Origin of the sequence: Agrobacterium tumefaciens (assembly GCF_009649785.1) — a bacterium.
Classification (GTDB): Bacteria; Pseudomonadota; Alphaproteobacteria; order Rhizobiales; family Rhizobiaceae; genus Agrobacterium; species Agrobacterium tumefaciens.
Genome location: NZ_WJOK01000011.1, coordinates 1 through 57026, shown reverse-complemented (window position 1 = coordinate 57026; position 57026 = coordinate 1). Strand labels below are relative to the sequence as shown.

55 protein-coding genes and 3 pseudogenes (1 of these 58 running past the window's edge) are annotated in these 57026 nt (G+C 57.3%); 27 read left to right on the top strand and 31 right to left on the bottom strand.

The window, feature by feature from the left end:
• The 4 genes in view from GH784_RS13615 to GH784_RS13600 are tightly spaced (at most 60 nt apart) and all read right to left on the bottom strand, a layout consistent with a single transcriptional unit that may run on beyond the window.
• A protein-coding gene (locus GH784_RS13615) for an NAD(P)/FAD-dependent oxidoreductase (protein WP_153793506.1) crosses the window boundary here: on the bottom strand, positions 1–651 show its 5' portion. Its footprint begins 480 nt before the window's first position; 651 of the gene's 1131 nt are visible here — the first part of the coding sequence; the start codon lies at positions 649–651; its stop codon lies beyond the left edge, outside the window.
• A gap of 22 nt (positions 652–673) precedes the next feature.
• On the bottom strand, positions 674–1702 hold the full coding sequence (locus GH784_RS13610; RefSeq protein WP_153793505.1) for a Gfo/Idh/MocA family protein: 1029 nt from the start codon (positions 1700–1702) through the stop codon (positions 674–676).
• A gap of 19 nt (positions 1703–1721) precedes the next feature.
• A complete protein-coding gene (locus GH784_RS27610; RefSeq protein WP_013637619.1) occupies positions 1722–3230 on the bottom strand; it encodes an amino acid ABC transporter permease/ATP-binding protein in 1509 nt (502 codons plus the stop codon).
• A 60-nt stretch (positions 3231–3290) separates the two neighbouring features.
• The gene (locus GH784_RS13600; protein ID WP_025591769.1) at positions 3291–4124 is read right to left on the bottom strand and encodes an ABC transporter substrate-binding protein; all 834 of its coding nucleotides are present in this window, start codon (positions 4122–4124) and stop codon (positions 3291–3293) included.
• Between the two features lie 222 nt (positions 4125–4346).
• On the opposite strand from GH784_RS13600, the gene GH784_RS13595 reads away from it, so the two are divergent.
• The 4 genes from GH784_RS13595 (at position 4347) to repC (ending at position 9556) form a co-directional block, all read left to right on the top strand.
• A complete protein-coding gene (locus GH784_RS13595) occupies positions 4347–5414 on the top strand; it encodes a LacI family DNA-binding transcriptional regulator (RefSeq protein WP_153793504.1) in 1068 nt (355 codons plus the stop codon).
• Between the two features lie 419 nt (positions 5415–5833).
• Positions 5834–7117, top strand: coding sequence for a plasmid partitioning protein RepA (repA, locus tag GH784_RS13590; RefSeq protein ID WP_003518687.1), 1284 nt, complete (start codon positions 5834–5836; stop codon positions 7115–7117).
• Positions 7114–8139, top strand: coding sequence for a plasmid partitioning protein RepB (gene repB / locus GH784_RS13585; RefSeq protein ID WP_153793503.1), 1026 nt, complete (start codon positions 7114–7116; stop codon positions 8137–8139). The genes repA and repB overlap by 4 nt, the downstream gene beginning before the upstream one ends.
• Before the next feature lie 202 nt (positions 8140–8341).
• A complete protein-coding gene (gene repC, locus GH784_RS13580; protein ID WP_153793502.1) occupies positions 8342–9556 on the top strand; it encodes a plasmid replication protein RepC in 1215 nt (404 codons plus the stop codon).
• 640 nt (positions 9557–10196) lie between these two features.
• Here repC and GH784_RS13575 read toward each other — a convergent pair.
• Positions 10197–12709 (bottom strand): annotated as a pseudogene (locus GH784_RS13575) (CoA transferase).
• A gap of 26 nt (positions 12710–12735) precedes the next feature.
• Positions 12736–14424 (bottom strand): GMC family oxidoreductase, encoded by a 1689-nt coding sequence (locus tag GH784_RS13570; RefSeq protein ID WP_153793501.1) that lies wholly within the window; start codon positions 14422–14424, stop codon positions 12736–12738.
• A 160-nt stretch (positions 14425–14584) separates the two neighbouring features.
• Here GH784_RS13570 and GH784_RS13565 point away from each other — a divergent pair, with 160 nt between their 5' ends.
• The 6 genes from GH784_RS13565 (at position 14585) to fhuB (ending at position 23166) form a co-directional block, all read left to right on the top strand.
• Complete coding sequence (locus GH784_RS13565) at positions 14585–15514, top strand: LysR family transcriptional regulator (protein ID WP_003518694.1); 930 nt, start codon at positions 14585–14587, stop codon at positions 15512–15514.
• A 449-nt stretch (positions 15515–15963) separates the two neighbouring features.
• Entirely contained in the window at positions 15964–16479 is a 516-nt protein-coding gene (locus GH784_RS13560; RefSeq protein WP_003518695.1) for an RNA polymerase sigma factor, read from the top strand.
• A 214-nt stretch (positions 16480–16693) separates the two neighbouring features.
• Positions 16694–17653, top strand: coding sequence for a FecR family protein (locus tag GH784_RS13555; protein ID WP_100199962.1), 960 nt, complete (start codon positions 16694–16696; stop codon positions 17651–17653).
• Positions 17654–17880: 227 nt separating this feature from the next.
• Positions 17881–20265 carry a TonB-dependent receptor gene (locus GH784_RS13550; protein ID WP_236761954.1) on the top strand — a complete coding sequence of 795 codons (2385 nt, stop codon included), beginning with the start codon at positions 17881–17883 and terminating at the stop codon, positions 20263–20265.
• A 113-nt stretch (positions 20266–20378) separates the two neighbouring features.
• Complete coding sequence (locus GH784_RS13545) at positions 20379–21179, top strand: ABC transporter substrate-binding protein (protein WP_162696359.1); 801 nt, start codon at positions 20379–20381, stop codon at positions 21177–21179.
• Entirely contained in the window at positions 21124–23166 is a 2043-nt protein-coding gene (gene fhuB, locus GH784_RS13540; protein WP_323131474.1) for a Fe(3+)-hydroxamate ABC transporter permease FhuB, read from the top strand. The genes GH784_RS13545 and fhuB overlap by 56 nt, the downstream gene beginning before the upstream one ends.
• A gap of 334 nt (positions 23167–23500) precedes the next feature.
• Here fhuB and arsN2 read toward each other — a convergent pair whose 3' ends face one another.
• Genes arsN2 through GH784_RS13525 form a run of 3 tightly spaced genes read right to left on the bottom strand, consistent with a single transcriptional unit; the run spans position 23501 to position 24818 of the window.
• Positions 23501–23944, bottom strand: a complete 444-nt coding sequence (arsN2, locus tag GH784_RS13535; RefSeq protein ID WP_003518703.1) for an arsenic resistance N-acetyltransferase ArsN2 — start codon at positions 23942–23944, stop codon at positions 23501–23503.
• On the bottom strand, positions 23941–24468 hold the full coding sequence (locus GH784_RS13530) for an arsenate reductase ArsC (RefSeq protein WP_003518705.1): 528 nt from the start codon (positions 24466–24468) through the stop codon (positions 23941–23943). The genes arsN2 and GH784_RS13530 overlap by 4 nt, the downstream gene beginning before the upstream one ends.
• Complete coding sequence (locus GH784_RS13525; protein ID WP_003518708.1) at positions 24465–24818, bottom strand: ArsR/SmtB family transcription factor; 354 nt, start codon at positions 24816–24818, stop codon at positions 24465–24467. The genes GH784_RS13530 and GH784_RS13525 overlap by 4 nt, the downstream gene beginning before the upstream one ends.
• A gap of 41 nt (positions 24819–24859) precedes the next feature.
• Here GH784_RS13525 and GH784_RS13520 point away from each other — a divergent pair, with 41 nt between their 5' ends.
• Positions 24860–25384 (top strand): DUF6428 family protein, encoded by a 525-nt coding sequence (locus GH784_RS13520; protein ID WP_003518710.1) that lies wholly within the window; start codon positions 24860–24862, stop codon positions 25382–25384.
• Between the two features lie 44 nt (positions 25385–25428).
• Here the strand turns inward: GH784_RS13520 and GH784_RS13515 are convergent, their stop codons facing one another.
• Positions 25429–26286 (bottom strand): DUF6929 family protein, encoded by an 858-nt coding sequence (locus GH784_RS13515; RefSeq protein WP_003518713.1) that lies wholly within the window; start codon positions 26284–26286, stop codon positions 25429–25431.
• Positions 26287–26688: 402 nt separating this feature from the next.
• Complete coding sequence (locus GH784_RS13510; protein ID WP_003518715.1) at positions 26689–27603, bottom strand: LysR family transcriptional regulator; 915 nt, start codon at positions 27601–27603, stop codon at positions 26689–26691.
• Positions 27604–27702: 99 nt separating this feature from the next.
• Here GH784_RS13510 and GH784_RS13505 point away from each other — a divergent pair, with 99 nt between their 5' ends.
• The 6 genes from GH784_RS13505 (at position 27703) to GH784_RS13480 (ending at position 32052) form a co-directional block, all read left to right on the top strand.
• Positions 27703–28599 carry a pirin family protein gene (locus tag GH784_RS13505; protein ID WP_003518717.1) on the top strand — a complete coding sequence of 299 codons (897 nt, stop codon included), beginning with the start codon at positions 27703–27705 and terminating at the stop codon, positions 28597–28599.
• Positions 28600–28621: 22 nt separating this feature from the next.
• Positions 28622–29218 carry an NADPH-dependent F420 reductase gene (locus GH784_RS13500; RefSeq protein WP_003518719.1) on the top strand — a complete coding sequence of 199 codons (597 nt, stop codon included), beginning with the start codon at positions 28622–28624 and terminating at the stop codon, positions 29216–29218.
• A 118-nt stretch (positions 29219–29336) separates the two neighbouring features.
• Complete coding sequence (gene wrbA / locus GH784_RS13495) at positions 29337–29945, top strand: NAD(P)H:quinone oxidoreductase (RefSeq protein WP_153793499.1); 609 nt, start codon at positions 29337–29339, stop codon at positions 29943–29945.
• Positions 29946–30018: 73 nt separating this feature from the next.
• On the top strand, positions 30019–30792 hold the full coding sequence (locus GH784_RS13490; RefSeq protein WP_153793498.1) for an SDR family NAD(P)-dependent oxidoreductase: 774 nt from the start codon (positions 30019–30021) through the stop codon (positions 30790–30792).
• Between the two features lie 25 nt (positions 30793–30817).
• Positions 30818–31264 (top strand): ester cyclase, encoded by a 447-nt coding sequence (locus tag GH784_RS13485; protein ID WP_003518727.1) that lies wholly within the window; start codon positions 30818–30820, stop codon positions 31262–31264.
• A gap of 11 nt (positions 31265–31275) precedes the next feature.
• Complete coding sequence (locus GH784_RS13480) at positions 31276–32052, top strand: SDR family oxidoreductase (protein ID WP_153793497.1); 777 nt, start codon at positions 31276–31278, stop codon at positions 32050–32052.
• Between the two features lie 160 nt (positions 32053–32212).
• Here GH784_RS13480 and GH784_RS13475 read toward each other — a convergent pair whose 3' ends face one another.
• Positions 32213–33328 carry a helix-turn-helix transcriptional regulator gene (locus GH784_RS13475; RefSeq protein WP_153793496.1) on the bottom strand — a complete coding sequence of 372 codons (1116 nt, stop codon included), beginning with the start codon at positions 33326–33328 and terminating at the stop codon, positions 32213–32215.
• A 129-nt stretch (positions 33329–33457) separates the two neighbouring features.
• On the opposite strand from GH784_RS13475, the gene GH784_RS13470 reads away from it, so the two are divergent.
• Both GH784_RS13470 and GH784_RS13465 read left to right on the top strand, forming a co-directional pair.
• Positions 33458–33916 (top strand): DUF995 domain-containing protein, encoded by a 459-nt coding sequence (locus GH784_RS13470; RefSeq protein WP_076845638.1) that lies wholly within the window; start codon positions 33458–33460, stop codon positions 33914–33916.
• 305 nt (positions 33917–34221) lie between these two features.
• Entirely contained in the window at positions 34222–34656 is a 435-nt protein-coding gene (locus GH784_RS13465) for a DoxX family protein (RefSeq protein ID WP_003518735.1), read from the top strand.
• Between the two features lie 55 nt (positions 34657–34711).
• Here GH784_RS13465 and GH784_RS13460 read toward each other — a convergent pair whose 3' ends face one another.
• The 10 genes from GH784_RS13460 to GH784_RS13415 all read right to left on the bottom strand — a co-directional run bounded on the left by GH784_RS13460 (position 34712) and on the right by GH784_RS13415 (position 42491).
• On the bottom strand, positions 34712–35386 hold the full coding sequence (locus GH784_RS13460) for an SDR family NAD(P)-dependent oxidoreductase (RefSeq protein WP_272434441.1): 675 nt from the start codon (positions 35384–35386) through the stop codon (positions 34712–34714).
• Between the two features lie 171 nt (positions 35387–35557).
• Positions 35558–36397, bottom strand: a complete 840-nt coding sequence (locus GH784_RS13455) for an oxidoreductase (protein WP_153793495.1) — start codon at positions 36395–36397, stop codon at positions 35558–35560.
• A gap of 20 nt (positions 36398–36417) precedes the next feature.
• Positions 36418–36720, bottom strand: coding sequence for a putative quinol monooxygenase (locus tag GH784_RS13450; protein WP_153793494.1), 303 nt, complete (start codon positions 36718–36720; stop codon positions 36418–36420).
• A gap of 100 nt (positions 36721–36820) precedes the next feature.
• The gene (locus GH784_RS13445) at positions 36821–37105 is read right to left on the bottom strand and encodes a DUF1330 domain-containing protein (RefSeq protein WP_153793493.1); all 285 of its coding nucleotides are present in this window, start codon (positions 37103–37105) and stop codon (positions 36821–36823) included.
• 52 nt (positions 37106–37157) lie between these two features.
• Positions 37158–37706 carry a flavin reductase family protein gene (locus tag GH784_RS13440; RefSeq protein WP_003518746.1) on the bottom strand — a complete coding sequence of 183 codons (549 nt, stop codon included), beginning with the start codon at positions 37704–37706 and terminating at the stop codon, positions 37158–37160.
• A gap of 57 nt (positions 37707–37763) precedes the next feature.
• Positions 37764–38513, bottom strand: coding sequence for an SDR family oxidoreductase (locus tag GH784_RS13435; RefSeq protein ID WP_003518748.1), 750 nt, complete (start codon positions 38511–38513; stop codon positions 37764–37766).
• 431 nt (positions 38514–38944) lie between these two features.
• Complete coding sequence (locus GH784_RS13430) at positions 38945–40165, bottom strand: adenylate/guanylate cyclase domain-containing protein (protein ID WP_153793492.1); 1221 nt, start codon at positions 40163–40165, stop codon at positions 38945–38947.
• A 184-nt stretch (positions 40166–40349) separates the two neighbouring features.
• Positions 40350–41270, bottom strand: a complete 921-nt coding sequence (locus GH784_RS13425) for a helix-turn-helix domain-containing protein (protein ID WP_173995580.1) — start codon at positions 41268–41270, stop codon at positions 40350–40352.
• 406 nt (positions 41271–41676) lie between these two features.
• On the bottom strand, positions 41677–41928 hold the full coding sequence (locus tag GH784_RS13420) for an Atu4866 domain-containing protein (protein WP_003518754.1): 252 nt from the start codon (positions 41926–41928) through the stop codon (positions 41677–41679).
• Positions 41925–42491, bottom strand: a complete 567-nt coding sequence (locus tag GH784_RS13415; protein WP_174048134.1) for an invasion associated locus B family protein — start codon at positions 42489–42491, stop codon at positions 41925–41927. The genes GH784_RS13420 and GH784_RS13415 overlap by 4 nt, the downstream gene beginning before the upstream one ends.
• Before the next feature lie 140 nt (positions 42492–42631).
• Between GH784_RS13415 and GH784_RS13410 the strand changes: the two genes are divergently transcribed.
• Complete coding sequence (locus GH784_RS13410) at positions 42632–43531, top strand: LysR family transcriptional regulator (RefSeq protein WP_153793491.1); 900 nt, start codon at positions 42632–42634, stop codon at positions 43529–43531.
• Between the two features lie 198 nt (positions 43532–43729).
• Here the strand turns inward: GH784_RS13410 and GH784_RS13405 are convergent, their stop codons facing one another.
• Entirely contained in the window at positions 43730–44689 is a 960-nt protein-coding gene (locus tag GH784_RS13405) for an MBL fold metallo-hydrolase (protein ID WP_153793490.1), read from the bottom strand.
• A 93-nt stretch (positions 44690–44782) separates the two neighbouring features.
• On the opposite strand from GH784_RS13405, the gene GH784_RS13400 reads away from it, so the two are divergent.
• On the top strand, positions 44783–45736 hold the full coding sequence (locus GH784_RS13400) for a LysR family transcriptional regulator (protein WP_003518762.1): 954 nt from the start codon (positions 44783–44785) through the stop codon (positions 45734–45736).
• 79 nt (positions 45737–45815) lie between these two features.
• On the opposite strand, the gene GH784_RS13395 is transcribed toward GH784_RS13400, so the two are convergent.
• Positions 45816–46718 (bottom strand): LysR family transcriptional regulator, encoded by a 903-nt coding sequence (locus GH784_RS13395; protein ID WP_153793489.1) that lies wholly within the window; start codon positions 46716–46718, stop codon positions 45816–45818.
• Positions 46719–46812: 94 nt separating this feature from the next.
• On the opposite strand from GH784_RS13395, the pseudogene GH784_RS13390 reads away from it, so the two are divergent.
• The 4 genes and pseudogenes from GH784_RS13390 to GH784_RS13375 all read left to right on the top strand — a co-directional run.
• A pseudogene (locus GH784_RS13390) lies at positions 46813–47697 on the top strand (MFS transporter); the annotation flags it as partial.
• Positions 47698–47741: 44 nt separating this feature from the next.
• Positions 47742–48488, top strand: coding sequence for an SDR family oxidoreductase (locus GH784_RS13385; protein ID WP_003518768.1), 747 nt, complete (start codon positions 47742–47744; stop codon positions 48486–48488).
• A gap of 10 nt (positions 48489–48498) precedes the next feature.
• Positions 48499–48960: a cyclophilin-like fold protein gene (locus GH784_RS13380; RefSeq protein ID WP_153793488.1), complete on the top strand. Its 462-nt coding sequence runs from the start codon at positions 48499–48501 to the stop codon at positions 48958–48960.
• Between the two features lie 39 nt (positions 48961–48999).
• Positions 49000–49437, top strand: a complete 438-nt coding sequence (locus tag GH784_RS13375; RefSeq protein ID WP_003518772.1) for a lipocalin-like domain-containing protein — start codon at positions 49000–49002, stop codon at positions 49435–49437.
• A 108-nt stretch (positions 49438–49545) separates the two neighbouring features.
• On the opposite strand, the gene GH784_RS13370 is transcribed toward GH784_RS13375, so the two are convergent.
• The 7 genes and pseudogenes from GH784_RS13370 to GH784_RS13340 all read right to left on the bottom strand — a co-directional run bounded on the left by GH784_RS13370 (position 49546) and on the right by GH784_RS13340 (position 54718).
• A complete protein-coding gene (locus GH784_RS13370; RefSeq protein WP_003518774.1) occupies positions 49546–49836 on the bottom strand; it encodes a DUF1330 domain-containing protein in 291 nt (96 codons plus the stop codon).
• Positions 49833–50249 carry a zinc-binding dehydrogenase gene (locus GH784_RS13365; protein ID WP_236772836.1) on the bottom strand — a complete coding sequence of 139 codons (417 nt, stop codon included), beginning with the start codon at positions 50247–50249 and terminating at the stop codon, positions 49833–49835. The genes GH784_RS13370 and GH784_RS13365 overlap by 4 nt, the downstream gene beginning before the upstream one ends.
• A gap of 51 nt (positions 50250–50300) precedes the next feature.
• Positions 50301–51142 (bottom strand): annotated as a pseudogene (locus tag GH784_RS13360) (Fic family protein); the annotation flags it as partial.
• A gap of 593 nt (positions 51143–51735) precedes the next feature.
• Positions 51736–51876 carry a hypothetical protein gene (locus GH784_RS13355; protein WP_003518781.1) on the bottom strand — a complete coding sequence of 47 codons (141 nt, stop codon included), beginning with the start codon at positions 51874–51876 and terminating at the stop codon, positions 51736–51738.
• A gap of 368 nt (positions 51877–52244) precedes the next feature.
• Positions 52245–53015 (bottom strand): 4-hydroxy-2-oxoheptanedioate aldolase, encoded by a 771-nt coding sequence (gene hpaI / locus GH784_RS13350; RefSeq protein ID WP_153793487.1) that lies wholly within the window; start codon positions 53013–53015, stop codon positions 52245–52247.
• Between the two features lie 7 nt (positions 53016–53022).
• Entirely contained in the window at positions 53023–53805 is a 783-nt protein-coding gene (gene hpaH / locus GH784_RS13345; protein ID WP_153793486.1) for a 2-oxo-hept-4-ene-1,7-dioate hydratase, read from the bottom strand.
• Positions 53806–53824: 19 nt separating this feature from the next.
• Positions 53825–54718: an intradiol ring-cleavage dioxygenase gene (locus GH784_RS13340; RefSeq protein ID WP_153793485.1), complete on the bottom strand. Its 894-nt coding sequence runs from the start codon at positions 54716–54718 to the stop codon at positions 53825–53827.
• Positions 54719–54966: 248 nt separating this feature from the next.
• Here GH784_RS13340 and GH784_RS13335 point away from each other — a divergent pair, with 248 nt between their 5' ends.
• Together GH784_RS13335 and GH784_RS13330 are read left to right on the top strand one after the other, a co-directional pair.
• Positions 54967–55701 (top strand): GntR family transcriptional regulator, encoded by a 735-nt coding sequence (locus tag GH784_RS13335; protein ID WP_153793484.1) that lies wholly within the window; start codon positions 54967–54969, stop codon positions 55699–55701.
• Entirely contained in the window at positions 55698–56516 is an 819-nt protein-coding gene (locus GH784_RS13330) for a sugar phosphate isomerase/epimerase family protein (RefSeq protein WP_153793483.1), read from the top strand. The genes GH784_RS13335 and GH784_RS13330 overlap by 4 nt, the downstream gene beginning before the upstream one ends.
• The last annotated feature ends 510 nt before the right edge of the window (positions 56517–57026 follow it).

The following is a 57026-nucleotide window of genomic DNA, read 5'->3' as shown; positions in this document are numbered from 1 at the left end:
TTCCGCAGCCATCTTCGGGACGGCCGGACCGGTGGCAAGCACGACGGCATCCGCCCGATGGAGAACAGCATTTGCAGTTTGCGCGCCAATGACACGACCACCCTCGATCACCACCCGTGCAGCACCTTGGTCCGTTACCAGAACGCCACCGAGTGCGAAAAACTCCTCAAGCAGCACACCAATCAGCGTCGGCAAATCGACCCAGCCTTCGCCGGGATTGTAGATTGCGCCCTGTCGAGTGATTGCGCCGGCGTCGACACCGGGGACGACGCGGGCGACTTCGGCTGCTGAAAGGCGCTGCGCATCATAGGCAAGCGAAACTTCGTGGCGATAGGCCGCGTCGATCTCGTTTCGCTCGTCATCCGCGTCCCAGGTCAACCCGCCATCAAAGCGAAGCCATTCTGCGCCGGGATTCTGCGCCGCGAGTGTGCGATACCGGTCGATGCCGGCCATACGCAGCCGATGATAGGGCTCAGAGCGCATGCGTGCCGAGTTCAGCCAGGACAGCGAGCGGCCGGAGGCACCATTGGCCGGCGGCCCGTCATTGAGGATCGTCACCTTAATGCCGCGCCGCGCAAGCTGTACACCAGTGGAAACGCCGAAGATACCGGCGCCGATGATGACGGCCGAAGAGATGGTGTTGTCGGTCATGGAATTGGCTTTCAATCAATTGTCATACGGATGGGGGTAAGGCATCGGGGATCTCCCAGCGACCGCTGGCTGCGGAGCGGAACAGCGCGTCAATCGCCGTTATATTCGCGATTGCGTCGCCAAGCCCCGTCTCGAGTGGTCCGCCGGAGAGGACAGCCTCGGCGAATGCATCGGCCTGTTCGCGATACTGGTCGACAGGCCCGATCGCGATCTCCTCGCGGCCGCCGCCGGCAAGATCGCGACCATCATCAAAGACAAGAATGGTCGGCTCATCAGCCGGTGCATTGAAGGGAATGGGGATTTCCAGACGCCCGCGCGTTCCAAGCACCGTGACCTTCTGCGTGAGGCAGAGTTGTGTGGAACAGGTGAAGGCAAGCTGCCTTCCCTCTGGAAACGCCAGCAGCCCGCTCGTCAGCCGGTCCGTGCCGAAGACGGGATCGCGCTCCATGAGCGCGATCGCCCGTACCGGTTCCGCGTCGAACAGGAGCCGCGCCGTGTTGATGGCGTAACAACCAACGTCGAACAGACCGCCGCCGCCAATATCAGCCTGGTTGCGTACATTCCCGGGGTCGTCGAGATAATAGGAAAAGATCGTCTGGATGGCCCTCACCTCGCCGAGGCGCCCCTCGGCAATCAACGCGCGCGCCTTTTTCCATTGCGGATGGTGGCGCATCATGAAGGCTTCTGCGACCGGCAGGCTTGCCGCCTTTTGTGCCGCTGCCAGTTCCCTCGCCTGCTCGGCATCAAGCGCGATCGGTTTCTCGCAGAGTACGGGTTTGCCCTGCGCCAGTGCCTTTATCGTCAGTGGCACGTGCAGATGATTGGGCAAAGGGTTGTAAATTGCGTCTATTTCCGGATCGGCAAGCAGTTCCTCGTAGCTGCCATAGGACTTGGCGATGCCGAAGCGGGCCGCCATCTCCTTCGCCTTCGCGGCATCGCGCGAGGCGACTGCCGCAACGCGCCCCAGGCGGCTGGACTGGATGGCGGGAATGACCGCCTTGGCAGCAATGCCTGCGCAACCGAGCACACCCCATCGTATCGTTTGTGTCATTGGTTTCTCCTCCCGGCGCTCAGAGCACTTCCGCTAGGAAGCGCTGGAGACGCGGGCTTTGCGGGTTGTCGAATATTGCCTCTGGCGTGCCGGCTTCAACGACGCGCCCCTCGTCCATAAAGACGACCTGATCAGCCACCCGGCGGGCAAATCCCATTTCGTGCGTGACGACGACCATGGTCATGCCACGCGTGCCGAGCTCGGCCATGAGGTTGAGCACGCCCTTGACCAATTCCGGATCGAGCGCACTCGTCACCTCGTCGAAGAGGATAACCTCCGGTTCCATGGCAAGCGCACGGGCAATAGCAACGCGCTGCTGCTGCCCGCCGGAAAGACCGCCCGGACGGTGGTGCTGGCGGCTCGCAAGGCCGACATCGGCAAGCCTTGCCTTGGCGATGCGCTCGGCCTCGGCTGCGGGCAGGCCCTTAATCTTCGTAAGCGACAGCATGACGTTTTCCAGTGCCGTGTGGTCGGGAAAGAGGTTGAAATGCTGGAAGACCATGCCGACCCGGCGGCGCAGCGTTTCCGGCTTCATTGCGAGAATGCTTTCGCCATCGATAAGAATATCGCCGCTCTTCGGCTCGACCAGACGGTTGAGCCCACGCAGCAAAGTCGATTTTCCGGATCCGGACGGGCCGATGATGCAGGTGACGCTGCCTGGCTTGACTAAAAGATCGACACCCCTCAGCACATCAAGATCGCCATAGGCCATACCGAGACGGCGCACATCAAGGCTGCCGCCCTTGAACGAGACGCCAGTCGCGCGAGCTGCACTGTCGAGTTCACTGACTTCCTCCAGTCCGCTGGTGATGACGGAGGGGCGCTGCTTGCCAACCCGCAGACGATTGTCGATCGCATTGACGACATGGGTAAGCGGCACGGTAACGACAAGGTAAAACACGCCCGCCAGCAGGAGCGGTGAAAGATTGCCGGTCACCACTGCCTGGTCCTGTCCCACGCGAAAGATCTCACGCTCTGAGGCCAGAAGCCCGAGGAAATAGACCAGGCTCGAATCCTTGACGTTGCCGATGAACTGGTTGACGAGGGCCGGCAGAACGCGGCGCACGCCTTGCGGCACGACGATAAGGCGCATGCCCTGGCCATAGCTCATCGACAATGCCCGGCAGGCCTCCATCTGCCCACGGTCGACGCTCTGGATACCAGAGCGGAAAATCTCGCCGATATAGGCACCGGCAATCAGGCTGAGTGCCAGAATGCCGAGCGGATAAGGCGATGGACCGAAGAGCTCGCGGCCAATGCGGGCAAAACCCTGGCCAATGAGGAGAATTGTGACGATGGCCGGCAGGCCGCGGAAAATATCGGTATAAAGACGAGCGGGAATGCGCAGCCAGGGCGAGCGGGAAATGCCCATGATCGCGAGCATCATGCCGATGGCGACGCCAAGCACAGTCGAGGTCGCAGCCAGGATCAGCGTATTCTTGAGACCAACGGTGATCATGGTCGGCAGCACTTCGGCCATGGCATTCCAGTCGAGAAAGCTACGGCGCAGGTTTTCAAGCCAGTTCATCAGGATATCCCTTGAAAGAAAGGCCGGTCCGACCGGTAAAGGCCGGACCGGAAGGTGGCATCACTGCTTGGGAAGATATGCCTGCGGCATCGGCGTGCCGGGGAACCATTTTTCGTGCAGCTTTTTCCAGGTGCCGTCCTGCATGGCCTCTTTCAGGCCCTTGTTAAGCGCCTCGCGCAATGCATCGTTACCCTTGCGGATGACGAAGCCGGCGGGCGCGTCGAAGCTCGGAATGTTGACTGCGACTTTTAGCGCCGGATAACGGGCGGAATAGTCCTTTGCAGCCTCGAAATCGAGGAAATGTGCATCGACCGTTCCGTTGTTGAGTGCGGAAACGGCAGAATTGTTGTCCGGGAACTTCACGAGATCGGTGCCGGCAAAATTCTTCTCGGCATAGATTTCCTGAAGTGTACCCTGCACCACACCGAGACGCTTGCCTTTGAGACCCGCTGCATCGGTGATGCCTGGCTCCGAAGTGAGTACGCTCAAGAAACCTGCAAGATAACCATCAGAGAAATCAATGGTCTCCTTGCGCTTGGCAGTCGTGCCGATCGCAGCGGCCGCAACATCGAAGCGGCCGTTGGCGACAGAGGGCATCAGGGCCGAGAATTCCTGGCCGGTGAACACCACCTGTTCCTTCTTGAACCCAAGACGTTCGGCTACGTTGAGGAACAACTCTATGTCGAAACCGGTAAAGTTGCCGTCGGCGGTGGTGAAGGCATAAGGCTTGGCATCGCCCATCGTGCCGACACTGATGGTGGCGGGATCGATGAGGCCAAGCGGATTGTCGGCAAGTGCGGGCGTCGCCGCGCCTGCAAGGACACCGAGTGTGATCGCGGCCGTTGTCGCGCGAATTTTTGCGAAGGCGGATGTTAAGGCTTGGGTAAATTGCATTGGTTTCTCCTCTGGTGTCGTTGTCTGCGATAAATTCAAGGCGCACGGGTCCCATCCGGTCGGCGGCATGACGTCACCTACCCGGCCCACGCAGTTCGCATGTCGGAAGTCTTTTTATATTTGAGACCGGTCTCAACTAGAAAGAGACCGGTCTCTTTGGATATTGGCAATTGTTATCTTCGCATTTGCCAGTCGTCAAGTTCTCTTGTAAGGCTACCGCTTATGGACAAGATCCCACCTAAAACTCCTTCCGTGACAGTCGCTGACGTCGCACGCCAAGCCAGCGTCTCAAAGGCAACGGCTGCACGCGTACTGGGTGGCTACGGAACCGTCAGCGACCGGGTGAGAGAGGCGGTCCTGGCAGCGGCTCAGTCCCTCGACTATCGCCCCAATGAGCTTGCTCGCAGCATGACGACAGGTCGTTCAGGCACCATCGGCGTCGTGGTGGGAGATATTGAAAACCCCTTTTTTAGCCTCGCCGTGCGAGGCATCACGGATATTGCCCGGCAGGCAGGCTTCACCGTCATCCTCATTAACTCGGGTGAAGACGTCGTTGCGGAAAGAGCGGCCATCCGCACTCTGCTTGCCAAGCGTGTCGACGGTCTCATCGTCTCGCCGGCCAAGGAAAACGATGTCGAGCATCTGCATGAGGTTATTCGCTCGGGGCTGCCGCTCGCGTTGCTCGATCGTGGAAGCGACACGCTCGATGTCGACACCGTTATTGCCGACGACCGGCATGCCGCCGAGAATATTACACGCCGGCTGATTGCGCTCGGCCACCGCCGCATCGCCTATTTAACCGCCTGCGACACGCCGGATCATCGGTTCCGCAGTGCAGACGACATCAGTACCGGTTCGGTCAGGCGACGCATCGAAGGGTATCTTGGTGCGTGCTGTGAGGCTGGTCTGACCAACATGGAAAGCTGGGTACAGGTCGGTGCCGTCACGCAGCAAGAGACGCATCGCATCGTTACCGAAATGCTCCAGTCGGCGCAGCGTCCGACGGCAATCATTGCATCGGACAGTATAATCGGCCTGGAGGTGTTCAAGGTTCACCGTCAACTGGGGCTTAGCATCCCGGACGACCTGTCGCTGGTATCGTTCCATGATGCGGATTGGACGTCTGTAACAACGCCTCCCGTGACCGTCGTGCGCCAACCCGTCTACGATCTTGGTGCGACGGCGGCCAGGTTGCTGGTCGACCGGCTAAATGGCAAAGGTCAGACGGTCCGCAAGGTCGTTCTGAAAACCGAAATCGTTGAACGTGCCTCCATGCGGGAAGCACTTTGACTCGGTAGACGGTGTTGAAAAGCTGCTTTGATCCCTCCGTCTTTTGTGACGGCCCCTCGCCGATCGATCCGCTGTCACTATTATCGCCAACGTAAAAACGGCGCTGGTCCTCGGTCAGACAAAAACCGGTAGATCGGCTCGCAGCCGGCCCCTTTTAGTATGGCCGAGTGGTTGCCTCTTGAGATCGAATGTCGTTCGATTCGCCATGGGGTAGATTTTTTGCAGTGAAAATCTCGTTTCGACCGACGCTGATGACCTTGATTGCCGAGCAAAAATGCAGTTGCCCCGCAGGGTCAGGATGGCCGAAATATTCTATAAGTATCTGATTGTAATTTATAAAATGGCCGCCTCTATTCCCCTGTCAACCACGGACGTCAATATCCGGTTAACCGTAAATAACTGGACGGCGAAACAGAATCATGTTGTACCTTTGGCGGACGATGGTCGGCAAACCGGCGAATGCCCGCCAAGAGGAAAATATGGCGATAGCAAAACACGCAGAAATGACGAGCGGTCAGAAGGAAGACGCGGGCGCCAAGATCATGCGCCATGCGGGTCTTCTGTCTCAGCAGTTGCAGGACCTTCGCACCCGCATGTATCCTCCGAAGTCGGAGAAAAGCCTGCGGCCGTTCCTCACCAACGAAGTCTCCAAGCTGACCTCAATACCCGATTCTACGCTGAAACTCATGTCGAGCGAAGGCCGTGGACCGATCCCTGGCCGGCTGGAAAATAACCATCGTGTCTATACGCTTGCTCAGATCAATGAATTGCGCGAGCTCTTTGCCGCCCAGAAGCCTTCTGAAGCGCTGAGATTTTCTCCTCGCCGACGCGAGGGCGAGCATCTCCAGGTCGTTGCGATCGCCAACTTTAAGGGCGGCAGTGCCAAGACCACGACCTGCGTCCATCTTGCGCATTATCTCGCCCTGCAGGGCTACCGCGTCCTTGCTCTTGATCTCGATCCGCAGGCATCACTTTCTGCACTGTTCGGCGCGCAACCTGAGTTTGACGTTGGTGCCAACGAAACGATCTACGCTGCTCTTCGCTACGACGACGCCGAGCGCCGGCCAATCCGCGATATCATCCGCAAGACCTATTTCGACGGGATCGATCTGATACCCGGCAACCTCGAAGTGATGGAATATGAGCATGAAACGCCGCGGGTTCTGGCGCAGAAATCGGGCTCGGGAGCGATCTTCTTCGAACGGTTGAAGCTTGCTCTTGCCGAGGTTGATCAGGACTATGACGTCGTCATTCTCGATACTCCGCCGTCTCTCGGGTTTCTGACGCTGAGTGCGATTTATGCTGCGACCAGCATGATTATCACTGTACACCCGGCGATGCTCGATGTCGCATCCATGAGCCAGTTTCTCCTGATGATGGGGGACCTGATAAGCGTGCTCAATGAGAGCGGAGCGCAGCTTGATCAGGATTTCATCCGCTATCTCATTACCCGCCATGATCCCAACGACGCACCACAGTCTCAGGTCGTTGCGTTGATGCGCCATCTCTTCGGAACGGATGTGCTTCTTCCGACGCTGATTGAAAGCACTGCTGTCGAGGCAGCAGGACTTGCAAAGCGCTCGATCTACGAACTCGAAATGGGCCAGATTGGCCGTGACACGCATAAACGCGCACGCGAGGCGGTTGATGCCGTCAACGAAGCGGTCGTGAAACTCATCAACACCAGCTGGGGACGCACATGACCAACAAGTCATCGCGTAAATCCATCGTTGCAAATTTTGGCCTGCTGTCGGCGGAACTTGAAAACCGGCTGGCGACCGATGCTCCTGTCTCCCCGCAGCAACCTGCACCAACTGCCCGTGTCGGTGCCGGCGTGATCGGTGCGGCGCACAGGGCGATCGACGACATCAAATCGGAACGCGACCGCCTCAAGGCGCTTGTTGAATCGGGTGGTGGTGCGATCAGAGAGCTCGACCCGTCAAAGGTCGATCCCTCTCCCTTTCCCGATCGTCTTCCAGATGACGACGCATCGGATTTCGAGTCTTTCAGGAACTCGATAAAGTCCGAGGGTCAGAAGGTCCCGATCCAGGTCCGCAAGTCACCAGCATCGCCCGATCGCTATCAGGTTATCTACGGCCATCGCCGGCTCCAGGCAGCGCGCGATCTTGGAATTGCGGTCAAGGCGATCGAAGTCGAGATTTCCGACGTCGAGCTTGTCATTGCGCAGGGTATTGAAAATGCCGATCGCCAGGATCTGACCTGGATCGAGCGCACCCTGTTTGCCCGCCGTATGGATGATGCCGATGTGAAGCCTCGTGATATCAAGGCGGCATTGTCTATCGACGATCCCGAGCTTGCACGAATGCGAGCGGTTTATCGCGCACTTCCGCTCGATATCGTCGAGACAATTGGTCGGGCAGCCAAGGTCGGTCGTCCAAGGTGGGTGGAGTTTGCAAAGGCTTTCTCCGAACAGCCTGACCTGCATGATGAACTGCGCAGGGTGCTTTCGGCCGCTACGCAAAGACGGCTTGGATCCGATCAAAAGTTTCTGGCCGCCTTTAACGCCCTGAAACCTGCCGCACCGTCGAAGGCCGGCAAGATGATTGCCGGCGCCGCAGGCGAACCACTTGGCAGCTTTTCGCGCACGAACAAGGATATCCGTATTTCGGCGGATACACCGGCCGGAGCAGAATTCCTGCGTTTCATCGAAGCGCAGCTGCCGTCACTGGTTGAGCGGTTCACGCGTGAAAGATCAAAGATTTGAACTGAAGCCGAGAAACAGACTTCGGAACCATTTTAAGTAAGGAAAACGCGCAAAAGAAAAAGGCCCCCGAAACGTTGCCGTCATGGAAGCCCTTCTCGTCGTGTGAGAGCTAGAGAATCGCATTTCCATGAATCCTAGTCAAGAGTCTTTGGCACCGTTTTGGTGAGCGTAATTCTTTTGCCTTTTTGAAGAGGCGAGGGACATGGAAGGTGGACAAGTGACGACGCCGTTTGGGCGGCGGTCGGTAACGCTTGCGCTTGTGAAGCAGCAGATTGCCACGACCAGGATCAAGGAAGGCAAGTCGGCAGACAAATGGAAAGTCTTCCGCGACGCATCGGAGGCGCGAGAGGTGCTTGGTCTGCAGGATCGCAGCCTTGCAGTGCTCGATGCGCTTTTGAGTTTCTATCCTGAAAATGAGCTGCGCCAGGACGCACAGCTTATCGTTTTCCCGTCGAACATCCAGCTGTCAATTCGTGCGCATGGCATTGCGGGCGCTACCCTGCGGCGTCATCTTGCCCTGCTTGTCGATGCAGGACTGATCATCCGCAAGGATAGTGCAAACGGCAAACGCTACGCCCGAAAGGATGGTGAAGGCTCGATCGAGCACGCCTTCGGTTTTGACATATCGCCGCTTCTGATGCGCGCCGAGGAACTGGCATGCCTTGCCCAGCAGGTGGCTGCCGATCGGATCGCGTTCCGCAGGGCAAAGGAGAACCTAACGATCTGCCGGCGGGATATCCGCAAGCTGATTACGGCGGCCGTCGAAGAGGGAGCTGCAGGCGATTGGGACGAGCTGGAAGAGCAATATCTGGCCGCTGTCAGGCGAATTCCTCGAAACCCGACGCTCGACGAACTGAGAGATTTGGGCATCGAGATGGATAATTTGCGGCAGAACATCATCAACCAGTTGAATTCCGATGATTTTTCGTCAGAAATGACCAGCAATGATGCTCAAAATGAGCGTCACATACAGAATTCAAATACGAACCTCCTTAATGAACTTGAACCTAGCTCTGAAAAAGAGCAGGAGGCGAAGCCGAGCCAGAATAAGCAGGCCGAACATGTGCCGATTAAGGCTTTTCCGATTGGTCTCGTCTTGCGCGCCTGCCCCGAGATTTTAAACTACGGTCCTGAAGGCCAGATCAGAAACTGGCGAGAACTCATGACGGCCGCTGTGGTGGTCAGATCGATGCTCGGGGTGAGCCCGTCCGCATATCAAGAGGCCTGTGAGGTGATGGGTCCGGAGAACGCGGCAGTGACGATCGCCTGCATTCTCGAGCGGGGCGGCCACATCAATTCGGCCGGCGGGTATCTCAGAGACCTAACCAATCGGGCCAAGCGAGGTGAGTTTTCGCTGGGGCCGGTGCTGATGGCGCTATTGCGGGCGGCCGGTCATTCGGTGAAGGCAACGGGGTGACGTTGACGTCATGGATGAGGGTTCCCGTTGCGCCGGTGTTTCCATCTGGAGACTGGAGCATTTGAGGAATCCACATCCAGGTTTGGGGGCTTTCCCTACATTTTCCGGCCTTCCATATCAGTTCCTTCCGCCTCAATGTTTACGACCCAACGACAGCTGAACTCTTGTTGGATTGCAGCCAGGTTAAAAGGCCGAGTGAGACTGACATCAGCTACCGGACGTTGTTCACGGAGCTGATGCGGCGGACGTTGGGTGCCTAACTTGCGGCGGACTTCCGTTTGGAATCGTAGTTCGTGACTGTGACGGTCAAATAACGCGACTATTGGTATTTCAATCTCACTAGCCCCGTGGACAAGGATGAGCGAAGCTATGTCGGGTCGCACTACGATAAGCAGATCACGGTGCGGTATGATCATACGGTACCCAGATGAAGATTGTGGTTATGGACTAGGGATTGATCACTTTCACCCCGGCAGCCTCGAAAGTGCTTGTATAAGTCATGTCGAGGCAAAAAGTTCTTTCATGGCACTTCCTCCCAAGGTGCCATGTTGAATATCTAACCCGTTAATGCCATCGCGCACTTGGACGGGCCGTGAGCGGCTTCGGTATCCTCCTCAGAACACGAAGCTGCCGTGTCCTGCTAAGTCGGCAGATACTCTGCGCTCCAACTCTCGCTGATCGTGCCGGATGCAATCAACCGATCGATCTCGTTATCGGTGTAGTTCAGGTCGCGGAGAACGGCGCGCGTGGAGGCGCCGTACTTCTCCGCTGGCGTTATAGCCGTGACCTTGCCGACTGCCGGACGGATGGCGAAGGGGTCGAGCTGAGTGACGGTGTGCCCGCTCGGATGGTCTGGAAAAACCGAGAATGAATAACTGCCCCGGTCGATCCCCGGCGTGCCGTCGGCAATGCGGGCGCTGCGGCTGCGGATCTCCTCGATGTTCTCGCAGAGAGATACGCCGATATCGGCTTTTTTCAGGCGCTGTTGCCAGGTTTCAGCAGGTGCCGTCATGAAGGCTTTCGCCAGATAGGCCTCGCGATCGGATGCAGCCATCTCGACAATTGCCTCAAGCCCCTCCGCCCTGCCGAAGCGTGGCAAATCAACTTCCGAAGCACAGAGGAGAATATGATCCCCCGACGCCGTTTCGTAGAGCTGCGACAGGGCGTTATATCCCTTGGTCTCGCGACCGGAGGCTCATCGAAGGGACCTCGGTTGGCATAGTCATAGCAGAAGGGTATCTGGGCGAGACCGGTAAGCGCTGACAGCGAGGTCCGCGGACGGCCGATGACCCCGGTTCTGGATTTCTGATACAAAGCCGCTGCAATGCCGAGCGCAGCGCCGAAACCGCACATTACGTCAATGGTACCGACATGGGCGTGTTCCTCCGGCGTGTCCATGGAGCCGCCAAACCGTAACATGATGCCGGTTGCCGACTGCACGAGGTCGTCATAGCCGAGATAGTCGGTACGCGGACCGGTGCGCACGCCGCCGAAGCAATCGAGCTGGCAGAAGATCGCTTGGGGGTTGAGCGCTTTCAGGCTTTCGGCATCGAGCCCCATCGCCTTGACCTGACGGTCGGTGGCGTTCCAGACAACGACATCGACTGAGCGCACCAGTTCTTCGAACACGATGCGGCCATCGGGCGAACCAATGTTCAGCAGCACGGACTGTTTCCCGCGCATGTGGGACATGCCGAAGATCACGGTGTTCCAGCAGTCATAGAGCGGCTTGGCCGGATCGATCTTGACGACCTCCGCACCGAAGCGGGCAAGATAGGCGACCGAATGCGGACCGGCGATCACATTGCACAGATCGAGAACCTTGACGCCGTCCAGCCAGCCGCCGGGGGCCTCATTCGCTACAACCGGCAAGGAAGCGTGCTCCATGCCGGCGAGCAGTGCTAGCGCCTCCTTGCCCGTTCCCCAACGTCTCGGGCTTGGCGTTAACATAGATTCGGCGCTCTCCTGCAGCCAGGCCATAGGCCCCGGCTGGGTCATGCGGCCGAAGATCGGATCGTCCACTTCGATCATGAGGCCGGCAGCCTTGGCATGATCGTCGGCGATCCATTCCTTCAGCCAGCGTTGCGGCGCACCCGGAAACAGCCCTTCTCCGAAGACACGTTCCCATTCGGAAGCCGTTTTGGTCAGGAAAACATCCTTCATGCGAGCCGCGATTTTGTCAGCCCAGAATTTTGGGAGCGGATAGACACCGAGCGAAACGTCCGAAGACCACTGCGAAACTGGAAGATAGGTGTCTTCCTCCTCGCGCAGTCCTTCAGCAACGAGCTCGTCGTAAATGCCAAGCGCTTGCAGGCAGCGTTTGGCATGGTTCTTGTGGCTGGGGCAGACCACGTAGAACATCCGCCCGTCGGCGCACCTATAGCTGCGATAGAAGGGATCGAGAAACTCCTGGAGGTCGTCAAAAGACATGTCCATTTGCAGGTCCTCGCCGCGCCGGCGCTCGATTTCCCGCTCGCGCTGGGTTTTATAACGCAACGGATAGTCGTCAATCAGAATGGAATTGTAGGACAGGCCCTCCATGACGGCGCTTGCCAGCGGCACCTCAATATGATCGCCGTGGCCGGTGCGCTCACGCGCCTGAAGCGCCAACACCGTCGCGGAGGCCGCAAGCATCGTACCATATGCGGAAGAGAGTGGAAGCGGCGAGAAAGACGGGTTGATACCCATAAGAACGCGGTTTAAGCCCATATCCGTAAAGACGCCCGACGAGGCTGCGATCACTGTCTCGAAGGCTCGCCAGTCCCGGCGGAGTTCATCGTCGGAGGCGAAACCTGGGATAGACAGGGTGATCAGCTCAGGCCGCGATTTACGCAAAGTCGAAAAATCGATCCCGAGCCGGGCAAGCACACCAGGGCGGAAGTTCTCGATCACAATATCAGCCTCGGCCACCAGCGCTTTCGCCTCAAGCAAACCCTTCTCCGTTTTGAGGTCGAGTGCGACGATCAGCTTGTTGCGGTTGAGGATGGCGTTGGCGGGATTGTCCCAGAGCGGCCCGCTGGGGGGATCGATATGCACGACGGTAGCACCCAGATCGCCGAGGATCATGGCCACTGCCGGGCCGGCAATATATTGCCCGAAATCAACCACTCGAACGCCGGAGAGCGGAAGCGTGGAACGTGCGATGAATGTCATCTCTTTTAACCTCCCCCAATAGTTTTCTACGCGTGTGCGTCAGCAACAATCCAGCCGGCTGCCTTTTCGGCGATCATCAGCGTCGGCGCATTGGTGTTACCACTGGTGATCTTCGGCATGATGCCCGCATCGACGACCCGCAGTCCCGCGATTCCGCGAACTTTGAGGCGACTATCGACAACCGCCATAGGATCGTCATCCCCGCCCATTTTCGTCGTACCGACCGGATGGAAGATGGTATTGGCAATATCGCCCGCAAGCCGCGCCAGCTCCTCATCGCTTTGGAACTGCGGGCCCGGTTTCCACTCCTCCGGCCTATATTTCGCCAATGCTGGCTGCGACACGATTTTGCGCACTTGCCGCAGACTTTCGGCAGCAATCCTGCGGTCTTCGTCCGTGCTGAGATAGTTCGGCGCAATCGCCGGCGCGTCCGACGCCTTATTGGAGCGAATACGAACGCTGCCCACGCTCGATGGATTGAGGTTGCAAACGCTGGCTGTGAAAGCGGGGACAGTGTGCAACGGTTCGCCGAAGGCGTCGAGGCTGAGCGGCTGGACGTGATACTCCAGATTGGCGTGGGCCTGGCGTTCGTCCGAACGGGTAAAGGCGCCCAGCTGCGAGGGCGACATGCTCATCGGACCACTGCGTTTCAACGCATATTCGAGCCCTATCATCGCTTTACCAAAGACGCTGTTGGCGAGCGTATTCAGCGTTTTCGTATTACCGACCTTGAAGACGGCACGGATCTGCAGATGGTCCTGAAGATTTTCTCCGACACCTGGCAGGTCGTGCTTGACCTCAATACCGAAACGCTTCAGCAATCCCGCTGGACCGATGCCAGATAATTGCAGGATTTGTGGTGAGCCGATGGCGCCGGCCGACAGAACGACTTCTCCCCGTGCCCCAACCTCGGCGCGCTGCCCTTGACGCTCAACAATAACACCGATGCAACGCTTGCGACCAGATGCCTCGTTCGCAAGGATCAAACGCTCGACATGAGATTGCGTCCAGATCGTCAGGTTTGCGCGGTTTTTCGCTGGGCGCAGGAAAGCCTTGGACGTGTTCCAGCGCCAGCCCGAGCGCTGGTTCACCTCGAAATAGCCGACGCCTTCATTGTCGCCACTGTTGAAATCGTCCGAACGCGGAATGCCCGCTTCCACCGCGGCTTCTGCAAAGGATTCTAGGATATCCCATTTCAGCCGCTGCTTCTCGATGCGCCATTCGCCGCCATGGCCATGCATGTCGGAAAACCTGCTGTTGCCACCAGTCTTCGGGTCTGCGCCATGGTCCAGCCGGTAGTGGTCCTCATGCGCCTTGAAATCGGGCAGGCAATTTTGCCAGGACCAGGCATCGTCGCCGGTTGCCGTTGCCCACCCGTCAAAATCGCGTGCCTGACCACGCATATAGATCATGCCGTTGATCGACGAGCAGCCACCAAGCGTCTTACCGCGAGGATAGCGTAGCGAACGACCGTTCAGTCCGGCGTCCGGCTCGGTTTTGTACAGCCAGTCTGTGCGTGGGTTGCCGATACAATAAAGATACCCGACCGGGATATGTATCCATGGGTAGTCGTCCTTGCGGCCGGCTTCCAGCAACAGGACACGTTTTGACGGGTCACGACTGAGGCGATTGGCAAGCAGGCAGCCTGCAGAGCCACCACCGACGATAATGTAGTCAAAAACGTCGTGGAAATTGCCGGAACCACCATTCCTCATTGGGTTACCCTCCAATCGCGGTGGAACACCACACAGTTATAAGACTGGACACTTTGCAGTGGCATGCCATGCTTCCTCCCTGCTTTATATGCAGGCATAGCCAACATTCGCTCGTGAAATCCAATGACAAATTCAACCAAGCATTATAAGTGAAATTAATATGCTGGAAGGTATCGATCTGAGAACATTGCGAGCGTTTGTTACCGTGGGGCGAGAAGGGAACGTCACCCGCGCCGCCGAGCACCTGCACGTCACGCAGCCTGCGGTGACGCTTCAGTTGAAACGCTTGGCCGCTGACACCGGGCTAACCCTGTTCCGGCGGACCTCGACAGGTTTGGAGTTGACACAGGAAGGTGCACTGTTGGCGGCAAAGGCCGAGCAAGTGCTGGCGGCGCTGACGGAGTTTGGCCAGACAGCCGGGCGTTTATCGACCGGCGTCCGGGGAAAATTGCGGATCGGTACGATCATCGATCCGGAGTTCACACGATTAGGGGCGTTTCTGAAAGCACTTATCGAAAACGGGCCAGGTATCGAGACAACGCTGCGTCATGGCATGAGCGGCGATGTGCCGGAGAGGCTGAAGCGAAACGAACTCGACGCCGGTTTCTATCTTGGTGATCCAAGGGACTATGACCCGCCGACCGATGTTACTGGAGGGAGTACCGCGTCGCTTTTCCACTCTCGCGCACTTGCGCAATTGACCTATTGCGTTGTCGCTCCGCCATCGCTCGCCAGCTTTGTTCGAGGGGCCAACTGGTTACAGCTTGCCTCCCTCCCCTGGATCGGCACGCCACCCGCATCGGTCCATAACCGGATGCTGGCACGGCTGTTCACCAATCTTGGCGTTCGCCAACAGATTGTCGCCCAGGTGGACCAGGAAGCGTCAATGATTGCCATGACACGCACAGGGATAGGGCTGAGCCTTTGTCGGGAATCGATTGCCCTGCATGAACAGCAGTCTCATGGACTGGTCATCGCTGATAATGTGAAGCTCTCGACGACCTTAAGTTTCCTCTGCCTGGAAGCGCGTATCAGCGATCCGTCGATCGTCGCTGCATTTGACGCAGTCAAACGAGTTTGGGTTCAGTAAACCGACTTAGCGGTGAAGCTCTTGATGGGAATCGAACCGCCATCCCACATTTCCGGTGACAGAGAAATCCAAAGCGGCGATCGCCAAAGTCACAATTTAGCTTCTGCAATGAAATGGTTGAAGATCAGCGGCATCGCACCGCAGAGAGGCGCCATCTGGCCGCAGAAGGCTGTCGGATATGTCCCGGATTTAATAGTATCTGTTCCAGCGTGAGAATTAGGCGTCCGTACGGCGTATTCGTTCTAATTCCTTGCAGTTTCATCTAAAATCTCGTCTGTTATACAAATTCGATCTTTTGTCAGCATTGTTAATCCGCAACCGAATGGACGCGCTTCTTTGGGAAACGACCGCCGCAAGACATCCAAAATAGATGCGCCGACGTATTCTCCGGGCTACGTGGTTGCAGTTGCGGACATCTTGCCGTTGGCTCGTGTTCACGGGCCAGTGAAGTGACTGCAAGGCTGACCGACATCTTTCTGAGCAAACGCAGATCGCTCATCTGGAGCGTCATGCGGATCGTTCGCGATCCACAAACGGCAGAGGATGTAGCGCAGGAGACATATGTCCGCGCCAGAAAGGCGATCGAAAACGGCCCGATCGAGCACATCGAGGCGTTCCTCTATCAAACGGCCCGCAACCTCGCTATCAACCACAAGCGGCACCAGGACATGCGCGGCAGCGTGGAACGCAACGACCTGTACGACACCGATGTCGAGAATATCGCTTCGCCATTGCCGTCTCAGGAAGCCGATTTGATTCATCGCCAACGGCTGGAACTCCTCACTGAAGCGATTGCGAAACTACCGCAGCGTGCACAGACTGTCTGGATGCTGAGCCGCATTGAGAAATGGTCGTATCCGCGGATCGCCGAACACCTCGGCGTGTCACCCAATACGGTTTTCAATGATCTGAAGCTCGCCCATGCCCATTGCCTCGACGCCCTGGAAAAAATCGACCGTGGCTGAATTCGTCTCATTACCCGGCTGCTTACCAATGGGAACGGGTAGCGCTGCCAGATCGCCTCCGGCGAAGAGGATTTTTGGGAGATTCCGGTTTGTGAAGTGTCTCAGGAATAAGGCGGCCCGATCTGGCGACTGCCGGATAGGGATGGGCTGAGTGGAACGCGACACGCATAGGCGCGAGAATGAAGAGCAGCAATTCGTGCATCCGGATCCAGCAATGGACGCTGCACTGAACTGGCTATTCACGCTGCAAGCCTCGCCCGACGATGCCAACCTTCGCGCTAGGTTAGACGACTGGCTGCGGGCTGATCCTTCGCATTCGCGAGCCTTCGATCTCGCCGTCGGCACATGGGGACTTCCCGAAATGGACATGGTGGCCAACGAGATCGCAGCCCGATCCGAACACGCAATTGCTTTGCGCGAGGCCATTGATCTTCGCCAAACCGGACCAAGGCGAAGACTGTTGCCCAGGATCGCGATGGCGGCAGCGGCGGCGGTGCTTCTGGCCATAGGCATTCAGCAATATCCGGACGTCATGCTGCGCTGGCGGGCTGACTATGCGACGCCCACAGGTCCGCATGAAGAGGTCTCGCTGCCCGACGGATCACGGATGATCCTGAACACCGCATCGGCTGTGTCAGTGAATTTCCAAGGGGCGAAGCGTTCGGTGACCCTTCTTAGGGGCGAAGCATATTTCGATGTGGTCCATGACGCAGCCCGGCCGTTTACGGTGGCGGCCAGTTTCTCGGAAGTGGAAGTCAAAGGCACGGCGTTTTCAGTCCGCACCGACAATGCGGAAGACACAGTGGTGTTGGAAAGGGGCCATATCGATGTTTCGCTTCTCCAGAACCGCAAAGATATGGCATCGCTCGAACCGGGGGAAAGCATCACTGCCTCCTCCAATAATCTGTCTGTTGTCAGGAAGTCAGACACCTCGACCTCTCTTGCATGGCTTCAGGGACGGCTCGTCTTCACGGACCAACCGTTCGGTCAGGTTCTGGATGAAGTGGAAAGATATTACGGCCAGTCAATACTGGTGGCGAATGCCAGACTCTCAAGCGTGAGGGTTAATGGTAGCTACCGCCTCGATAATCCCGAGCGGGTCATCCACTCTCTGGCCACCGCTGCTGGCGCGACTGTGACACGGCTTCCAGGCGGGATAATAATCCTTCATTGAATAATCAACTTTTTTTGTGAGATTTACCCAGCCCGATTGTCAGGTGTGTATGGGCCGAAAAAGCATAATGCGTGTCGGCCCTTGGATCAGGATTAAGAGGGACGACCATGGGGCTGATTGCGCGGGCTAAAGCAAGGGATGAAACTGGCAGGAACGGGCCGCTTTGCGGCAGGCGCCATCTGACAGCCCTGCTTGTCACATCGAGTGTTCTTGGTGGTGTAAGTGTCATGCTTCCCACGGTCGCCAAAGCGCAGCAGCAGATCACCGGGCAATCCGTCAGCTTCAATATCCCGTCACAGCCCCTTTCGTCGGCGATCAATGCATTCATCCGCGCAAGCGGCTGGGAAGTCGGCTTTGCGTCACAAGCGGTTGCCGGAAAGCAATCATCGTCAGTCAAGGGCTCCATGACACCAGCCCAAGCACTGCAAGTTATGTTGACCGGTACCGGCGTCGGCGCCCGGATCTCCGGCCCATCGACGGCTGCCCTGGTAACGGCGCCGGTGACCGGCAGCGCGATCACGACTGACGGCTCAACCGTCCTGCAAACAATTACCGTCGCTGGCGAGGGTATCGATTCTTGGGAAGCCCCGCCCAGCTATGCAGGCGGCCAGGTCGCATCGGGTGCAAAGCTCGGCATGTTGGGCAATACGAGCATCATGGATGCACCCTTTAATGTGGCCAGCTACACGTCGAAGACGATCCAGGATCAGCAGGCTGTTACCATCGCCGATGTGGTGGCCAATGATCCCTCCGTCCGGGTCTATACAAGTGGCATGGGATCGTCCGCAGGTGTCGGTGACAGTTTTTACATTCGCGGCTTTTCAGTTGGCACATATAGCGTCCTGATCGACGGCTACGGCGGCATTGCACCCGACCGCATCATTCCAGTCGAAACCATGGAAAGCGTCGAAATCCTCAAGGGGCCGAATGCCCTTCTCAACGGATATTCCCAGTATGGATCTCTTGGAGGATCGATAAACGTCGTCCCGAAAAGGGCCACCGATGAGCCCGTTACACGCGTTACGACAAGTTACGCGTCGGACAGCCAGTTCGGAACCCACCTCGATTTCGGTCGACGGTTCGGCGAAAACGAGGAATGGGGTGTCCGGGTCAACGGCATCTTTCGAGGCGGCAATACTGCAATCGACGGGCAATCCGCTCAGCTCGGCGTCGGCACCATCGCACTGGACTATCGTGGCGATGACTTCAGGGCCAGTCTCGACGCTGGCTATGTCGATCAGCAAACGGATGTACCGACCGGCGCTGCCGGCTTCGGATTTACTTCCGACATACGCAATCCTGCTGCAACTGATCTGAGCAAGCAGATCTATCAGGGTTGGGAATATTCCAACACCAGGAGTACCTATGTGCTTGGAAAATTCGAATATGACCTGAATCCGTCATGGACCATCTATGGCGGCGCTGGCTACCGGGGCTATTCTCAGGAATCTCTCTCCACCGACATCTTCGTCAACGACGCCTTGGGCAATGCTACGGCGACAGCATATTACAGCCCGATCCACGGACATTCAGCCTCTGCTCAGACCGGGATCAGAGGCGAATTCGACACCGGCCCGATCAGCCACAAGTTCAACCTGAACGGTTCCTATCTTTTTCAGGCGCTCAATCAGCAAAGCAATTATTACGGCTTCGCGGCATTCGATACGAACATATACAACGCGCCGACCGTCGCCCGCCCCTCGACCGCGGGTTTCAGCGATAGTCCGCCGAGATACTGGAACGTCAACGCTCCGGCCGTGACGCTTGCCGACACCATATCATTCCTGGATGATCATGTGCTGTTGACCGCAGGCGTGCGCTACCAGCAGATCGGTGTCGATGTGTTCAATCCGGATGGCAGTACGTCTCAGGCATATGACAGGCACGCGCTGACACCAGCATTCGGCCTGGTCGTGAAGCCCGTAGACAACCTTTCCATCTATGCCAACTATATCGAGGGTCTCCAGCAGGGACCGACGGCCTGGGCCGGGACATCGAACGCGGGCCAGATCTTCCCTCCCATCCTGACGCAGCAATTCGAAGCCGGGGTCAAATATGATTTCGGGACGTTCACCGCGACCGCCAGTGTCTTTCAGATTGCCAAGCCGGGCAGCAGCATCACCACCGATGCCTTCGGCAACTCGGTGTTCACCGTCAATGGAGAGCAACGGAACCGCGGCGTCGAGCTCAACGTCTTCGGCGAGGCCACAGAAAATCTGCGCCTGCTGGGCGGCATTGCCTATACGCAAGGCACGCTGACCAAGACGGATGATGGCTTCTATGACGGAAATACCGCTATCGGCGTGCCCCGCTGGCAATCCAATCTGGGCATCGAGTGGGATCCGCAGTTCGCGGAAGGCCTGACGCTGTCCGGCCGAATGATATCGACCAGTTCCCAATTCATCGATCAGGCTAACACCCAGAAACTGTCAGGTTGGACCAGGTTCGATATCGGCGCTCAGTATAAGACGAAGTCATTTGGCAATCCGCTCGTCTTGCGCGCGTCGGTGGAGAACGTGTTCGACAAAAACTACTGGGCCGGGGTAGACGGCGGGTGGGCAACGACGGGCACGCCCCGCACTTTCAAACTGTCGGCGACTGTGGATTTCTAAACATGAGAGTGGGGCCAACCGTCCTTCGACCGACACGCCGACATGTGCTGCAAGCCGGTATCACTACCGGTTTGAGCCTCATGCCCGGCTTTCGAGGGAGCACTGCGCGAGCAATGCCCTCCCATCCCCTTGTCGTGCTGGATTTCGCCCACGCGCAGTCGCTTGTGGCCCTTGGCGTCGAGACGTTCGGCATGGCGGAGCGCTGGCGCTATGAACAGTATGTCGAGGAGCCCCGCCTTCCAGCCTCGGTTTTCGACATTGGTACATTGCACCAACCAAACCTTGAGCTTCTGGCTAGGGTCCAACCTCAGCGGATCATTCATTCGCAGGAGTGGCCAACCGATATCGAACAGCTCGCGCGGATCACGTCCTTGACGGAGCTATCTATCTATACCGGCACACGTGCGCCTCTCGATCGTGCACGGCAATCATTCTTGCAAATCGCGGAGATCGCCGATGTCACGCAGCGCGCGGCAGATTATATGGCCAGCTTCGAAGATCACATGAATGCCTGCCGCTCCCGTCTAAGACCATTCGAAGGCAAAAGAGTGATGGAGCTATGGGCAGCGACGCCGCGCGACTTCTGGACGCTTGGTACTGCCAGCCTCGTACACGATGTCCAAGAGCATCTGGGGCTGAGAAATGCTGTACAGGAGAGCGGCGACACCTGGGGTTGGCTGCCGGTGACAATGCGAGATCTCGGCGCGCTGGACGACACGATCATCATCCATTTCGGCCCGGTGCCTGCCCCGTTAAGCAACAACCCGCTCTGGAACAGTTTCGGCTTCGTTCGACGCCGGCAACTCGTCGTCCTACCCCGCAGCTGGCTGTTCGGCGGACTTCCCGAAGCGGATAGAATTGCCCGGCTCCTCACGCAGGCATTGGAGGGACGACATCATCTCTCCGCAAACTGAAACGCGACGCAAACGGCGCTTTATCTTTTCCTTTCCATTGTTATGTATTCCCGGAGCCTTGGCCGCCCTTCTGAGCCTCTATCACATTTGGCTGGACATTCCTCTGTCAGCATGGTGGCAAGCGCTACTAGCGCCGGATTTCGAAATTCCTGGCCAGATGATCGTGCATTTCATCACCCTTCCGCGCATAGCCGCAAGCCTGCTGGCCGGCGCATCCTTGTCGCTCTCCGGCCTGATTTTCCAGCAAGTCCTGCGCAATCCACTGGCCGAGCCGTCGACAACCGGTGTGTCGGCGGGAGCGGCACTCGCCCTGAAAGCTTCGGCCTTGCTCGCTCCTTCGTTGGCCCTGCCGCCTGTGCCGGTTGCATGCGCAGGCGCGGCTGCGGCTATGTGCCTGACGCTTGCGCTGGCATCGCGCAACCTCGCCTCACCGCTGCGGCTGATCCTGGCGGGCCTTGTCGTCGGCCTGTTCTGTGGCGGGATCAATTCCGTGCTGGCGCTGTTCTTCCACGAAGAACTGCGGAGCGTCTTTCTCTGGAATACCGGCTCGCTGCTCAATCTCGGTTGGGACGCGTCAGCCTACGTGGCACCTGTGCTGCTGATATGCGCTTTACTGGCCGTTCTGATGATCCGTCCGCTGGAATTGCTTGCACTGGAAGAGCATGGCGGCCGCAGTCTGGGCGTACCGGTGGTCACGGTTCGGTTAACCGGATTGCTGCTTGCGGTCGTGCTGGCTTCCGTCACCATCGCTGCGGTGGGCGTGATCGGGTTTGTTGGCATAGCGGCGCCGACAATCGCACGGCTCGCAGGTGCCAGGACATTCAGGCAACGGGTGGTCGCGACGCCCCTCCTGGGGAGCATTCTTCTCTGGCTCGCCGATCAGATCACGCAGATCAATCCACTGTCAGACAACGAACTGCCGACCGGTGTCTTGACGGCCATATTCGGCGGCGCCCTCCTGCTCTGGATGCTGCCGCGCCTCCGTGGCGCGAGCCTTGGCGACGCTGGCGTCTCCCTTGCAAGGCGCAACGTCACCAAGGCTCCGTGCATCGCATTCGCGTTATGGGCCGTCCTGCTGGTCATTATAATATGGGCGTCGCTTTTATCCGCGCAGAGCCTTGAAGGCTGGTTCTGGCAGGGTTTTTCCGATGGAAATGCCGCTTTTGAATGGCGCTGGCCTCGTGTCGCTGCCTCCGCAATTGCAGGAGCGATGCTCGCTGTGGCGGGCGCTATCATCCAGAGGGTCACCGGAAACGCGATGGCCAGTCCGGAAATTCTCGGGATAAGTTCTGGCGCTGGTCTGGGAGTAGCCTTGTTATTTCTGTTTGATCCAGCTTCGGGCCATGCGCTGAAAGTGTCTGCAGCCAGCGGCGGAGCCTTCCTGACCCTGGCCCTGAGCTTCGCGCTCGCCAGAAATGCATCGGCGTCCCCGGAACGGATGTTGCTGACTGGCGTAGCCCTTGCGACAGTGTTCGGCGCGCTATTGTCAGCCATCACGGTGCGATTTGATCCGCGAGTTGCCAGCCTGCTGTCATGGCTTGCCGGCTCAACCTATTCGGTCACGATTTTCGACATCCTCGCCCTTGCAAGCGTCGCCCTTGGCGTGACAGCGATCCTCCCTCTTACCCTGCGCTGGCTTGAGATATTGCCGTTGGGAGACGTGACGGCGCGCCAGATCGGGGTCAATGTTGGTGCAAGTCGCCTAGCGCTGCTGCTCATTGCATCGCTGCTTACCGGAACAGCAGTACTGACCATGGGGCCTTTGAGTTTCGTCGGTTTGATAGCACCTCATCTCGCCAGGATGACCGGCGGCAGAACCATACTTTCTCAACTCATTATCTCGGCGATTCTCGGAGCAATCGTCATGGTTTCAGCTGACTGGCTTGGCCGAAATCTCCTGTTTCCGTATGAGATACCCGCTGGCACGCTGGCTGCACTCGTCGGTACACCCTACTTTTTCTGGCTGATGTGGCACAAATCGCAATAGCGGTTGGCGTGTCACCGAATGAGCTCTCGCCCTGAACCAGTCTGAACCGATGACCCGGTCATACTGGTCAGACTTTGCCCTGCTACGTGAAGTCGATCGGGCGGTAGACTCTTCATCTCTTTTGCGGCGGCGCAATACTTTCTCGCGAATTTGGAAGGTGGGGCCAATGGCCCGAACGGGTTGCTTCGCTGTCAAGCGGCGTAAATCACCGGTGACGGACAAGGCTCGACGTCTCCTAGAGAAATACCAATCCTGTCCCGCCGACGCTCATCGTGATGACAACGATCCAGGAACACCCAGACGGTCAGGTAGCGTTCAAACGTAGACATCGACTTCACCCTATTATTGTCTTGGCAAGCAGTGTGGCAGATGCCGGACATAGGCTTGCTGCCTGGCGGGTCTGCAGAATGGCGGCGGGTGCAGCCGCGCGATCAATCTGGGCGAACCCGAGGTGCTCGAAAAAAGATGTCGCCGAGTCCGTCAGAAGATAGACGGTGCGGACGCCATGACCCATCGCTTGGTCAAGCACGAGATTGGTTACGGCTACGCCGTAGCCGCGCCCGCGATGTTCCGGAACCACGACCACCGAGCGCAGGAGGGCGTGCTGACCATAAATCTCAAGACCGCCGAAACCTACCTTGCGGCCGTGATCGCTCAGCCGGAAGAAGCTGCGTCCGCTTTCCGTGAGATCGTCGGTCGGCAGACTGGCAGCTTGCAGGGCCGCCAAAAGGTCGCCATTGGTTCCGGCGACCGGCTGCAGATCCAGCCGCCAGCTCACGCGACATCGCTCCGGCGGTTGGTTGAACCTTCCATCGCACCGATGGTGCGCAGCTGGGTTTCCAGAGCCAGCTTGTCGATCGACGAAAGGGGCAGGCTCAAAAACGCGGTGATGCGGTTCTTGAGGAACCGGGCGGCCCGGGAGAACGCTTGGCCCTTTTCGATGAGCGAGCCTTCGACCGCGGCCGGATCCTCGACCCCCCAATGGGCGGTCATCGGGTGGCCGATCCAGACCGGACAAGCCTCGCCGGCGGCGTTGTCGCAGACCGTGAAGATGAAATCCATGTGCGGCGCGCCGGGTTCGGCAAAGACGTCCCAGCTTTTGGAACTGAAGCCACTGCTTTCGTAGCCGAGGCCGCGCAGCGTATCGAGCGCCAGCGGGTGAACCTCACCCTTTGGTTGACTACCGGCGGAATAGGCTTTGAACCGGCCCCTGCCCTCGCCATTGAGAATGGATTCCGCCAGGATCGAGCGGGCGGAATTCCCGGTGCAGAGGAACAGGACGTTGTAAATACGATCGGTCATTGCAGCTTCTCCATGGCTGGTGCGCAGCAGGCGGCGACCTCTGCCGCTGGTGCGCAGATTTCGGGATGGCCGGCGCAGCAGTCTTCCATCAGGAAGCGGACCAGGGCACCGAGGCCGTCATAGTTGGCGGTGTAGATCATCGAACGGGCCTCGCGCTTCTGATTGATCAGACCAGCGCGCTCCAGCTCTTTCAGGTGAAACGAGACGTTTGATGGTGAAACCTCAGCCTTCTCGGCAACGGCGCCGGCGGCCATGCCATCAGGTCCTGCGACCACGAGCATGCGCACGATATGCAGCCGGGTTTCCTGCGACAGCGCTGCAAATGAGAAGAGGGCTTGACGTTCTTTCATATTTCTACAATCCTTGAATTATTGAATTGTGAGTAGCCGAAATGAATGCAATCGACAAGTCCCTTTTGGAACTGGACATCAGCCTGGGCCGGCTGCTGGGCACCATCGACGCTGCTGGCGATGTGCAGCTGGTCTTTTCCTACGACGGCCGGCCGGTGAAACCCGGCTACCATGTGACCGAGGTGAAAGTGGGCCAGTTCGCCGCACTTGACTGCGGCGCCAACCCGGAAGTCTGGTCGGAAATCTTCGTGCAGCTGTGGGACATTGAGGAAGGCGACCGCACACATATGCCAGCGGCCAAGTTCGCGGCAATCATCCGCAAAGTCTCCGAGCATGTGCAACTGGATGGATCAGCGAAACTGACCTTTGAGGTAAGCGATGGGACCCGGCCAATGCAGCTCTACTGCGCATCGATGCCAAGGCTTCGGGATGGCGCACTGCATGTTGAACTTGCGCCGCGTCCGGCAAGCTGCAAACCGCGCGATCGTTGGCTAGAACAGGAGACCCGGAAGACAACACAGGCATGTTGCGGAGCGAGCGCCGCCCAAAACACCTGCTGCGGATAAAGTCGCAGCACACCTTGCGTCCGTATAATGACAGGTCCGCAGCGCTACAGGAGAAAGGATGCCGACAGGAGCTTTGCCGGTATTGCGGCGTCGTCCGCATCGGTAACGAGAAGCAGTTCCAGCGTCTCATTCTTCGTCTGAGCGCTGACGCCTTCCACCTTGTATGGCTGTTCAAGCTGGTGCAGCGAGAGCAACCGCCCATCTTTGTTAGCGATCCCGACCGCGGCCCCTACGCAATGGCCGTCAACATATGCGTCGGCAGTATCTTCCGCCACGGCACAAAACACAACGTCGCCACTGGGCAGAGCCGCCGCATCCGTGAAGCAGAGTGGAACGCCCTCGATCATACCAAGATCCACCCTCGTGATGGAGGATGGCGCAATGGCAGCGTTATACGGACCTCTCAAAACCTCGAGAACAGGTAGCAGCGGATAGTGGATAATCGCGTTTTCGATATGTTTCTTGTTGCCTCGCTGAAATAGCAACAGCTGATCGCCAACCACGGCTGCTCCCTCGATATTGAGATCAGCGAACGCCTGATGAAGCGGACCAAGCAGCGGCCCCATATCGATTTGCTCCGGTGAACCGCTCAGCGCACCTTGTGGATCAAGGCCAAGGAGAACACCGCGGCCGCGGTTTGGACGCGATGCCGACCCCAGTGCCAGTAAAGCGCCATCCGAAAAGCTCTCGAAAGCTGGAATGAACACGATCGCCTCCAGGTCCGGCTTTTGGCGCTTTCGATCGGCCTTGATGATAGGCAGGTCGCCCGAAAACAGGCGGACCAGTTGACCCGGTCCGTTGTCACGCGTGGAAAACACCCCGAGGTGATGTTCGTCATCCCCGACGACATAGAAGTGTGACCCGACGCAGACCAGACCGCTTCCGGCGCTGATATAAGACAACTGCGTGTCACATCTCCCTGGAGAGACGTCGAGTTCTCGAAGTTCGGTCGTAACAATCATCGATCCTTGCTATCACCGTGAACGTCGGGGTTCTACCGGCTGAGACGCGAAATTGTCTACGCCTTGAAGGGTTGCGTACCGTCGACCCATGAGACGGATCAGCTAAGCGCCTGACAACATCGGTAGTTTCGCTGCGCGCTGTGGACCGTCCTCACTGTGGCAGCCCGGCGGGTCGCGACCATGAAAAGTTTGCGCATTATCTCGCGGTCGCGGGTTGACATACGACAGCCAAGCGGAAACGACCATCTCGTCGACGGCAACATTGCGTCCCCGGGCGATGCGGGCGGAAATCTGTAAGTGCATCGACACGCCAAAACTGTTCGCTCGCGTGTTTCCCAAAGTCTAACCAGCCGCTATCGGATCATCAATATCTTGGCTCTGGAAATGGTCGATCAGAAAGCGGCCGGCCGGTCCTGGAGGTGTGTCCGTTCTATAAACAGCCTGAAGGCGGTAAGGACCGCCCTTGCAGTCCGGAAGATCAAGCTGCACCAGACGCCCTGCCTCAATATCGTCTCTTACCATAGGTTCGGGCATGTTGCCCCAACCAATGCCTTCTTTTAGCAGCATGTGCTTGGCGCCAAGGTCAGCGAGCCGCCAAGTATGGTTCCCGACAACAGCGAACTCGTGTCCTTGGGTAAGAGGCGATCTGTCGGTCAGGACCAACTGGATATGTCCTCGGGCCGCGCCCGGTGGATGAGATCCCCCAGCTAAGGGATGATCCGGTGAAGCGACGGGGATGAGTTTGACAAAGCCCACACCGATGCGCTCGAGGCCCGCAATCTCAACATCGAGGGGGCCACTGATGCCGATCGCTGCCGTACGGTTGAGAACAATCTGGGTGACGGCACCCAAAGCTTCGACATAAAGCCGAAGGGAAACGCTCGGGAATTCCTTCCGAAACGCCTTCAGCGCATCCATCACGCGTGCCGCCGGTAGCATGACGTCAAGTGCCAGGTGCACCTCCGGCTCTACACCACGAAGCATACTTTTTACCTTGGCCCGAAGATTGTCTATGCCATGGGCCACGCTCTTGGCCTCGGCAAGGACCGTTCTTCCTTCCAAAGTTAGCTGCGGCTTCTTCGTCGAAAGCCGATCGAAGAGCGTGACCCCCAACTGCGCTTCCAGGTTGGCGATTGTGTAGCTGATCACAGAAGTAGCACGGTTGAGCTTCCTGGAAGCAGCCGCGAAGCTGCCTGTCTCTACAACTGTAATGAACACTTTGAGCTGATCCAGGGTCGGTTGGCCGGGGTCTGACATTTCTAATTCCTCGAACGTTTTCGCCGAAATTATCTGAGTTTTCCGAAACGTCCAGTGGGCCTACCTTCAATCCATCGAATTCAACCGCCGGAGCTGACAATGTCCTATTTGTCGAACGCTGACATCGAGCAGGTTATCCTGCCCTCGACCCGTGATCTCGGAGGCTTCTCCGTTCGCCGGGCGCTGCCTGCGGCCATGCGCCAAATGGTCGGGCCATTCATATTCCTCGACAGTTTCGGACCCGTGCGGTTCGGTGCTGGTGAGGGAATTGATACCCGCCCTCACCCACATATCGGCCTTTCAACACTCACTTACCTTCTCGAAGGTGAGCTGCTGCATCGTGACAGCGAAAGCTACGTCCAGTCGATCAGCCCCGGGGAAGTCAATCTGATGGTCGCGGGCTCTGGCATTGTCCATTCTGAGCGGACGCCCGACCATATCCGCAAAGAAGGAGGAAAACTCACAGGCCTGCAGAGCTGGATCGCTCTTCCCAAACAATCGGAAGAGACTGCACCGCTCTTTCAGCACCTCGGCGCCCATGAACTGCCGACGATCAATGGTGAGGGCATCGATATGAAGCTTCTCGCCGGCACCCTGCACGGACGGCGCTCACCTGCCAGTACCTTCTCTGACCTCTTTTCTGCAGAAATCCAGCTTCAGGCTGGAGCACGCTACAGGATCGACGGTGAGCATATCGAGCGAGCGATCTTCGTCGTCAGCGGTACGATCGAGATCATCGGGCAGGACGGAACCTACGGCCCGGATTGTCTTATCGTGTTCAAGCCCGGCGCGGAGATCGTGGTGAAGGCGAACGAGCCAGCCCGGTTTCTCGCCTTCGGAGGCGAGCCGCTTCCTGAAAAGCGGTTCATCCGCTGGAATTTCGTGGCCACGGACCAGGAGCGTATTCGCCATGCGGCAAACCTGTGGCGCGAACGGCAATTTCCCGGCGTGCCGGGCGACGACGAATTTACTCCCCTACCAGACAACTTCAACTGAAACCCAATCAAGGAGAACTACTATGACGACCTATGCAATCATCGGTTCTGGTGCGATCGGCTCGGCACTTGCTGAGCGCTTCCACGCTGCAGGAGTTGAAGCCGTTATCGCCAACACACGCGGTCCGGGCTCGCTTCAATCTTTTACCGAAAAGTTCGGCAGCACGGTGAAGGCTGTCGAACTCGATCAGGCTCTTCAATCCGACGTTGTTATTCTGGCCGTGCCTTATGACGCTGTACCGGAAGTCGCCAGCAAAAATGCAGCTTGGGATGGCCGTACCATCGTCGACGCGACGAACGCTATTGACTTTCCTGCTTTCAAACCACGTGACCTTGGTGACCGGCTGTCTTCGGAAATCGTCTCCGATCTCTTCCCTGGCGCTCAGCTCGTGAAAGCGTTCAACACTCTCCCGGCCGCCGTATTGGCTGCCAATCCGGTAAAAGCGGGCGGAAAGCGCGTTCTCTTTCTGTCGGGTAATTTTCCAGAGGCCAGCAAGAAGGTAGCAGACCTGATCGCTCGTCTGGGCTTTGCGCCGTCTGACCTTGGCACTTTCAAAGCCTCCGGTTCAATTCAACATTTTGGGCAGGCGCTGGTCGCGCTCAACCTGCTGAAGGACTGAGAGGCCAAATCGATCGATAAAATCGAACGTAATGCGCCAAATTATACAGATTCTATTGAATGATGAAAAAGCAGATGTTGTCTCCATCCAATTCAGCCATCCCAACGGAGCAAAGCGAATGACCAAGGTACTCGTCCTCTACTACTCGTCCTACGGCCACATCGAGACGATGGCAGGCTCGATCGCAGAAGGCGTGCGACGCGCCGGCGCCGAAGTAACAATCAAGCGTGTCCCGGAAACTGTTCCGCTCGAAATCGCCGAAAAGGCTCATTTCAAAATCAACCAGGAAGCCCCGATTGCGACAGTCGCCGAACTGGCGGATTATGATGCGATTATCGTCGGTACCGGCACGCGTTTCGGCCGCATGTCGTCGCAGATGGCGGCGTTCCTCGATCAGGCCGGTGGCCTGTGGGCTCGTGGCGCTCTGAACGGCAAGGTGGGCGCTGCGTTCGCATCGACCGGCACACAGCACGGCGGTCAGGAAACCACCCTGTTCTCGATCATCACCAACCTCATGCACTTTGGCATGATCATCGTCGGCCTGCCCTATAGCCATCAGGGCCAGATGAGCAGTGAAGAAATTGTTGGCGGCGCCCCTTATGGGGCAACGACAGTTGCCGGTGGCGACGGGTCGCGCCAGCCTTCGCAGATCGATCTCGCCGGTGCCTTGCATCAGGGCGAGATCGTCGCCCGCACTGCGGCCGCTCTTGTCGCTGCGCGCAACTAAACCCGCCTAACTCAATCTTAAAATCCAGCTCCAACCAGACCAGCCGATTGCGATCGGCTGGCAAGGAGAAGTCATGTCCTCGCTTTTCTTAAACAAGGTCGTCGCGGTCACCGGCGCAGGCTCTGGGATCGGTCGGGCAATAGCACTTGGGCTCGCTCGCGACGGCGCGACAGTGCATCTGGCTGATCGCGATGCCGAGGGTCTCGCCCAAACGGCAGAGCTCATTCGAGCCGAAGATGGCCGGGCGTTCACAACCGAGCTCGATGTCGCGAGCGAGCTCCAGCTCGTCGGATGGATCGAACAGATCGATGCCGCATCCGGTCGGCTCGACGCAGCCTTCAACAATGCCGGGATAACCGGCCCTGCAAAGCGGATTGAAGATTACCGATTGGAAGACTTTCAGCAGGTCATCGCAGTCAATCTGCAGAGCGTCTTTCTCGGGATGAAATACCAGATCCCTCTGATTAAGCGCAATGGTGGTGGATCTATCGTGAACACGGCTTCCGTCGCCGCTTTGACGGGACCGGGAGGCATGAGTGCCTATGCTGCTTCCAAGCACGGGGTGCAGGGCCTGACCCGGGTCGTCGCGATGGAGAATGCAGCGCACGGCATCCGCGTCAACGCGATCGCGCCTGGCTGGACTGAAACGCCCATGGTCGCGGCAAACAACCGGCAGAACCCGGCTTTTGCGGCACTCGCCCAGAACGCCATTCCTGCCAAACGCGGCGGCAAGCCGGAGGAAATCGCGGCCGCGGCAATCTGGCTTGCCTCCGACGCCGCCTCCTATGTCACCGGACACATGCTGACCGTCGACGGCGGCATGACCATCGGTGGTTTTGAACTCTGACAGCGAACCTCGAAAGGAAAATCCCATGTCAGACCAAGCTGAAGCATTGAAAGCAATCGTGCGCCGCAACACGCTCGAGGTGCAGTCCGGCGGCAACTTCGAGCTTTTCGACGAGCTTTTCGCCGACGATTTTCTGGACCACACACCGCAGCCAGGCGGCACGCCAGATAAGCAAGGAGCGCGTCGCCTTTATCACGCGCTGCGCGAAGCCTTCCCGGACTTCCGCGCGGAAATTCACTGGCAAGCGGTCGACGGCGACATCGTGACGACTTTCAAGACCTATCACGGCACCCACCGGGGCGTCGTTCTTGGGATCGCGCCAACGGGCCGCCAGATCAAGTTCGAAACTGTCGATGCCATGCGCATTCGCAACGACCAGATCGTAGAACACTGGGGTGTCGCCAACCTCTATTATCTTCTGCAGCAACTCGACGCCCTGCCCTCCTCGGCCCCCAAAGTGCCGGAACATTAAGGATCACCACAATGAGCAACAGTAACATTCTCGAAGGCAAGGTCGTGATCGTAACCGGCGCATCGAGCGGCATTGGGCGTGCAATCGCCATCCGGGCTGCCGAACATGGCGCCAAAGCAGTTATCGTCTCGGACGTGGTGGAAGCACCGCGCGAAGGCGGTGAACCGACTGCCTCCGAGATCAGAAAACTTGGGGCCAAATCCGTTTTCGTGAAAGCAGACGTCAGCCGCAAGGTTGACAACGACGCCCTCGTTGCGGCGGCAGAAGAATTCGGCGGCGTCGATGTCATGGTCGCAAATGCAGGCATTACGCTGAAGACAGACGGGGCGGAGGTTCCGGAAGACGATTACCGCCGCCTGATGTCTGTCAATCTCGATGGCCCGCTGTTTGGCGCGCAGGCAGCTGCGCGCCAGATGAAGGCGCTCAACAAGCAGGGCAGCATTGTCCTCATGGCAAGCATGGGCGGGATCTCTGGCTCCGGCATCACGGTTGCTTATTCGACGAGCAAAGGCGGTGTTGTGCTGATGGCCAAATCATTGGCCGATGCTCTTGGCCCCGACGGTATCCGCGTCAATGCAGTCGCACCCGGCACCATCGACACAGAGCTTCTTCGCACCAGCCCCGGCATCGCACAGGCCTCCGAGGGCTTTCGCCAGAGGACGCCGCTTCGCCGGCTTGGCAAACCGGCGGAAGTCGGCGATGCTGTGGCCTTCCTTGGCTCCGACATGTCGAGCTATGTGTCAGGCACTGCGCTCCTGGTGGATGGAGGGCTGCTCTCCGTTATATGATTTCTTGACCCTCCAGTCGGACCCGCGCCCTTAAAAGCGCGGGTTTTCTATGTTTGAAGAATATCTTTGTCGTCTAAACCGTGTGCGGAAAACGCATCTATCTCTGAACGAGAGGCGCTGCCGAGATCGGGTCCAGGACAGAAGCGGTTCGTCATCTCGCTTAAACGAGCACGCGCAACAGAGACTTCAGATCTGCCTGACTTGAGAGCCCGGTTTTTTGAAAGATGGACTTTAATTTTTGGCGGCTGGTTTCATACGAGATGCGATTAGCCGCGGCCGCCTCTGCCAGCATAAGGCCTGCCGACAACGATCTGCATAGACGCAGTTCAGAAAGCGTCAGGCCATAGGCCTTGATCAGGATTTCCTCATCTGGGTGTTCGTTATGCGGCGTCAATTGGTGAATTTGGACTAGGAATTGATCACGGCTTGGCATCAGCCCTGTTTCAAACGTCGCAGGAATTTGATTTACCATCACAATCCATTGCGACTCTTTAGCTTGCAACAGCTTCTTGGCAGTGAACTGTGCCTGTCGGCTTCTGAGGGAGTCTACAAAAGCGGTCGTGAACGGCGAACTAGCGAAGTAAACGTTATGGTGCCGACAACCGACTGGAAAGTCATGGGAGAAGGCGGCAACAGCTAGGTGATTGGCTTCAATTAGCCTCATACGATCATCGATAATGAAAGCAATTGACCTTTCCCGGCTCACCAACGCCGACCTCGCCGCGGTCTTGCTGGTTATTTCTTTCAAGTAGTCAGCAATTTGCATCGCGTTGATTAGCGAGCTCCGAGCACTCTCCATCACCAACTCAAGCGTTGACGAATATTCGCCCGACAGCCTCTCGGAAAAATGGACTGGCAGGTAAATAACTTGATCGTCGCTCGCCTGGAGGCGCAGGCCAACGGCGGCGTCGAAATCCCCGACTGCCCTCATCCAGTCGTTATAGAACTCACTATCATGATAACGGCGAGCTGGGTCATCTCTTTCTGCGACGAGGATCGCTCCGTTCTTGGCATATTGCCAGAACCGCCGCCATGGATTGACGTAAGAGTAGTGCGTAAGGAACGATTCGAGATGCCTTTGGTCGAGACCGTCCGCCACGGCAAAACTAACTTCAGGCGTGGTAAAATCCTGGTTGAGTAAAGCCGCGTAGGATCCCGGGAAGGCCTCTGTAAACGATGAGCAGACATCCCGCCAAGGACCGCGGCCTGTTGCTGCAACAAATATAGCTGATGACACTTGCTCTGATGCATTCCGAGTTCTGTCCTTTGGCAACATCTTGTCTCCAGTTTATCAAAAAGGAAAACGAACGATTGTCTTTGCCACTCAACCCCCTCCCAATTGGGACTGTTCGGAACTGCTTCGCTATCGCTAGAATTCCCTCATTTCTGACAGGAGGGAAATTAAATGATAATTCGAAAAATCGCTGTGACAATTACTATTCTATGCAGCTCGTTTGGTGCGTCCTTTGCAGACAAGCTGCCGAAGGACGCGGTTAAGCTGACGCCGCAAGAGGTCACGGATCTCTACACGGGATTTTCATCTAACTGGTCACGCAGCAATGCTTACTTTTCACCGGACGGGGCTTACTTTCTTGTAGGCAAGAACGGAAACTTTGTCGGGGAAGGGAAATGGTCGGTCAGCGACAATCAGGTCTGCGCTGATTTTACAGTGAAGGGCGTCAAGGACGGAGGCTCCAAAAAGGCGCGGGATTGCTGGGCATGGTATAAGCAGGGCGATAAACACTGGACGTTCTGGAACGGGGAAAAAGACAAGCGAAACGGCTTCTACACCGGAGAGAAAAATAAGTTGTCAAAGGGTGATAAGGTAACTGACAAATTTCGAAAGCTTGTGGCATCACAATAAAGCTATAGCAGCGTTATGGTGCATCAGCACTCGTGAAGGCCGGAGCGTCGAGGTAAAGAAGGCGTTCGTGACCTACGAGCGTCGTTCCTCGTAAGATACTTCACGGATCGTGCCGAAATCGCGATAACTGGCTATGAAAGGTCGCCGTGCACCTCCTCTGGCATAAGTTGGCGACACGGGGAAGCGTTCGATTTTTTCGACGATAGAGTGCGATATTATCCAGCTTTTTCGTTCGCTTGGATGATGGCAATTTCTCCTCACGACGCAGCCACGGTGGCTACGCCCCAAACTTAAGGAGAACGTCCATGTCTTATTCCGAAGCAATCGCCCAGCGCGTTGAAACTCTCTCCCATTCGGCCCTCATCAACGGCGTCACGCCTCTCACCGGCCGTGTCCTGCTGGCGGCAATCTTCCTTCTGTCCGGTATCAGTAAGATCTCTGATCCAGCTGGGACGATCGGCTATATCAATATGGTCGGCCTGCCCTTCCCGTCGCTGTCCTACGGTGCAGCGGTCGTGACTGAGCTCCTGGGCAGCATTGCCCTGATCCTCGGTTTCCAGACCCGCATCGTCGCTCTGATCCTTGCCCTGTTTAGCGTTGCCACGGCACTGACGTTCCACAACAACCTCAGCGACCTGAACCAGTTCATCCACTTCTTCAAGAACATCGCAATGGCCGGCGGCCTGCTCCAGGTCGTGGCGTTCGGCGCGGGCCGTTTCAGCCTCGACGCCCGCCGATAAGCGAAGCACCCGATCAAAAGAAAAGCCCAGACGATGGTCCGGGCTTCTCGTGTTTTTACTTGCCCCATTCCGGGCCGCCGCCATCGGTGCAGGTCTGGCCCCCATCGACCGGCGGGACAATTCCGGTGATCCAGGCCGCTTCATCACTGGCAAGAAAAGCAACCGCCGAGGCAATCTCTTCAGGTTGGCCTGCCCGTCGCAACGGGATCCGGTCCCACGCCTTATCGAGAAGCGCGTCGTCATCCATGATGGCATCCACCATTCCCGTGACAGTAAGCCCGGGCGCCACTGTATTGGCTCTGACACCGAACTTGCCGAGGTCACAGGCGGCTGAGCGGGTTAAATTCGCAACCCCACCCTTTGCAGCATTATAGGCCGCATGGCTCCAGCCGCCACCAAGGGATGAGACGGAGCCGATGTTAACGATCGAACCCTTGGTCTCCTTCAGATGCGGAACCGCCGCACGGCTCATATAAAAGACGCCGGAAAGGTCCGAGGCAATGCATTCGTCCCAATCCTGATCGCTCGTCTGCTCGATGGTGCCGACAAGATTCATGCCGGCGGCATTGACGACAGTGTCGATGCGGCCGAACCGTTCGACCGTCGCTGCGACAAGGGCGTCGCAGTCCGGCCGTGAGGAGACATTTGCGACAAAGATGCCACTGCGGTCGGCCGGCGTCTTCGAGGCAGCTTCCGACAACCGCTTATCGGTTCTGCCGGAGATCATCACCGACGCTCCTTCCTCAAGAAGCCGGTTGGCAATGGCGGCGCCGATACCGGAACCCCGCCCGTTACGATTGCTACTTTTCCATCAAATCGCTTTGACATGACACACTCCTTCATTCTGCGTGGCGAAGGCCGCGGCAGTCTTGGTTTCGTGTTTGGGTCTGACTGGATTGGTTCAGTTTGTCGGGAAGTCGGCGGAACGAGACAAAGCTTCCCAGGCGAGGACGTTTGCCTTGAGATCGTCAGCCTTCTTCAGGGCTGCGTCCACGGCATCATTGCCGAGCGGAAGATGGTGCGGAGGCTGGTCAGCCAGCACGGCTTCCCGGATCGCCTTCGCCGCGCGCGCGGGATCACCGGCCTGCTTTCCGACCGATGCGTGGTAAGCACGACGTGCCTCGCCCGCTGTCGCCTCATAATCTTCAATGGACGCGGAGACCTCGTTCGACGATCCTGCCCACTCCGTCCGGAACGCGCTTGGCTCGACGGTCAAGACGTTGATCCCGAGTGGGGCGACTTCTTTTCGGAGCGTATCCGACAGGCCTTCCACGGCAAATTTGGTCGCGCAGTAGTAGCCCACGCCGGTGTAGCCCACCAAGCCGCCGTTTGATGTCAGATTGACGATCGTACCACTGCGGCGGGCTCGCATATGCGGGAGCACCGAATGGATGGTGTTGGCAGTACCGAAGAAATTGACATCAAACAGGTGGCGGGCGTCGGCTTCGGCGGTTTCTTCAATAGCACCGAAGAAACCGATCCCGGCGTTATTGATCAGAACGTCGATGCGTCCGAAGTGCGCTTCTGCAGCGTCAACAACCTTTTGGCACTGATCCCGATCGATGACGTCGAGCGTTAGGATCAGGGCATCGCCCTTCTGCTCAAGATCCGCGATCTTGTCGGTTTTGCGAGCCGTCACCACGACCTTTTCACCGGCTTCCAGCAGGTGTTCTGCGATGTAGCGACCGAAGCCTGTAGAGCATCCGGTTACGAGCCAGACTTTAGGGTTTTGCGTGCTCATTTCATATACTCCTTTCTGTTTCAGGCCAGCGGGGACCGTTGCTGGTAGCCGCAGATTTCCACGTCTTCGACGCACAGGTCCGGGACCTTCGCCATGAAGGCCTCGACGTAAGGTGTGCTCACATGCAGTCTGAAGTCGGAGGCGTGCCGCCAGTCTTCGAGCACCATCCACACGTCGGGAACGTCATTGGACTGGTGGATCTCGTAACGGAGGCAGCCTTCCTCGTTTCGGGACGGAGCGACGAGCTGAAGCAGTTCGTCACCTAGATCTCCTGAGCGGCCCGGCTTAGCAGTGAAGTAGGCCACATTGGTGAGGTCAGCCATTTCAGGTCTCCTTCTCGGTTAGGGCAGCACCCGCACAGTGACGGCATGCCTGGAAAAGATTTGCCGCGTCTTTGCGGGAGCTGTCGTGATCCTGCTCTTTTCAGACGCCGTTGATCGCGATGATGCGCGATGCGGCGGCAGCCTGCCGCTGTGCAGCCAAGGGCGCGTATTCGGGGGATGCGAAGAGCTGGCGGATCGCATCCTTGTCCGGAAATTCGATGATAAGCATGTTGGTGGCGGTCCAGCCCTCCAGCTCCAGTGGTGTTTCGTCGATTGCGATGAGCTCGCCGCCGGCTTTGGCGACGAGCGGCAATGCCTTAGACCTGTAATCTTCGATAGACTTCATGTCGTGGATGTCGAGATCGACGACGAGATAAGCAGTCATGGTTTTCTTCCTTTCGTAATGGGTTGCTGGTGTATTTTGGGCCCGGCGCCTCTCACGGGAGATGGCGCCATTTGACCATCCGATCTCGAAGATCGAGTGTGCCGCCGTCGACGGTGAACGTGCCGTCGCCGCGGTGATGCATCATTCGACGCTCTTTTCGGGTCTCGTTGATCCATATCCTCGTCGCCTCGAGGATGAAGAGGTTGTAAGGATCCGAGAGCCTGGTATCGACGACCCGGCATTCTATGTTGGCCAAGCAGTCTGAGAGGAGCGGGGCTGATACGTCCTTGGCAGGTCGCGTTTTGAGACCATACCTCTGGAATTTATCCACCCGATCGCCTGAACAGTTGCCGACGTCGACAAGGGTTTCAGCAAGATCGAGACCGGGCACAGCGATGACACATTCTCCGGTTTTTCGGATAGCCTGATAGCTGTGATCCCAGGGCCCGATGACACAACCGATCAGCGGCGGGTCATGCTGGATCATCATATGGAAGCCCATTGTCATCACATTGGGCTTGCCGTTATCGCTCGTTGAGACCATGACGATCGGGCCAGGTTCCAGAACGCGATATGCTTGAGATGCGGGTAATTCCTTCATGACAGTCTCCCTTGAGAGGTCCCTGCATCTAGGCAGGGACCCTTCAGGGCCGGTCTGTTACCAACCCTGTTCTACTGGCAGAACGAACAGCTCGGCGACGTCCACATGAGCCGGGGCTTGGGCGGCGAAGACGATGGTGTCGCCGATATCCTCGCCCTGGAGGAAGGTCATCTGGCTCGCCAGCTCGTCCATCTGCTTGCGGTAGCCCGGATCGGTGATGTGGTCGTAGAGCTCGGTGGCAACGGCGCCCGGCTGGATGCAGGTCACGCGGATGCCGTGTTTCTGGCCGACTTCCATACGCAGGCCATCCGAGAAAGCCGTTACCGCATGTTTCGTGGCGCAGTAGACCGACAGACCCTTGAAGACCTTGCGACCAGCGATTGAGGACATGTTGAAGACATGGCCCGAATGCTGCTTGATCATCTGTGGCAAAACGGCGGCCGTAGTGTTGAGCAGGCCCTTGACGTTCACGTCCACCATCCGTTGCCACTCGTCAACCTTGAACTGATCGATATCGGAAAGCGGCATAAGACCGGCATTGTTGACGAGGATGTCGATCGAACCATACGCATCGATCAGCTTCTTCACGCCCGCATCGATCGAGGTCGTGTCAACCACGTCCATCTCGATGACAAGGGCTTCGCCACCCTTGGCTTCGATCTGTTTCTTGAGATCTTCGAGCTTGTCGGTGCGCCGTGCAGCGATACCGACCTTGGCACCGGCTTCAGCAAGCTTTGCAGCGGTCGCAGCGCCAATTCCACTCGATGCGCCGGTGACCAGTGCGATCTTTCCGTTGAGGTTGGTCATTGTCTTCACTCCTTGTCTGAAGCCCACCACCGCGGTGGGCGTTTCGTTTTGACAAGGAGAAATTTAAGCCGATCGTCGGCGCCCTTCTCACGGGCTCTTGCTCGACCTGTCGCGATCTTGCTCGAAACGTAAGATGTTAAAAACCAGCCTCGGCGATAGTGACTGGGGCGGCAGGCCATTTTCGCAACGGGCTAGCTGGACCAACTGAAAGTCTTCGTCGATTTCGACGTAAACAAGAATGTGGCCGCAGCCACGCGCGCTATTGCGTCTGCTGAGCCGATCAAAATATCTGGAAGGAGCCCCATCATCCGTTTCCCGAAATTTAGGCATGTTTAGGGAGACGAGACACACTACAGGTGAGGCCACGCGTCCGGAGCTGATAATGCTGATGCCAGCGTGCCAACGGCGCTCAATGGAGCGGAAACTCTCTTTCAGCCGACGGCGTGATGGGGATTATCAAGCGTGTAAAGCATTTGCGCGCCTTCTACGCCCTTGAGTGCGAACCGGCCTACGCATGAGAGACGCTGACGATCACGCCCCTCTATACAGTCTGCAAAGTTGGAAGAAGTAAGCAGGTTTACATCCAATGACCGACACATCGAGACGATGCGGCTTACCTCGTTTACGGCGGGACCTATCACGGTGAAATCGAGTCGATCCTCGCTTCCGATATTCCCGTAAAAAACATCACCAATGTGTAGTCCGAGACAGACTTCCGTAGTGGGGCGGCCTTCCGATGTTCTCCTGCTATTAAGGGTTTCAAGCCGCAGGCGAAGAAGCTTTTCGGCTTTCAACGCGGCGTCACAGGCATCGATTTGTCGATCCCCTCTGAAAATTGCCAGGACGCCATCACCGATTAATTTCAGCACCGTCCCGCCAGCCTCATGGACGGCCGAGATCACCGCGTCGCTGTAATCATTCAGGAGAGGAATGATCTCTTCAGGTGCTACTGTAGCAGAAATTCTTGTATAATTTGCTAGGTCCGAGAACCACAGGGCTGCGGATATGCGTTCTGCCGAACCACGGTTGATTTTACCTTCAAAGACTTTCCGTGCCGCGTCGTGCCCGAGATAGACCTCGGCAATCGTCCTCGCAATCCGCGCAAGCGCAGTGCTTTTGATTGCCAAAGCCAGAACCGGCAGAAGCTTGCGAAGGTTCTGAAGATCGAGATCAGAAAAGCCGGCGGAATCACGTGTGGCGAAGTGCGAGAAAAAGCAGTCCATCTCGCCGATGGTTCCCTGTTTTTCAAACCTATGGATAAAGGCAACGAAGTCCGTGTGACCAGAACGACGCATATCATCCAGCGTTGCGAAGTCGGCCGGATCGCCTAGTCCGATACGACGTCGGACTTCAGAATCCTCTCCTGCCCACAGATAATAGAAAGCTGAGCGTTTCCAGTTTTCCAACGCGTCTCCGGAACTACTGGGACCGTACTCGAATTCTGTTTCCACCACTTGCTGACTATCCCATCGAAAGGCGCGCCCCTCGTGGACCGGGTGAAGCGTGTCAATAAGAGCAAGACTGCGGTCAAGTGGTAAACCGGCGTCGCGACATGCTGCACAAAAGCCACCGAGCAACATGGACTCGCTTGCTCCTCGAAGCCCTTGGTGAGCTACCCAGGCGGAAATCCTCTCTATGTCTTCGTCAGTCATGCCTCTGGAAACTTTCGCGAGCCGTTGTGCCTCACTGTGCGCACTAAAGTTAACGAAAACAAGGGGCTTTGGCTTTCGGCCGCCCCAATCGACCAAAGCCGTCGTTCATCCCGTATTTTGCTTTTCCGGATCCGATCATTCGAACCGCGAACGCTATCGCGATTTTGCTCGGGCTGGCCGAACTTTATCCTCGCCGGTAGTGACTTGGCGGCAGGCCGGTTTCTCGACGGAACACCTGAGCGAAATGGCTAGGGCTGGAATAGCCGACGGACATGCCGATTTCGATAATGCTGGTATCTGTCTCCTGCAGAAGCAGCCGGGCCTTTTCTACGCGCTGGCGAATGAAGTAGCGCGACGGTGAAAGGCCGGTGGCTTTCTTGAACAGGCGGCTGAAATGAAATTCGCTCATGCCCACTGTCTCGGCGAGTTGGGCCAGATGGAACGGGTCGGCCAGATGCTCTTCCAGATGCGCGACCGCACGTCGAAGCTTGAACCCGGGAAGCGCGTTCTGCCTGTCCTCGGCAACTTCACCAGATGCATAGTTCCGGATCAGATGAACAGCGAGGCTTTGCGTAAGGCCCTGGATGAACAGCTGGCTTCCCATTCCTTCTGCCGTCAGTTCCTGATGAACCAGCGCGAGGAGGTGAGATAGTTGCTTGTCCTTGCCGCCGGAAACGTCGCGTAGTACCGGTGGAGCCACGCAACCCAGCACATCGTAGGCAACACGCTCGAACAGCGGTACGGAAAGATAAAGATGCATTACCTGGAAAGGTGCATCACCGATCGCGCGCCAGCGCATCTCATAGGGTGAGGGAGAGCGGGTCAGGAAAAAATCACCTACCGTAACCGTATTGGCGACCCAGTCCCCGTCAAGATCACGTTCCTCAACCACCGCTTCTCCTGAAATCACCCAGACGATCAGGGGTTCGGCAACAGCGGGAACAAGAAAGGGCTCCTGCTTGTTGAGACGAGAATAGACCTGCACGAACATGTCGCTCCACGCGGGACTATCGCCACTAACGAGCGTGCGACCGGCTATATACTGCTCAAGCCCGAGCGGGGACGTCCGCTCGGGCCTAGCAATAACCTTTCCCATTTCGGGCATGAGTGCCCCTCGATAAGTGGGTTTTCCAGTCACGGCCGGGGCAGAGCGCATATCGGTTTGACGGGATTGTTCTACGGTTTCCAATGCGGTCCCTCCCTAAAAACGGGGCTAGCTGTTTAAGGTTGCCAAAGACTTCAACGGGACTTTTGTCGGCTCACATGTCGCACACAACCATCCCCTCCAATGATACAATGCAGCATTTGGTTTCGTCAGACAGGAATATAAAGATGGTCTCATCCGACACTTTGAGGCAAAAAAACCCCCGTTAACGACGAACGTGACTGCTTCACCGACGAACATGTTTCGTTTGAGCAAACATCGCGGACTACGATCGCGGCGATGATCTAACGGAGCGAAAAACGCATCACGCCGGCAATGGACATGTGCCGTCGTGATCGCGTCTCGTTTACGTCCTGCGATAGAGAACCATGCCGGCATGGTACAGGACATCATCGACAAAGTCGCCGTCGGCCGTAAAACCGGTATCGTCCCAGTACTCGATGTGATCCCCGGACACCTCGTATCGTCCTTGATATGCACTTTCGCGTCGGCCACGCGCCTCGTCGTAGCGGCCATTCGGGAGCAACTGGTGGCGGATGCGGCGGTCTGCGGTCTCCCACATGCCGACATAAGGGTGCAAAGGCGTTGCGGTCGTCATTGTGCCGCCTCCGTCTTGCCCAGGAAAGACTGAATGGTTTCGGGCTCAACGACCCAAGCGTAGTTCAGTTCATGGCGGATTTTCCATTTGCCAGCGGTGCATTCCCACCCTAGCTGCGAGCGCCCATCAAAAGCGATCACCTTGCCGTCGAGACGATCGATGCGGCCGACGAAACCAAGCGTCGTCGAAGCGACCGTGTCGCCGACGATCGCATCATGACCGCCGGTGAGGCCGTGGCGAACAGATCGGGCAGCGTTCTGCAACTCCTCCCAGTTGGCGCCATAGCGAGCCGAGTTGTCAAAGAGCTGTGTGCTGCCTGGGGCGAAATTGTCGTAGAAAACCCCTTTAGTGTCTTCCAGGTTGTAATACCGGTTCAGCTTCTCTGCGAATACGAATTTGCCGTCGCTTTCATGGCGTTCCCAACCCTTCATGATCCAATCGGCATGAAGCGCAAGCGGAGCGTCGGCGCCTTCCCGAGGGCAGGAGCTGTCCTGTGCAGCGACGGGTCCAGCGCAGATCCCAAGTGCCAGAGCTGCTGCGAGTGTGATCTTGTTGTTTGTCATTGGAATCTCTCCTTCGATGATCGGTTGTGCTTGTTTGTCAGCTGCCGGTTTGACCGGTCGGCTATGGCCAAAAGGTAGACAAATTCGATTGTCGCTTGTATACCCTCGTCGCTAACTGTTTTGGTTAGCAGGATGCGACAATGACAATCGATCTAAACTTGGTGCCGATGTTTTTGGCCGTCGCCGAGGAGGGGAATTTCAGGGCGGCCGCAGATCGCCTTGGCGTGACACGCTCGGGGGTTAGCCAGGCGATCAGACGGCTCGAGGATATTTGCGGCATCGCGCTTGTCAGCCGCACGACGCGCAGTGTGCGGCTGACAGAGGCGGGCAATCGCTTCCGTGAAAAGCTGTCTCAGCCAATGGCCGATGTGAAATCGGCATTCGAGGATGTCGCAGGCGACGCAAGGCCTAGCGGCTTGCTGCGGATCGCGGTTACGTCGATTGCGGAACAATTTCTGTCAGGGCCGCTGATCGCGTCCTTCGCGCAAGCACATCCGGGCGTCACGATCGATGTCACGGTGACCGACGACGTCTTCGACATCGTAGCAGCCGGCTACGATGCGGGGGTTCGGTTAGGTGATGTGATAGAGCAGGATATGGTTGCAGTGCCACTCACAAAAGAAGAGAGAGAAGTGGTAGTCGCGACTCCGGGATATTTCGATATCCATGGAACGCCCCGCCACCCCCGGGACCTCGTACATCATCGCTGTATCGGCTGGCGTCCGTCTCCAAGTGCTGCACCGTATCGATGGGAGTTCGAGGAAGATGGCATACCTTTCGACGTTGGGGTCGAGCCGCAAATCACCACCAACGATCTGCATCTGATGGTTCGTACCGCGCTCGCAGGCGGCGGTATTACGTTCGCATTGGAGGAGACGTTCCGCCGATACATCGATCGGGGCGAGTTGATCACGGCGTTGGACGGCTATCTGCCCCCCTTTCCCGGGTTCTTCCTCTATTTCCCCAACCGCCGCAATATGGCGCCCAAGCTGCGTGCGCTCATAGAGCATGTCCGCGCACATAGATCGACACAGCCCTAGCTTTCCGCGGCGAAAACTGGCTGGGTGCGCCGTGTCTCGCACCCATAGATGGTTCTGCTTTCCCGTCCGCTCGACCTGAACCACGTAGGGTGGATACGGGCCGGTCGGACTTGTAGAGAACAACCTTTGGCGCTGCGGAAGACGAGGCTATTTCGAGCCTCGTCAGGCCATCGCTTAACCGGACGGTCAATCCTAATCCTAGGAATAGTTGACCGGGAGCCAGTCATAATTGGTGCTATCTGTACGCACGTGGCCGACCCCGGGAAACGCAATATGGGCGCCCGCCACCAGATATTTACCGTCCACCGCCTGTTTGAATGCAAGATCGCGGGCAGCAACGGCGGCTTTCTGATCGATATCGAATTCTATGGCGATGCCGGGCTCATCGAACTGCAGGATATCGCCATGGGTGATGTCGCCCCAGAAGACGATCTTCTGGCCTTCGCTTTCCAGCGTGATGGCGCTGTGACCGGGCGTATGTCCCGCATAAAGAACCGAGCCCAGACCCGGGGCGGGTGCTTGGTTATCTCCGAAGGTTTCAAATTTTCCAGCTCGCACGTAAGGCGTCACGCACTGGTCTGCCTCGCCAAAATGTTGCTTGACGATGCCGGTCGCCGCTTTGGCGTTTTCCGGGCTCAGCCAGAATTTCGCCTCCCGCTCATTGACCCGTAATGTGGCGTTAGGGAAAGTGCGTTTGCCTTCGCTCATCAACCCACCGGAATGATCGGTATGAATATGGGTGAGGATGACATCGTCAATGTCACCTACCTTGTATCCGGAAGCCTCGATGTTGGACACGAGCTTGCCGAGCGATGGGCCCAAATAGGTACCGGTGCCTGCGTCGATCAGCACCAGTCTTTCGCCGGTGTTGACCAGGAATGCGTTGACGGAAGTTGGTACGATTTCCGGCAGAAAAGCATCATTCAGAGCGCCCTGCGCGTGTTCTTCGCTAGTGTTGGTGTAGAGCTTGGCGAGCGGCAGGGCAACTGTGCCGTCCGACAGGGCTGTGACCTCTACGGAGCCGATCTTCAGCCGGTAGAAACCCGGTGCCTGAACAGCGGCAAAAGGCGCCTTGGCGAAGACGATTGATGGCGCGACAAAGGGCGCTGCGACTAAGCCAGTCAGAGCGCTTTTGAGAATGGAACGACGAGATGGCATGGGTTTGCTCCTTACGTTGTGGTGCGGAACGGCTTGCAAGTTCCTGCCCATCAGCTAAGGATGCTCGCGTCAGCAATCAAATCGATATAGTTCATGCAGGTCATCGATCATTTCAATCTTCGTTCCTTCGACCTCAATCTTCTCGTCGCCTTCGATGCGATGATGGAGGAGATGAGTGTGACCCGGGCAGCGCAGCGCTTGAAGATTCAGCAGCCTGCCATGAGCCACAACATCTCGACCTTGCGCACGCTGTTTCAGGATGAGCTGTTCATCCGTGTCGGGCAGGTGATGAAGCCGACGGCACGGGCGCTGAATTTATCCGGCCCGGTGCGGCAGGCTCTGCGACAGGCACAGGCCGCCGTGTTGATGGCAGAAGCATTCGATCCGGCCACCGAGCGACGTACATTCAGGCTGGGGCTGTCCAGCGAGGTGGAACTATTGTTGCTGCCTGACCTGACCGCTCGGTTGCGCGATATCGCACCGGGCATTCGTATTCTGGCTCGCGGCGGCGATGCACTGGAGATCGAGGCGATGCTGGATTCAGGCGTCGTCGACCTGTCTGTGGGATGCAGCTATCTCCCGGATTCACGACACCATTGCGAGCCGCTTTATCAGTCCAGCGTATTGTGCTGTTTCAATCCGCAACTGGTGAAGCTCTCCAGCCCCGTAAGCCTTGATGCCTATATGGCGGCACAGCACGCCGTGATTTCGCAGACTGACAGTCTGCATGGCTGCGTCAAGGATGCTCTGGAGCATGCGGGGGCAGAACTGGACGTAGTGGCGGCGGCTCCGGATTTCATGTCGATATTGGCGACGGCGCGTTCATCTGCCGTGATTGCAACCGTATCGTCACGCATTGCACTTCGTTACGGACCGCTGCTGGGTCTTGATGTAAGCCCTGTGCCGCTCGCGCTGTCTTTTCCACCCGTATCCATGGTGTGGCCGCTTCAGATGGACAGCGATCTCGGTTGCGCGTGGTTGCGGCAGCAGATCCGTGAAGCGATGCTAAGAACAAATGGGAGCAACGTCGCGGATATTGGGGCGTGACGGGCGTGGCGATGAGCATGTGTCTGAAGTCCTCGCCTTGATGGGAATTGAACCGCTGGCCTACTAATTCAGAATTTCGCTAGGCCCCTCCAAAGCGGAACCTGAACGCATCAACGAATGCTGAAAATGCGGGAGAGTGATTGCGTCTGTTGGGGTAATACAGGTGATAGCCCTGAAACGTCGGGCGCCACGCTTTGATTGCCTCCCGCAGTTGGCCCTTGTCAATATACCCTTTAACGAGATCTGTCGGCGCGTAAGCAAGGCCCATCCCGTCGAGGGCAGCATCGATTGCCGAGCTAATGTTGCTGTAAACCAGTTGACCATCGACGCGAACACTGAATTCGCGACCATTTTCCCGAAATTCCCAGGCGTAAAGCCCACCTGAAGTGGGAAGACGCAGATTGACGCAATTGTGCTCGGTAAGATCTTGTGGGCTTTCCGGCGCCGGATATCGCTCGAAGTATTCAGGCGACCCGACGACGGAATAGTTGACATCAGGACCGATACGAACAGCGATCATGTCTCGCGCGATTGCCTCGCCCAGCCGCACGCCCGCGTCGAACTGCCGTTCGATGATGTTGGTGAAGCCATTGTCGACGATCAGTTCAACCTGAATGTCAGGGTATTCGTGCAGGAACGGCTTCAGCCTATCCCGGAACACCAGTTCGATGGCATCATCGGGGCAAACAATCCGGACATGGCCGGAGGGCTTGTCGCCAAGCGCCTTCAGCGCGTCGATCTCGGCACTGATCCCTTCGAAATGATGCTCGACACTCTGCATCAAACGTTGGCCGATTGCCGTCGGTGCAACATCCCGGGTCGTGCGTGCGAGGAGACGTACACCAAGCCGCGCCTCCAGCGTCCGGATTGTGTGACTGAGCGCGGAGCGCGTCACCCCAAGCTTCACTGCCGCGCGCGTAAAGCTGCGTTCTTTCGCCACCTCAAGGAATGCCCGCATCTCGGTAAATTCATCTCGGCGCATTGTTGAATCTCTTTCACCACGACATGAGGTTTATACCGCCTAGTGGCACGACTTCAATACCGTTACCTAAACTCGCAACGAGAGCGAGCACGAGATGACCGAACTGACCGTAGATGACAGCCTTGATGACAAGCAGCAGACAACGCCCTGGAGCGCCGTTACTTGCCTGTCCCTTCTGACGTTCCTATTGGTCGGCCTGGAGTTCATGCCGGTCAGCCTTTTGACGCCGATTGCGCGAGACCTGTCAATAACAGAGGGTCAGGCAGGATTGGCGATCGCCGTCTCGGGCTTCTTTGCGGTCGTGACCAGCTTGTTCGGAAACAGGCTTCTCGGCCAACTGGACCGGAAAACGGTCGCACTTTTCTACACGTCCATCCTGACGCTCTCCAGCCTCACTGTTGCCCTCGCCCCAGGCTACCTCATCTTCCTGATCGGGCGAGCCATGGTTGGTATCGCGATCGGCGGTTTTTGGTCGCTATCGACCGCCATTCTCGCGCGTCTCGCATCAGGGCCCGATCTTCCGCGGGCAATTGCGCTTCTTCAGGGCGGCACGGCAATGGCGATCGTGGCTGCCGCCCCGTTGGGCAGTTTTCTCGGCAGCCTCATTGGGTGGCGCAACACCTTCCTCGTCACTGTCCCTATCGGCCTCGCGGTGCTGGTATGGCAAATGGCCGTCCTTCCGAACGTGCCATCTGCCAAAACTGTATCCGTCGGCGCGATGTTCGGATTATTGCGCAATCGCACCTTTGCGATCGGCATGGCTGCGACGGCGGCGACGTTCATCGGCATGAATTCGCTATCGATCTACCTGCGACCGTTTCTGGAACATGTGACCCGGCTCGATATCAACACATTATCCATCTTGCTGCTGGGTCTCGGTGCGGGCGGACTGGCTGGTTTGTTCGCGAACGGCTTTGTGCTGCGTCGACATCTCGGTGCCGCTCTTGTTGGCATGCCCGTTATCCTTGCCGTCATCGCCCGTCCTCGCAATTGACTTCTCACACTCAAAGACTGGAGACCATTATGTCACATGGAATCGAAGACAAGGTCGTCGCCATCACCGGGGCCAGCAGCGGTCTTGGCGAGGCCACGGCACGCCATCTCGCCGAGCGCGGCGCGACCGTGGTCATCGGCGCGCGCCGCATCGACCGTATCGAGTCTTTGGCTGTGGAGTTGATGGAGAACGGCGGCAAGGTACTCGCTGTAGAGACTGACGTGACCGACCGGGATCAAGTCAAGAACCTCGTCGATACCGCTGTCGAACGGTTCGGTCGCATCGACGTCATGCTGAACAACGCCGGCCTCATGCCCCTCGCTCCGCTGGAGCGTCTCAAGATCGACGAATGGGACCGCATGGTCGACGTCAACATTAAGGGCGTGCTCTACGGCATTGCCGCGGCCCTTCCTCACATGAAGGCCCAGAAGTCCGGGCACATCATCAACGTGTCCTCGGTATACGGACATGTCGTCGATCCAAGTGCGACCGTCTATTGCGCCACAAAGCACGCCGTCCGCGCCTTGTCCGAGGGGCTGCGGAAGGAGGTGAAACCCTACAACATCCGGACAACGATCATATCGCCCGGCGCGGTCAGTACTGAACTCCTCGATCATATCAGTGAAAAGGATATCCAGACGGGCACCAGAGATTTCGTCAACAAGATCGCCATCGGACCAGGTACATTCGCCCGGAGCGTCGCGTTCGCCATCAGCGAGCCTGATGACGTCGATATCAACGAAATCCTCTTCCGGCCCACCGCGCAGCCGGTCTGACGGAACTGCCATGTTTCGTCCGATCAGCCGGCGACAAGTTCTGGGCACCGCGCTGGCTGCCGCGGCAATTCCACGTGGCGCCATTGCACAGCAAGGACGTGACCCAAACAAACGGGAGCCAAGCGACGTACGCATCAGGTTGACGTTCAATGACTTGGTGCTGACAGCGACGCTTCACGACAACCCCTCGGCGCGCGACCTTGCGTTGATGCTTCCGCTCGATCTGAGGATCGAGGACTTCGGAGGCAACGAGAAGATCGTTCGCCTGCCTCGCAAACTTACCGAGGAAGCGAGCGGCCGCTTCACCAACGAGAGGCCCGGCGATCTCTGCTACTTCAAGCCCTGGGGCAACCTCGCTCTTTTCTATGCGGACTATCGCTGGGAGGGGCTGATCCGTCTCGGCCGTTTTGACAACAGTTTTGACGCGCTGCTGGTACGCGGCGAGTATCCCGTTCGTATCGAACGGATTTGACAGATCCTCTACCTCCTGCCACCAACAAAGGACATTTCGATGAATCGTTTCAAGATCTCGGCTGCAGCACTGACGCTGGCGTTCACCTCCCCGGCGTTTGCCAGCGATGCAAAGTCTCCGGTCATCGGCGCCTGGCGCATGACCGCACTGGAGGTCGGCGCTGCTGGCAATCTTCAGGCCATTCCATATTCAGGCCAGCTCGTGTTCACCCAAGGGGGCACCTTGTCGGTGCAGGCGATGAATCCCGATGCGAATGCCGCGGACACGCCGTACACCACGAAAGCATACGAGGCCTATTACGGCCCGGTTGAGATCGACGATGCCAAGAACATATTCGCAATCACCGTGCAGTCCTCTCTTGTCCGCGACCTGATCGGTCAGAGACTTGAGCGCAAGTTCGAGGTCACAGGCGACAAGCTGGTTATTTCGCCGGTCGATGCTGCGGAAGGTTGGCGCGTCAGCTACGATCGCTTCTGAAAGCTCGAGCCCTGCAGACCTTCCTCAAGAACCACCGTGTCTAATCGACTGAATTGCCCGCCCTGATGGGGCGGGCAATTCATATTGAGGTCCCGTAACCTTGCAGGCCTAGCTGACCTCGTCGATGATGAAGGAGCGATAGTCTGCGCCCAGGTACCTGTGCTTCACGGCCGCCTGGTATTCGGGGTTGTCGTAAAAGGCGCGAGCTACCTCCATGCTCGGGAAGCTGGCCATGACGACACCTTCGGGAGCAGCGCCTTCGAGTGGATCGAGAGCACCGTAGCCGGCGAGCACGGTCGCTCCCGATTCACCGAGCAGTGGTGTCACCAGTTCCGAATAGGTCTGCAGTTCAGCGGCGTTCCGACTGCGTTCCCGAATGAAAATTGCATAGGCGGTCATACTAAAATCTCCTTGAGAGTTCGCGCCACGATCAGTTGCGAATGACGACCTTGCCGAAGACATTTTGGCTGGCGAGGCGCTCGTAGGCCGAGTGGGCGTTCCTCGAACGCAAAGACGTTGTCGATCACCGGACTGATCTGATGGGCGGCAACGGCACGGTTCATCTCCTCGAGGTCGCTGCGATTGCCGACACTGATAACCTTGTAGGTCGCCTGGCTGAAGAACAACTTCATGACGTCGATCGCTTTACCTTCGAAGCCGAGCGCGCCCACGATGGAGACTTGGCCACCTTCGCGAATGGAGCGAACGGACTGGGCAATGATTGCCGGTCCGCCAACCTCGACAATGCGGTCAGCACCTAGACCACGGGTCAGGTCACGAACCGCTTCGTGCCAGTCCGGAGTCCGGCGCATTCCTGCCATCAATGCCGCAGCGGTAGCTCTCAGAACCGTCTACCGTGCTTTGCGCTCAAGCGTCGCCCGTTGAGCATCCAGGATAGTTTCTGAAAAGAAAATGACCCAGTCGGTGATATCGAGCGTGCGCTCATGCCGCTCAAGCTCTGAGTAATAGGCCTTCCGGTGTTTCTCGATTGTGAAGGCGAGTGAAATGAGGCTTGGCTGCCCTATGTTTTGCGCTAGGGATTTCTCCGCGAGCGCGCGTCCAATTCGGCCGTTGCCATCCTCAAACGGATGTATGGTTTCAAAGTAAAGATGGCCTACTGCGGCACGCGTCAAAGCTTGAAGCGAGCATTGGCCATCTGGCCCTGATTGATTGAACCATGTGATGAAGGTCTCCATCTCAGCGGCAACCCGGCGCGACGGGGGAGCCTCGAAGTGGATGGTGGGCTTGTCCAATGGACCTGACACGATCTGCATGGCGTCTTCATGCGTGCGGTAAGCCCCAACCGTTTCAATATATTGGTTTCCCGCCATCAGCATTGAATGCCAGTGGAACAGTCCCTCATGACGCAGCGGCCCATGCCAACTTCGATAGACATCTGCCATCATCTCGGCGATCCCCGCTCTTGGGAGCGGATCTGTCTATCATCAGTGTTTAGCCCGAACTGTCGGCGGAGTGACGACTGGACACTCACGCGGTCCAGAAATTCCCCCTCAATCTCTGAGGTCTTGACCGCTTCGTCGCTCAGCAACTCAATGCGAAGTTGGTTGCTGTCGTCCTCGTTGAAATGCCGGACAGCACCGATAACCTCTCCAGCTGATTGCAGGAATCTCTGCTTCAGCGGTACCAGGCTTGCGGTGTCGCACCTGTAGTTTGGCCAATCAGTGTTTCGCCAGTTCCATTCCATGAGTTATAGAATCCCTCTCTATAACTCATAATCATTGCCATAAATGAGCTATTGCAAGCCCGTCTATCGCTCAGCACCACAATCTGCAGCTCTCCATTCAAGAGGCAGCGATCGACAGCTAACCACTTGCCCTAACATATTTTGTTAACGGGCGCTCAAGCGAAGAGCTGCAAAAACGATCCGTTCGTCCACCATGATGGCAGCTGACGGATTATCCGATTCAATAAGTGCGAAGATGGCGTCTCGATCTTATCGCGCAAACGCTGAGCAAGTAAGCTTCACGACTTGCGTGCCACTGCTTTAAGCCGCGCTTACCCGCTACGTTTCTCAAACTGTGCCTCGACTTTACCGTCCGAGACGCCCGGTCGAGAGAAATTAGTTCAGCCCCAACCGTGTTACGGGCGGGGCTGGTCAAATAAGTGCATGGATAAGGGCTTGCGGATAATCTATTGGGCCAGGTGCGTGAGGCGAGGTCTATGCTCGATCTCCTGCTACGCAAATCGCCCCCCTACGTTTCGTCGAGGCGGGTTTGAAGAAGGTCCATTCTGCTTCCAAACGAATGTGGATTGAAGCAGGTTGACACCTGTCGGCGCTCAGTTTCCTTTCGCCTCGTTATCTTTCTTAGCCTGATCGTGATGCCACTTGATGGCGTAGTACATGCCGATGCCCAGTACGATAATTTTGAACGGCAAGAAAACTATTGGGAAAAAGTCTACCCATTCCAGGTCAGCCATTTCGAGTACTTCCAGTCTGTTGCTTGGAATTGTCTATGCTTTTGCATAGGACACACCCGAAATGCTCCTTTAAGAACTCAATTACAAGATCGACAGGCATGGTCTTTTTGACGCAGCCTCGCCTCCTTGTGCCGGCCGCCGACGTGATACAGGGCTCCTCAATCAGGAGCGATACGCCGCCGCGCGCAGGTGCATGCTGGCTATCAGCTGGATGGAAAGACTGTTGACACCGATACGGTCGGACCGGTCTCGGCCTCGAATGCGAGTTGGCAGGCGTTTGGATCGGATGGCCCCATCGCTCTCACATTCCAATCGGTTCACGCCCGTAGGCACAGGTTCGTTGACGACGTGCCCGGAAGCTCGCATGTCTACAAATGTTTCGAAAACCTGGCCGCCAGTGCTTCTGATCCGCGCGCCAGCAATGCGACATCGACACCGACGGCAGTGAACAGCGTTCCCAATTGCATGCAACGTGCCGCGAACTTCTCGTCAGGCGTGAGTATTCCTGCCGGCTTTCCGAGCCGTTTGAGTAATGCGATCGTATTTTCAATCGCCTCGACCACTTCCGGATGGCCTGGTTGTCCCGGATAGCCGAAACTGGCTGCGAGATCCGCCGGGCCAATAAATATCCCGTCCACCCCTTCGACCGATGCCATGGCCTCGATATGAGCAATAGCCTCCCGCGTTTCGACTTGAATGAGAACACAAATCTCCCTCTCCGCCTGCTGGGCATAATTCTTTACCCTGCCGAAACGTGTGGCACGCGTAAGGGCCGAAACGCCTCGAATTCCTTTCGGTGGATAGCGGGTTGCTTCCACCGCGGCTTTCGCTTCGTCTGCATTTTGAACAAAGGGGATTAGAAGAGATTGTACACCAATATCTAGGAATCGCTTGATCAGCACTGGATCGTTGACAGCTGGGCGCACCACCGGCGCGACATCGTAAGCGGCGATCGCCTGCAATTGTGGCAGCACGGTCAGCACGTCGCTGGGGGAATGTTCGGTATCAAACAACAGCCAATCGAACCCGGCTGGCGCCACGATTTCGGCAGCGTAGCTCCCTGGAAGCCCGCACCAAAGTCCTATCTGGCTTTGCCCGGCCTGCAGTTTTGCTTTAAATTTATTGACTGGAAGATCCATCTCTACCTCACGTAAAAGAGACGCCGATCGAGCCAACTGGCCCATAATCAGCCTGAATGACATCGCCCTTTATGATGTCGACCGGTCTCGTAAATGAGCCCGCAAGGACGATCTGACCTTTTTTCAAGCCGCCGCCGACGGCATGAAGTTTGTTGACCAGCCATGCAACGCCGGCGGCCGGATGACCCATGATCGCGGCTGAAACCCCGGACTCTTCGATAATGCCGTTTTTCGACAGAGTTGCTCCGACCCAGCGTATGTCGATATCAAACGGGCGGATCACCCGCCCACCCACGACGATTGCTCCGAAGGCTGCATTGTCGGCGATTGTGTCGGTAATCGCACGCGGAACGTCGGTTCTGTAATCGATGATCTCGAGCGCAGGCAGAATGAACTCCGTCGCGCGCATGACGTCATAGATACGGGTGCCCGCTCCTTCCAGGTCTTCACCCATTACGAACGCCAACTCGACTTCCAGGCGCGGCTTGATGAACAAATCCGCATTAATCTGCGCGCCATCATTGTAGAGCGCATCATCCAAGATCACCCCATAATCCGGCTCGGTCATCTTGGATGCCATTTGCATGGCGCGAGACGTCAGACCTATTTTGTGACCGACAATCCGCGCGCCGCGCGACACACGCAACTCGGCCCAAAGCGCCTGAATGCGATACGCATCCTCAATTTCGAGCTCGGGATAAGTTTTGCTGGGTTGGACAATGGGAGTCCGCGTTGTTTCGGCCTCCAGGATGGCCCTGGCTGCTGACAGGCGTTGTTCCTCGGTAATCATTATCCGGCTCCAAATAACGTTATTTGATTGGCGGGCGCGGCAAGAGAGCCTCGCCTGCTTCCATGACATAAGTGTAGTCGAGCGAGAACCACGGCGCCTGAATGTCTCCGTTGGTTGGATGCGGTTCGTCGTGGCGAATGAAATCGCCGGTGAGTGCCGCAGTCACGCCAAACTGAACGTCGGATTCGATATTCGGATCGCTCGGATCGAAAACCTGCGAAATCAGCGTCTTGTAGCCCCGCTTGAAGATCAGCGCGTGCAAATGTGCTGGTCGATAAGGATGACGGCCCTGAGCCTTGAGCATGCGTCCGACAACGCCATCGACGGGGATGGGATAACCAACCATCTTCACTGTCTGGAACCAGAAACGTCCCTCCCCGTCCGTCGTGAATTTGCCGCGCAAGTTCATCTCCGCCTGATCTGGGTCCTGGTTCTCATAAAGACCGACAGGGGATGCGTGCCAGACGTCGACTTCGGCACCAGATATCGGATTGCCTTCGCGATCGATTACACGAGCATGGACGAAAAGCGGCGTACCGGGCGTGTAGGACCGGATGATCGTGCCGCCGTTTTCAACTCTTGGAGAATTCAGGCGCCAAAATGGTCCAAGAAGCGACTGTGAAGTCTCTGTTTGTCCCTTGTCACCGTTATTGAGCAGGCAGACAAGGGACGAAACGCCAAGTGAGCCGGACATGAGGACAAATTCGTTATGACTATCGGTTTGCATTTGGCCGATCTCGTTGAGAACCGCAGTCGCTTCCCGGAATTCCACCTCGGTCAGCCTCACTTCGCGAACGAAAGCATGGAGATGTTTCACCAGAGCCATCAGGATGTCCCGCATCCTTGGATCAGAGGTCTGGCCCATGGCCGCAATCACGGCGGGCGTTAAGTCCCTTTCAGATTTAATCACCATCGTTACCTCCCAACGCTCGAGTGATACGTAAATAATCGATTATCTGTCAAGCGCTCATCAACGCCTCCAGCGTCAGGATTTTGTGAAATTCCAAAATTGTGAGATAAATAGCTGATATCGATGCTTTTCTCTCTCGATATGCTCAATTGTCCTGTCATACTATGGTGGAGAACTCCAAATTCGTTGACAAGAATAATCGTTTATAATATCGCCCATCAACCAAGCGCGACATTCGCGTGGGAGGTTTTATGAAGCGACAGAGTGCCTCACCCGACGCACCCAGCGAGCAAGCTGGAAATGGTGACTTTGCCGATGACGGCAAGAATACGATTGGAAGCCAACTGGCATTCCGGCTGCGCGAAGCAATTATTTCCGGAGGGCTGGAGGCTGGCAGCAAGATCAATCTCGACAAGGCGCGACAGTCATTCAATGTGAGCCTCAGCCCCTTGCGCGAAGGGCTTGCGCGCTTGATTTCCGACGGGCTGGTAGAGTTTGAAGACAATCGCGGCTACCGGGTCGCGCCAGTATCACTGGCAAATCTGGAAGAGATCACGAGTCTTCGCGAGGAGTTGGAGGTTTTCGCGTTGAAAGAGTCGATTAGGCTCGGTGACGCGGAGTGGGAAAGCAATGTCATGCGCGCGCTTCACAAGCTCAACCGTGCCGACCGCGATGCGAACAAGCCGGAAACTCTCGAATATTGGGAGATGGCGCATCGCGACTTCCATCTAACCCTTATTTCGGGCTGCGGAAAGCCGCTTCTCCTGCATTTCTGCAGGACCCTACTCAATCTAAATGATCGATATCGCAGAAAATTCCTGACCCAGACTTCAGGCGATCGAAATGTCAGCCAGGAGCATAGTGAAATCGCTCAGGGCGCTGTGGCGAGAGACAGCGATTACGCGATTGACAAGCTTCGTCAGCACATCCATCGCACCGGCGCTAACCTGCTTGATCATTTGGCTAGTACCGGAGTTGTGCGATGACCGATGCGGTGAAAGAGTCGCCCGTCGGCATCGCCCATTTCTCTGCGATCCGACTGCCGCCCCAGCAGTTCGTCAGGCATGCTGCAGTTGCAGGCTTCAATTCCGTAGGACTTCGGCTGCATCCCGCTTTCCCTGGGGCACCCTTTTACGAGCTGCCGCAGGGCAGCAGGGATGCAATGGAGTTTCGAACTCTACTCGACAGCGAAGGCATCAACGTTTTTGATATCGAGTTTTTCATTATCGGCCCGGATTTTAACGCTGCCCTCGTCGAACACATCGTTGCCGCCGCCGCCGATATTGGAGCCAAGCGCCTGTCCGCATGCGGCGACGATGGCGACTTGCAACGGCTAATCGGCAATTTGACGGAGTTCTGCCAGCTTGCCGCACGATATGGGCTGGCTGTCGACGTTGAGAACATGGGTTGGCGCACTATCAACACCTACAGCAAGGCTGGTGCGCTGGTCACGGCGTCCGGCCAAGACAATGCAGGTGTCTTGGTCGACGCCATTCACTTTTTTCGAAATGGCGGAAACATTGACGAGATCAAAACTGATATCGTACGGCATGTGCAGCTCTGTGACGTAGTGGGGCCGGCACCCAAGCGTCCAGAAAACATGATGACCGAGGCCAGGGCAGGACGGTTGGCGCCAGGTGATGGCATATTGGGATTGAGCCAATTGCTAAACAAAGTTGCTGGCCATGCCACGATATCGGTAGAGGTTCCATTGGTTGGCGACATCGATCCGCTGGTTCATCTGACAACGCTCAATATGAAGTCCCGGAAAATTCTTCAGCGCGTAGCCGAACAGTTTTAAAGAAGCCTTTGTCGGGCTCCCCCTGCCCCGCTCAGCGGCGCCGTTAGTGGGCCTGTGCGGCACGAAAGTTTCTGTTGCGCGCCACAGGCGCCCTATGGCTAGCCGTCCGATCGCCACGACAGTTCACCAGTCTTTGTTTTGGTTCAGGGTTTGGGCAATCGAACTTGGCGGCCATTGGGCGGGAGGCTAAACGAATTACGGAATCAGGTTAGTGGCCTGGAAGAATATGGTGGTCGCAGTCTGTTCGCCCCCTCCCCGTATTCATGTCCATTTTACCTCGGCGGTCAGATTTCAAAGTTTTCGTTCCTACGCGCGCTGTTGGTGGCCTTGGGTCGAGGGATCGAGCAGCAGAGGTTATCCTCACACTGAAGTGCACATTCTGTCACAGCATAATCAGATCCGTCTGTTGCGGCACCTTACGGGCGCGGATGTAAATGCATCAGGAATGCCGGTTGCCCACGTCCCTGCCCTGCTCAATTGGATATTGTCGCTTGGTGTAGGTCGTCTGGG

Excerpts from the sequence above, each read along its gene's own strand:
- GH784_RS13510 (WP_003518715.1), bottom strand. The coding sequence starts at position 27,603 with ATGTCAGACCCCGGCCAACCGACCCTGGATCAGCTCAAAGTGTTCATT.
- GH784_RS13610 (WP_153793505.1), bottom strand. The coding sequence starts at position 1,702 with ATGACACAAACGATACGATGGGGTGTGCTCGGTTGCGCAGGCATTGCT.
- GH784_RS13420 (WP_003518754.1), bottom strand. The coding sequence starts at position 41,928 with ATGACGACCGCAACGCCTTTGCACCCTTATGTCGGCATGTGGGAGACC.
- repB (WP_153793503.1), top strand. The coding sequence starts at position 7,114 with ATGACCAACAAGTCATCGCGTAAATCCATCGTTGCAAATTTTGGCCTG.
- GH784_RS13395 (WP_153793489.1), bottom strand. The coding sequence starts at position 46,718 with ATGCGCCGAGATGAATTTACCGAGATGCGGGCATTCCTTGAGGTGGCG.
- GH784_RS13530 (WP_003518705.1), bottom strand. The coding sequence starts at position 24,468 with ATGACCGATCGTATTTACAACGTCCTGTTCCTCTGCACCGGGAATTCC.
- GH784_RS13450 (WP_153793494.1), bottom strand. The coding sequence starts at position 36,720 with ATGGCTGACCTCACCAATGTGGCCTACTTCACTGCTAAGCCGGGCCGC.
- GH784_RS13415 (WP_174048134.1), bottom strand. The coding sequence starts at position 42,491 with ATGACAAACAACAAGATCACACTCGCAGCAGCTCTGGCACTTGGGATC.
- hpaH (WP_153793486.1), bottom strand. The coding sequence starts at position 53,805 with ATGATTACCGAGGAACAACGCCTGTCAGCAGCCAGGGCCATCCTGGAG.
- GH784_RS13370 (WP_003518774.1), bottom strand. The coding sequence starts at position 49,836 with ATGACCGCCTATGCAATTTTCATTCGGGAACGCAGTCGGAACGCCGCT.
- GH784_RS13570 (WP_153793501.1), bottom strand. The coding sequence starts at position 14,424 with ATGAGGAATGGTGGTTCCGGCAATTTCCACGACGTTTTTGACTACATT.
- repC (WP_153793502.1), top strand. The coding sequence starts at position 8,342 with ATGGAAGGTGGACAAGTGACGACGCCGTTTGGGCGGCGGTCGGTAACG.
- GH784_RS13365 (WP_236772836.1), bottom strand. The coding sequence starts at position 50,249 with ATGCGCCGGACTCCGGACTGGCACGAAGCGGTTCGTGACCTGACCCGT.
- GH784_RS13595 (WP_153793504.1), top strand. The coding sequence starts at position 4,347 with ATGGACAAGATCCCACCTAAAACTCCTTCCGTGACAGTCGCTGACGTC.
- GH784_RS13375 (WP_003518772.1), top strand. The coding sequence starts at position 49,000 with ATGAATCGTTTCAAGATCTCGGCTGCAGCACTGACGCTGGCGTTCACC.
- GH784_RS13455 (WP_153793495.1), bottom strand. The coding sequence starts at position 36,397 with ATGAGCACGCAAAACCCTAAAGTCTGGCTCGTAACCGGATGCTCTACA.
- GH784_RS13410 (WP_153793491.1), top strand. The coding sequence starts at position 42,632 with ATGACAATCGATCTAAACTTGGTGCCGATGTTTTTGGCCGTCGCCGAG.
- GH784_RS13355 (WP_003518781.1), bottom strand. The coding sequence starts at position 51,876 with ATGGCTGACCTGGAATGGGTAGACTTTTTCCCAATAGTTTTCTTGCCG.
- GH784_RS13435 (WP_003518748.1), bottom strand. The coding sequence starts at position 38,513 with ATGACCAACCTCAACGGAAAGATCGCACTGGTCACCGGCGCATCGAGT.
- GH784_RS13385 (WP_003518768.1), top strand. The coding sequence starts at position 47,742 with ATGTCACATGGAATCGAAGACAAGGTCGTCGCCATCACCGGGGCCAGC.
- GH784_RS13340 (WP_153793485.1), bottom strand. The coding sequence starts at position 54,718 with ATGGTGATTAAATCTGAAAGGGACTTAACGCCCGCCGTGATTGCGGCC.
- wrbA (WP_153793499.1), top strand. The coding sequence starts at position 29,337 with ATGACCAAGGTACTCGTCCTCTACTACTCGTCCTACGGCCACATCGAG.
- GH784_RS13545 (WP_162696359.1), top strand. The coding sequence starts at position 20,379 with ATGCCCTCCCATCCCCTTGTCGTGCTGGATTTCGCCCACGCGCAGTCG.
- GH784_RS13500 (WP_003518719.1), top strand. The coding sequence starts at position 28,622 with ATGACGACCTATGCAATCATCGGTTCTGGTGCGATCGGCTCGGCACTT.
- GH784_RS13330 (WP_153793483.1), top strand. The coding sequence starts at position 55,698 with ATGACCGATGCGGTGAAAGAGTCGCCCGTCGGCATCGCCCATTTCTCT.
- GH784_RS13490 (WP_153793498.1), top strand. The coding sequence starts at position 30,019 with ATGTCCTCGCTTTTCTTAAACAAGGTCGTCGCGGTCACCGGCGCAGGC.
- GH784_RS13555 (WP_100199962.1), top strand. The coding sequence starts at position 16,694 with ATGGACGCTGCACTGAACTGGCTATTCACGCTGCAAGCCTCGCCCGAC.
- GH784_RS13565 (WP_003518694.1), top strand. The coding sequence starts at position 14,585 with ATGCTGGAAGGTATCGATCTGAGAACATTGCGAGCGTTTGTTACCGTG.
- repA (WP_003518687.1), top strand. The coding sequence starts at position 5,834 with ATGTTGTACCTTTGGCGGACGATGGTCGGCAAACCGGCGAATGCCCGC.
- GH784_RS13445 (WP_153793493.1), bottom strand. The coding sequence starts at position 37,105 with ATGACTGCTTATCTCGTCGTCGATCTCGACATCCACGACATGAAGTCT.
- GH784_RS13520 (WP_003518710.1), top strand. The coding sequence starts at position 24,860 with ATGAATGCAATCGACAAGTCCCTTTTGGAACTGGACATCAGCCTGGGC.
- GH784_RS13485 (WP_003518727.1), top strand. The coding sequence starts at position 30,818 with ATGTCAGACCAAGCTGAAGCATTGAAAGCAATCGTGCGCCGCAACACG.
- GH784_RS13425 (WP_173995580.1), bottom strand. The coding sequence starts at position 41,270 with ATGCCCGAAATGGGAAAGGTTATTGCTAGGCCCGAGCGGACGTCCCCG.
- GH784_RS13475 (WP_153793496.1), bottom strand. The coding sequence starts at position 33,328 with ATGTTGCCAAAGGACAGAACTCGGAATGCATCAGAGCAAGTGTCATCA.
- GH784_RS13480 (WP_153793497.1), top strand. The coding sequence starts at position 31,276 with ATGAGCAACAGTAACATTCTCGAAGGCAAGGTCGTGATCGTAACCGGC.
- GH784_RS13440 (WP_003518746.1), bottom strand. The coding sequence starts at position 37,706 with ATGAAGGAATTACCCGCATCTCAAGCATATCGCGTTCTGGAACCTGGC.
- GH784_RS13400 (WP_003518762.1), top strand. The coding sequence starts at position 44,783 with ATGCAGGTCATCGATCATTTCAATCTTCGTTCCTTCGACCTCAATCTT.
- GH784_RS13550 (WP_236761954.1), top strand. The coding sequence starts at position 17,881 with ATGCTTCCCACGGTCGCCAAAGCGCAGCAGCAGATCACCGGGCAATCC.
- GH784_RS13380 (WP_153793488.1), top strand. The coding sequence starts at position 48,499 with ATGTTTCGTCCGATCAGCCGGCGACAAGTTCTGGGCACCGCGCTGGCT.
- GH784_RS13470 (WP_076845638.1), top strand. The coding sequence starts at position 33,458 with ATGATAATTCGAAAAATCGCTGTGACAATTACTATTCTATGCAGCTCG.
- GH784_RS13600 (WP_025591769.1), bottom strand. The coding sequence starts at position 4,124 with ATGCAATTTACCCAAGCCTTAACATCCGCCTTCGCAAAAATTCGCGCG.
- GH784_RS13525 (WP_003518708.1), bottom strand. The coding sequence starts at position 24,818 with ATGAAAGAACGTCAAGCCCTCTTCTCATTTGCAGCGCTGTCGCAGGAA.
- GH784_RS13505 (WP_003518717.1), top strand. The coding sequence starts at position 27,703 with ATGTCCTATTTGTCGAACGCTGACATCGAGCAGGTTATCCTGCCCTCG.
- GH784_RS27610 (WP_013637619.1), bottom strand. The coding sequence starts at position 3,230 with ATGAACTGGCTTGAAAACCTGCGCCGTAGCTTTCTCGACTGGAATGCC.
- GH784_RS13335 (WP_153793484.1), top strand. The coding sequence starts at position 54,967 with ATGAAGCGACAGAGTGCCTCACCCGACGCACCCAGCGAGCAAGCTGGA.
- hpaI (WP_153793487.1), bottom strand. The coding sequence starts at position 53,015 with ATGGATCTTCCAGTCAATAAATTTAAAGCAAAACTGCAGGCCGGGCAA.
- GH784_RS13465 (WP_003518735.1), top strand. The coding sequence starts at position 34,222 with ATGTCTTATTCCGAAGCAATCGCCCAGCGCGTTGAAACTCTCTCCCAT.
- GH784_RS13405 (WP_153793490.1), bottom strand. The coding sequence starts at position 44,689 with ATGCCATCTCGTCGTTCCATTCTCAAAAGCGCTCTGACTGGCTTAGTC.
- GH784_RS13430 (WP_153793492.1), bottom strand. The coding sequence starts at position 40,165 with ATGACTGACGAAGACATAGAGAGGATTTCCGCCTGGGTAGCTCACCAA.